The organism is Corallococcus sp. AS-1-6 (genome assembly GCF_020037015.1).
In the GTDB taxonomy this organism is placed as follows: Bacteria; Myxococcota; Myxococcia; order Myxococcales; family Myxococcaceae; genus Corallococcus.
In genome coordinates, this window is record NZ_JAIQDE010000028.1 from 55,135 (window position 1) to 112,358 (window position 57,224).

Sequence of the window (57,224 nt, forward strand, 5' to 3'; positions counted from 1 at the left end):
ACGTACGACATCAACGCCGCGTGCGCGGGCTGGGTGACGGCGCTGGACGTGGCGTCGAAGACGATCTCCTCGGACGACAGCTACCAGCGCATCCTGGTGGTGGGCGCCTACGGGATGACCCGGTACGTGAACTGGAAGGACAAGAAGACCTGCACGCTGTTCGCGGACGGCGCGGGCGCGGTGGTGCTGGGCGCGTCCGACAAGCCGGGCTTCCTGGGCGCGAAGCTGCTCGCCAACGGCGAGTACCACGACGCGCTGGGCATCTACACGGGCGGCACGAACCGGCCCGCCACGGTGGAGACGCTGGCGCTCACGGACGGCAAGCCCGCGGTGCAGTTCGTGCGCAAGTTCCCCTCCACGTTCAACACCGAGCGCTGGCCCATGCTGCTGGACACGCTGCTCAAGCGCGCGGACCAGACGCTGGACGACGTGAAGCTGTTCGTCTTCACGCAGCTCAACCTGCGCACGATTGAGGCCACCATGAAGGCGCTCAACCAGCCCATGGAGAAGGCGCACTACACCATGGACAAGTGGGGCTACACGGGCTCCGCCTGCATCCCCATGACGCTGGACGACGCGGTGGTGCAGGGCAAGGTGAAGAAGGGCGACCTGGTCGCCTTCTGCGCCAGCGGCGGTGGCCTCGCCATGGCGTCCGCCCTCTACCGCTGGACGGCCTAGTCCCCCCACACCCCGCCTCATTCAGACAGGAGTTCTTCGCATGTTCATCGGGGACTGGATGGGGCGGGGTGCCCTCTACTGGCCGGACGCGGTGGCCGTGGTGGACGTGGCCCGCAAGGACGCGGGCCGCTTCACCTACAAGCAGATGAACGCGCGCGCCAACGCGCTCGCGGGCTGGCTGCGGGACGTGGCGGGCGTACAGCGCGGCGACCGCGTGGCCATCGTCGCGCACAACGGCGTGGAGTACCTGGACACGCTGTTCGCGTGCGCGAAGCTGGGCGCCATCTTCGTGCCGTACAACTGGCGGCTGCACGCGGCGGAGCTGGCGGACGGCGTGCGCGCCATCCGTCCGCGCGTGCTCCTGTTCGGGGACGACTTCAAGGACGCGGTGGCCCAGGTGCGCGAGCGCGTGGGGGACGGCCTGCGCCTGGTGTCCCTGGAGGCGCAGGGGCTGCCCGGCGCCGACCCGTACGCGCAGGCCATGGCGTACGCGCCCGCCGCTCCGGTGACGAACGACGCGGTGAGCGAGGAGGACATCCTCTGCCTGCTCTTCACCGGCGGCACCACCGGCCGGTCCAAGGGCGCGAAGGTGTCCTACCGCATGGTGGCGTGGAACACGCTCAACACGCTGGTGCATGAAATCCGTCAGGGCGACGTGACGGTGACGCACACGCCGCTGTTCCACACGGGCGGGCTGCTCGTCTACACGCTGCCCCTGCTCACCGTGGGCGGCACCGTGGTGCTGATGCGCCGGTGGGACCCGGACGAGATGCTGGGGCTGGTGGCGAAGGAGAAGGTGACGCTCTTCTTCGCGGTGCCCACGCAGTACCAGCAGTTGATGGACTCGCCGCGCTGGAGGGGGACGGACTTCTCCTCCGTGCGCTTCGTCACCAGCGGCGGGGCGCCCCTGCCGGTGCCGCTGCTCCAGGCGTGGCAGGCGGTGCACCCGGTGCCCTTCAAGCAGGGCTTCGGCATGACGGAGTTCGGCCCGGGCATCTTCAGCATGGGGCCGGAGTTCGCGGTGTCCAAGGCGGGCTCCATCGGCCGGCCCAACTACTTCATCGACGCGAAGCTGGTGGACGACGCCGGCCACGCGGTGCCCGTGGGCGGGGTGGGGGAGCTGGTGCTGAAGGGGCCCTCCATGTGCTCCGGCTACTTCGAGGACGACGCCGCCACGAAGGAGGCCATCAGCGCGGACGGCTGGTTCCACACCGGGGACCTGGCGCGCGTGGACGCGGACGGCTTCTTCACCATCGCGGGCCGCAAGAAGGACATGTTCATCTCCGGCGGAGAGAACGTGTACCCGCTGGAGCTGGAGACCGTCCTCTACGAGCACCCCGCCGTGCAGCAGTGCGCGGTGGTGGGCGTGCCGGACGCGAAGTGGGGCGAGTGCGGCCGGGCCTACGTGGTGCTCAAGCCCGGGGCGGAGGCCTCGGCGGAGGCGCTGCTCGAGCACCTCAAGGGCCGGGTGGCACGCTTCAAGGTCCCCAAGCGGGTGGAGCTGGTGAAGTCCCTGCCGGTGTCCGCGGCCGGGAAGATTCTCAAGCGCGAGCTGCGCGAGGCGGCCATCGCCGCTGACGCGCGGGCCGCGTCGTGACGCACGGGTTTTCCTCTTTCCAGTTCAAGCAACACAACCAGGAGCGCGCACATGGCTGATTCATCCAGGAAGGTCGAGATCCGGGACATCCCCACGCAGCGGCTCCGGGTGCGCGCGCGGCTCGTGGGCGAGGACGGCTTTCCCGTCATCTTCGTGCACGGCAACTGTTCCTCGTCCGCGTTCTTCGAGTCGCTGATGAAGACGCTGCCCCAGGGCTTCCGGGGCATCGCGCCGGACATGCGCGGCTACGGGCACACGGAGGAGAAGACCATCGACGCGACGCGCGGCATGCGCGACTTCGCGGACGACCTGCTGGCGCTGATGGACACGCTGTCGTTGAAGCGCGCGGTGTTCGTGGCGCACTCGGCGGGCGCGGGCATGGTGATGCAGTTGTCCATCGACCATCCGGAGCGCGTGGCCGGCCTGGTGGTGGAGGCGCCGCTGTCCCCCTACGGCTTCGGCGGCACGAAGGACGCGGACGGCACGCCGTGCTGGGCGGACTTCGCGGGCTCCGGCGGCGGCACGGCCAACCCGGACTTCGTGCAGCGGCTGAAGACGAAGGACCGCTCCACGGAGTCGCAGACGTCGCCGCGCAACGTGATGAACGGCTGCTACGTGAAGCCGCCGTTCCGCCACCCGGACGAGGAGATGCTCCTGGACTCCGTGCTGGACACGCACGTGTCGGACGAGCTGTACCCGGGCAACTTCGCCAAGTCGCCGAACTGGCCGGGCGTGGCGCCGGGCACCACGGGCATGAACAACGCCATGGCGCCCGCCTACTACAACACCTCCTCCTTCGCGACGCTGACGAACGGGCCGGACGTGCTGTGGATCCGCGGCGCGGACGACGCCATCGTCTCCGACACGTCCCTGTTCGACTTCGGCTTCCTGGGCAAGCTGGGCGCGGTGCCCGGCTGGCCCGGCGAGGAGCAGTACCCGCCGCAGCCCATGGTGTCGCAGATGCGCAAGGTGATGGAGCGCTACGCGGCCAACGGCGGCCGCTACCGCGAGGTCGTCCTCCAGGACACGGGCCACAGCCCGCACCTGGAGAAGACGAAGGAGTTCCACGACCTGCTCGTCCCGTTCCTCCAGGAGCACGCCCGCTAGGCGTTCCTGACGCGCGGTGAGGCACGCGAGGGCCTTCCGGGGAGCCCCTGGGGCCCTTCGTGCGTCCCGTGTGTCCACTCTCAGTCGCAGTCCGCTGTCGCCGCACCCTTCACCGAACCGGAGGTCCGCATGCGAAGCACCTGGAGTTTGTCGCTCACGGCCGCATTGCTGATGGCAGGTTGCGGGGCTGAACCGCCCGCGGAAGCGCCCCCGATGGAAGAGGCCGTCGGTACGGCCGAGGCCCCGCTGGACGCGGACCTGGCCCCGTACTTCGACGCCATCCCCACCAACTTCACCACCCCCTATCGCGTGGTGGGCACGTACACGCCGCCCTCGTGGTCCTGGGGCCAGATTGAGCTGCTGGAGGGCCGTCAGCGCTTCCGCACGGAGTACTACAACCCGCGCACGCTGAAGCTGCGGGACCAGGACACGTACCAGTCCAGCGACTACCCGCTGAAGACGTACTTCGGTTCGCTGAACCAGCAGTTGGTGAACGCGTTCAACCTCTACTACGGGAACAGTTGCGCCACGACGGCCGGGGCCACCTGTCCCGCGCCCGGCCCCACCAAGCCGGAGGCGCGCTTCGTCCTGCTGCACAAGGGGCGGGCCACCGCGGCGCGCACCTGCAACGTCAACCTGACGCCGACGCTGCTGGTGCACGGCGCCATCCAGGACGCGAACGTCTGGCTGTTCCCCAACGGCAACAACGGCTCGGGCGGCACCTACGGCGGCGCGGCGCAGTTGACGGGCATGGTGCAGGACCTGGAGTCGAAGGGCCGCTGCGTGTACGCGGTGACGTTCGGCTCGTTCCACGGCGACAACTTCAACCACGCCATCCACGTGGCCAACGCCGTGCAGCGCGTGAAGGCGCTGCACCCGGGCGTGGCGCGGGTGGACGTGGTGGCGTGGAGCAAGGGCGTGCTGGCGGTGGACCCCTGGCTGGCGAACGCGGCCACGTGGGGCGGCTTCAGCACGACGCGCTTCTTCGAGCGGCTGGCGAAGGAGCAGGCGTCGCAGGTGCCGGCGTATGACGACTCGGTGCGCGTGTACGTGCCGCTGTCCGGGCCGCACAAGGGCATCGACCTGAACTTCCGCCACCCCATCCACACGCTGACCATCGCGAGCACGGCCTCCAACGCGCCGGTGGGCCGTGGCCCGATGCCGTGGACGTACTTCTCCGCGATGCAGTGCGTGACGTTCGGCTATGACGTGCCCTGGTTCAAGAACCCCTACGCGGAGAGCGTGTGCGCGGGTTCCGGCGGCGTGTGGACGGACTACTTCCGCCGCATCTACCTGTCGAACATCACGGGCCTGTCCAGCACGGGCACGCCGGTGTACTCGAGCTCGCTGCAGACGCTGAACACGAACCAGGGCCTGTCTTCGTCGTCGTTCAAGTTCGACGACTACAACATGAGCCTCTTCGGCGCGGTGGACACCAGCGGCAAGTACGTGACGGCGTACCCGGGCCAGTTGCAGGCGGCGTATGACCTGCGCGGCACGTACCCCATCCCGGACCGCAGCGCGTCCGCGTGGGACAACATCGATCCGGACGAGAACCGCTACTTCCCCTGGCTGGACACGAAGCTCATCTACAACCCGTACAACCCCTGGGTCGCCGCCGGCTACATGGCGTCCAGCGACCACCGCGTGTGCCGCACGACGGCGTTCGACCCGGCGGGCTCGCCGTGCTTCGCGTACCACGCGTACAACACGAACCAGAACCGTGAGGGGTACGACTCGCTGATGTACGGCAAGTACCGCATCATGGACGGCCTGGGCATCAACGCGGCCATGGAGATGGGCGGCAAGTTCATCACGCGCCTGGCGGAGCACGGCCTGGATTCGCGCCTGCCGTCGCTCTACGTGCTGTACGGCACGACGGGCGGCTCTCAGCCCTTCGAGACGGACGGCATGACGTCCACCACGTCCACGCTGCGCAGCGACGGCGTGCTCTTCGAGGCGAGCATCGCGGCGGTGACGCAGCTCACCCAGGGCTGGACGTCCACGAAGAAGACCGCCGACGCGAAGCAGGAGGGCATGGCCTATGACCACCTGAGCATGGGCATCACCCCGGCGGTGTGGAACAAGATCTCCGCGCACTTCGTTTCGCGGGATTGATGACGTGATGTGAGGCACGGGCGTCTGTGTGACGCCCGTGCTTCGCGGGTCAGGGGCGCGGTGGGACGGGAACGTTCAGCAGCGTGCCCATGTCCCGGACGAGCTTGTCGAAGGAGTCCGCGCGGCGGGCAGCTTCGAGGTCGAAGACGCTGGTCAGGGCGGGCTGGTCGATGGTTTCCCGATAGCCGCCGGGCATTCTCTGGCTCAACCATCCCTTTGCATCGCGAATTGCTTCTGGATGGGATGGGGGCTCAAGGTTGGTCGGCAACCCGCGCTGGCCTCGCAGGGATTCAGCTGCCGCTATGAACCACGCCTCATACTCACACTGCGCAACAACTACAGAAATAAGCCGGTCGGGTCGGTGCTTTCTTGCCCAGTCGAGAAGCCTGGGGCCCAACACGCAGGGCAGATCCTTGTCCGCATCCAGCAGAACAAGGATGCGGCCCTCGCCACCTACCTTTTGGGCCGTTAGCTTGATCGCGCGACCTAAATCTTCATCTTTGACGAGCTGCCCTCTTGGAATGCGGTGGGGAAACAGGACTTCCGGATGGATGGTCGGTGACAAGAACTGAGTCAGCCGCCTCACGAGAATAGGGGCTGCAGCAACCTCTCCATATCCCTCAACGATGAGCCCTAGCTTCATCAGGGATCATTCCCCCAAAGTTTAAGTTGTTCCAGCGCGGGAACGGCCTGGATGTCAGGTGCCAATTGGTTGGCTTTTAGGAGTTCTCCGGCCGTGTAGAGATGGTCACGTAAGGCAGCACGGGTGACTTCATCTACCCTGGCGATAAGGCTCTTACCCTGTTCTGCAACCACCGAGATGATCTCTTCACCATGGATGTTGGAGTCATCGAGTAGTTCAGGACTGTGACTTGTAACGATAACCTGGGCGTACTGCGACGCATCCCGAAGTGCGTCACGAAGAATGCCGGCTGCAGCCGGATGGAGGGCGACCTCTGGTTCTTCGATGCCCACCACCTGGATCCGACGCTCGACTCGGGCTTGGAGTAGTGCGACTAAGATGCCTAGAGCACGTAGCGTCCCATCGGACATGTTGATAGCTGGGAAGCGCCATGGGTCCTTCGCGCCTTCAACGTGTTGACGAAACTCCAGCGTTTCCATGTGGCCAACGCGCTTGGCATCTACACCCTCAACGCCTGGTACGATTGCGCTGAGGTACTCTTCAATGCGCTGCTTTGTTGTGTCGCCATCCAATTTCTCCAAGCGTTCCAGCACGCTCGGAAGGTTGAAGCCGTCGCGAGCAAGGAGTTCTCCCTTATCTGGAGATTGAAGCGCCCTGAGTTGATCCGGGTTGAGGTTGTAGAAGCCCATGTTCGAGAGGGCATCGAAAAGTGGCCGGAACTCAGGCAGTCCTGCGGCATTAACCAAATAGAGCCTATCTTCCGACGCAGGTGGTGCGACCGAAGACGGCTTTAGGAGCAGGGCTCCTTCGCGAACTCGATATTTCGCGTTGCCGACCGCGCACTCTTCTTCCTGCACGACATAGTCGCCATGAGAGCGGGCTCCAACGCTGAATGAGAAATGACCGCTAGCCCCATTAGGAAGCTGGAACTCAATGCGAATTCCGAAGTGTGTAGGGTGACCGCTGGATCGGCGCCGCACCTCGTTGACTCCGCCTCGGTCCCTAAGCGCATGGTCCAGGGAGGTTCTTAACGCGTCAGTGATGAGCCTCAATGCGTCCAGGAAGTTGCTCTTTCCCGAGCCATTCGGGCCCACGAGAAATGTCAACGGTCCTAGTCTGACGTCACATGCCTGGATGCTGCGGAAATTACGCAGTACGACCCGGGACAAGAACGGTACCCGGCTCCCAGGCAGGCTGAAGGAGGACTGCCAGGGGCTCTCGGCGGGAGGCATCGAGGTTTCTCCAAGGGGGCGCTGAACTGCTCCTACACCCACATCGTGCCAGCAGCCCTGGAGGAGCGATAGAATTGTGCGAGGCGCGTCTCTCCACAGTAGCCTCGCGCCGAGACGTGGTCGTCGGTTTTCGAGCCGGTCGTTCGTCCTATGCCCATCGTCCACGACTGGCTGGCCCGGCGGGCTTCGCTCGCCCCGGAGCGCACGGCGCTCGTTGATTCGCTCCGGGGTGGGCGGCGCATCTCGTGGGCGGAGTGGCATGACTCCGTCCACCGGACCGCGCTGCTGCTCCGCGGGCTGGGCGTGGGGGTGGGCGACCGCGTCTCCGTCCTGGCCTACAACGGCGTGGAGACGCTGGACCTCGTGTTCGCGTGCGCCAGGCTGGGCGCCGTGCTCCAGCCGCTCAACTGGCGCCTGGGCGTGGAGGAGCTCCACGGACTGCTCTCCGACGCCGCCCCCTCCGTCGTCTGCTTCGGGCCGGAGTTCCGCGCCCAGGCCGACGCCCTGCGCCCCCGGCTCCCGGCGCACTGGGTGTGCCTGGCGGATCCGCTCTTCTGCTCCCGTGACGGCCTGTCCGGAGCGCTGCCCTCCATCGAACTGGAGGCGGATGCTCCCTGGGTGCTGTGCTCCACCGGCGGGAGCACCGGCCTTCCGAAGTCCGCCGTGCTCACGCATGGCTCGCTCACCGCCAATGCCGTGAACACCGTCGTCAGTTGGGGCCTCACCCAGGACGACGTGGCGCTGCTCAACGCGCCCCTGTTCCACACCGGCGGCCTCAACGTCTTCACGCTGCCCCTGGTGTACGTGGGCGGCGCCTCCGTCGTGTGCCGCGCCTTCGACGTGGCGCAGACCCTGGACCTCATCGACTCGGGCGACGTGAACCTCGTGTTCGGCGTGCCCACCATGTTCATCGAGATGCAGCGGCACCCCCGCTTCGAGGCCGCGGACTTCTCCCGCCTCAAGCTGCTCATCAGCGGCGGCGCCCCCTGTCCCGCCCCCGTCTTCGAGCGCTTCTTCGCCCGCGGCATCGCCTTCCGCACCGGCTACGGCCTCACCGAGGGCGGCCCCAACAACTTCTTCCTCCCCGACGCCGTCATGCGCTCCCACGCCGGCTTTGTCGGCGTGCCCCTCTTCCACGTCGAGGCGCGCATCGACGGCGAACAGCGCCCCGGCGACGTGGGCGAGCTGCTCCTTCGCGGCCCCCACCTGTGCGCCGGCTACTGGCGCCGCCCGGAGGAGACCGCTCGCGCCTTCGTGGACGGCTGGCTCCACACCGGCGACCTGGCCTCCCGCGACGCCCGGGGCTTCTTCCGCATCGAGGGCCGCGCCAAGGACCTCATCATCTCCGGCGGCGAGAACATCCACCCCTCCGAGGTCGAGAGCGTCCTCGCCGGCCACCCCGACGTCGCCGAGGTCGCCGTCATCGCCGTCCCCGACCCGAAGTGGGGCGAAGTCCCCCGCGCCCTCGTCGTCCCCCGGCCCGGCGCCATGCCCACCCTGGAGGCGCTGACGGCCTTCTGCGCGGGCCGGCTCGCCCGCTACAAGCTGCCCCGGACGCTGCGGCTGCTGGAGGCCCTGCCTCGCACCCCGGCGGGCAAGGTGGACCGGCGGGCGCTCACCCGGCTGCACGGCGAGCCCTGAATTTCCGTCCGTTGCGGCCGTCCCCCTGACAGCCCCCGGGATGTCCCGCCGGACCTCCGTTCGTAATATTTCGTCATGGGCCCGTAGCCCCCTGGAAATGTAGGGGTGGGAGGTTGCAGGTCGCGGCCCGGACGCGGACCGCATCCCTCGCGGAGACCCGACCCATGGAGACGACCCCACGCCCCACGAGTTCCGAGGAAGCCACCATCCAGGTGCTCCTCGTCGAGGACGATGAGCGCCTGGCGCGGCTCACCGCCCGCTACCTCCAGGAGCACGGCATCATCGTCACCGTCTCCGCCTCCGGCACCGACGCGCTCCTCCAGACGGCCCGCCACACCTTCGACGTCATCCTCCTGGACCTCATGCTCCCCGGCCGCGACGGCCTGGAGGTCTGCCGCGAGCTGCGCACCCGCACGGACGTCCCCATCATCATGCTCACCGCGCGCGGCGAGGAGGCGGACCGCGTCCTGGGTCTGGAGTCCGGCGCGGACGACTACCTGCCCAAGCCCTACTCGTCGCGCGAGCTGCTCGCCCGCATCCGCGCGCAGGTGCGCCGCGCTCGCGGCAAGGTGGGCCCCACCAGCCACCCCGTGCACGCGGGCCGCCTGGTGCTGGACCCGCGCAGCCTGAGCGCGTCCCTGGACGGCAAGCCGCTGTCGCTCACCACCTACGAGTTCAGCCTGCTGCGCGTGCTGGCCGAGCGCGCCGGCCGCGTCCTCAGCCGGGAGCAACTGCTCGACCTGGTGAAGGGCAGCGCGGACGAGGTGTTCGACCGCTCCGTGGACGTGCACATCTTCCGCCTGCGCCAGAAGCTGGAGGTGGACCCCCGCAACCCGCGTCTGCTCAAGACGGTCCGCGGCGCCGGTTACATGCTGGCCACCGGGACCGAGGCGGAGCCGTGAGGTTCTTCCGCCTCCCCATGGGCCTGCTCCCCCGCATCTACCTGGTGGGGGTCATCCAGATCGTCCTCGTGGGCGTGTCGCTCATGCTCGCGCGCGACCTCTTGCGCAACGAGTCCTGGCGCAACCGCTTCGACGACGAGCTGTCCTACTTCGTCGACGAGTGGTCCACCCTGCGCGACCACCCCGCCGCGCTCCAGGCGTCGCTCGACCGCGCCCAGCAGCGCATGGGCATGCGCGTCACCCTGCGCGCCGCGGACGGCACGCTGCTCGGCAACACGCGGCCGGACCCCGCGCCCCCGGTGGGCCCCGAGGAGCTCGCCGCCATCACCTCGCGCGTCACCCGCAGCGGCCCGCGCGGCCCGTTCCCCGGCCCCGGTGGCCCGGGCCGCATGCTGGTGGTGAGCCCCTTCCCGGGCCCCGTCCAGGTCTACGCCGCCGTGTCCCTGCCGCCTCCGCCGCCCCCGCCGGACGGCGACCGGCAGACGGCCATCATCGTGGGGCTCGTGCTGGCGTGCACCGCCATCACCTCCGTCGCCTTCGCGCGCACGCTCGCGGGCCCGCTGGAGAAGCTGGCCAGCGCGGCGCGCGCGTTCGGCGCCGGGCGGCTGGATGTTCGCGCGGGCCTGCGCCGCAAGGACGAGCTGGGCCTGGTGTCCGAGGCCTTCGACGAGATGGCCGGCCGCATCACCCAGCTCCTGCGCTCGCAGAAGGAGCTGCTCGCCAACGTGTCCCACGAGCTGCGCACGCCCCTGTCCCGCATCCGCGTGGCGCTGGACCTGGCCGCGGAGGGCGACGCGCAGACCGCGCGCGAGCTGCTGCCCGACATCACCGAGGACCTGTCGGAGCTGGAGCGCCTGGTGTCCGACGTGCTCACCACGTCCCGCCTGGAGCTGGTGACGGACGGCGCGAGCGGCGTGCCCCCCCTGCGCCTGGAGCGCGTGGACGCGAACGCGCTGCTGGACAAGGCCGCCGCCCGCTTCCACACCGCCCGGCCGAAGCACCGGCTGGAGGTCCAGGTGGACGGCACGCTGCCCGCGCTGGAGGCGGACCCGGTGCTGCTGCGGCGCGTGTTGGACAACCTGCTCGACAACGCGGGGAAGTACTCGGAGCCCGGCACCACGGTGACGCTGCACGCCCGGGCGGTGGGGGACAGCCTCCAGGTGGACATCCAGGACCAGGGCATCGGCATCGAGGCGCAGGACCTGTCGCGCGTGGGCACGCCCTTCTTCCGCACCGACCGCAGCCGCGCCCGCACCACCGGCGGCGTGGGCCTGGGGCTGGCGCTGGTGCGCCGCATCCTGGAGGCCCACCACGGCCGCCTCACGCTGGAGAGCCAGCCGGGGCAGGGCACCACCGCGCGCGTCGTGCTCCCCGGAGCGGGGGCGGCGGACACGGCGGAGGGCCGCCTCGCCGCGGGTCATCTTTCGTAATAGAGACGAGATTCGCCGAAACATTTCAAAACGTAGAGAAGGGGCATGAAGGCCTTGAGCGAGATGCCGCGGGAAGCGCCGGCCCTGGCGCCGGTGGAGCTGGATGAGGACGCGGGGCGCAAGCGCGGCGTTCCGCGCTGGGCCTGGGTCCTGGCCATCCTGGTGGTGGTGGGCGCGGGGGTGTTCTGGCGCATGCGCGCCGGCAACCCGGCGAACGCCATCACCTACGAGACGACCCCCGCCGAGGCCCGGAAGCTCACGGCCAAGGTGACGGCCACCGGCACCGTGGCGGCGCTGGTGACGGTGCAGGTCGGCAGCCAGGTCTCCGGGCGCATCCAGGAGCTGATGGTCGACTACAACTCGCAGGTGAAGAAGGGGCAGGTCATCGCCCGCATCGACCCGCAGTTGGTGCAGGCCGCGCTGGACCGGGCGAAGGCGAACATGACGGCCTCTCGCGCGAACCTCCAGAAGGCGCGCGTCAACGCGGACGTGGCCAAGAAGCAGGCGGAGCGCTCGCGCGAGCTGCGCGCCCAGCAGTTCATCTCCCAGTCCGAGCTGGAGACGGCGGAGTCCGCCGCCGCCAGCGGGCAGGCCGAGGTCACGGCCGCGGAGGGCGCGGTGGCCCAGGCGCAGGCCGCGCTCAACGAGGCGCAGGTGAACCTCAAGTACACGACCATCGTGTCGCCCACGGACGGCATCGTCATCTCGCGCAGCGTGGACGTGGGCCAGACGGTGGCCGCGTCCCTCCAGGCGCCCGTGCTCTTCACCATCGCGGAGGACCTGCGCAAGATGCAGGTCAACACCAGCATCGCGGAAGCGGACGTGGGCAAGCTGCGGCCCGGCCAGAAGGCCACCTTCACCGTGGACGCCTTCCCGGGGGAGACCTTCGAGGGCACCATCCGGCAGATCCGCAACGAGGCCATCACCGTGCAGAACGTGGTGACCTACCTGGCCGTCATCGACGTGCCGAACCCGGACCTGAAGCTCAAGCCGGGCATGACGGCCAACGTGACCATCGTCACGCAGCAGAAGGACCAGGCCCTGTCCGTGCCCAACACGGCCTTGCGCTACCGCCCCGCGCCGTCTCCGGACGCGCCCGCGCAGGCCCCGGCCCCGGCCGGCATGCGCACCGTCTATGTGCTGCGCCGCCAGCCGGAGCAGAAGCCGCGACCCGTCGCGGTGAACGTGCGCACCGGCATGACGGACGGCACGTACACGGAGGTGGTGGAGGGTGGATTGAAGGCCGGCGACCGCGTCATCACCGCGGCGAACGCGCCCGCGGGCTCGACGTCACCGGGGGCCTCGGGCGGCAGCCCCATGGGCGGGCCGGGCGGCGGCCGGGGCATGGGTGGCGGCATGCGCCGGGGCCCGTTCTAGGCCCGGGCGCGCTCCCATCACGTTCGGCACACAGGCACCGAGGGCAGGGGAAGGGACGGAAGGCAGACCGATGGACGCGGACACGAAGCGGGCACCCCCCGTCATCCAGCTCAAGAACGTGGCGAAGGTGTACAGGTCCGGCGACGTGGAGGTGCGGGCCCTGCGCGGCGTGGACTTCACGGTGGAGCCGGGGGAGTTCGTCTCCATCATGGGCTCCTCCGGTTCGGGCAAGTCCACGCTGATGAACATCCTGGGCTGCCTGGACCGGCCCACCTCCGGGGAGTACCTGCTCAACGGCCGCGAGGTGGCCCGCCTGGACCGCGACGGCCTGGCGCGCGTGCGCAACCGCACCCTGGGCTTCGTCTTCCAGAGCTTCAACCTGCTGGCGCGCACCACCGCGCTGGAGAACGTGGAGCTGCCCATGCTGTACGCGGGCGTGCCGTCCAAGGAGCGCCGCGCGCGCGCGAAGGAGGCGCTGGAGCGCGTGGGGCTGGGGGCGCGGTTGGACCACCACCCGAAGCAGCTCTCCGGCGGTCAGCAGCAGCGCGTGGCCATCGCGCGGGCGCTGGTGGGGCGGCCCCGGGTCATCCTCGCGGACGAGCCCACGGGCAACCTGGACTCGCGCACCACGGTGGAGGTGATGGCGCTGTTCCAGCAGTTGCAGAAGGAGGGCATGACGCTGGTGCTGGTGACGCACGAGCCGGACGTGGCCGAGTACACCCAGCGCATCGTGGTGGTGAAGGACGGGCGCATCGTGAACGACAGACGCCAGACGCCGAACCCGGCGGTGGTGCCCGCCGAGGAGGTGGGGACATGAACATCCTGGAGACGCTCGTCCTGGCGCTGCGCGCGCTGTTGCGCAGCAAGACGCGCTCGGTGCTCACCGCGCTGGGCATCATCATCGGCGTGGGCGCGGTCATCGCCATGGTGGCCATTGGCGACGGGGCGAAGGCCAGCGTGCAGAAGGTCTTCGACTCCATGGGCACCAACCTGCTCATCATCCTGCCGGGCTCGTCCCGGTCCGGCGGCGCGCGCGGCGGCTTCGGCAGCCAGCCCACCATCACCTGGGACGACCTGGAGGCGGTGCGCACGCAGGTGTCCAGCGTGCGCGGCGCGGCGCCGGAGATGCGCTCCAACGCGCAGGTGTTCAGCGAGGACCAGAACTGGAACACCAGCATCATCGGCACCACGACGGACTACTTCACCGTGCGCAGTTGGACCATGGCCCACGGCGCGCACTTCACGGACGCGGACAACGAGGCGGGCGCGAAGGTGGCGGTGCTGGGCCAGACGGTGGTGGACAACCTCTACGGCAAGGGCTTCAACCCCGTGGGGCAGGTCATCCGCATCAACAAGACGCCCTTCACCGTGATGGGGGTGACGGCGCCCAAGGGCCAGTCGCCCGTGGGCCAGGACTTCGACAACACGGTGTTCGTGCCGGCCACCACGTTCAAGCGGCAGGTGCAGGCGCAGAGCCTGGGCGCGTACATCACCGGCGCGGTGTTCGTGCAGGCGGTGAGCGCGGACCTCACCGCCAAGGCCCAGGCGGACGTGACGAACCTGCTGCGCGAGCGGCACCGGCTGGGCGAGGACGACGCCAACGACTTCGACGTGCGCAACCTGGCGGAGGTGGCCAGCGGTCAGCAGCAGAGCACGGAGACGCTGAGCCTGCTGCTCGCGGCCATCGCGGCGGTGTCGCTGGTGGTGGGCGGTATCGGCATCATGAACATCATGCTGGTGAGCGTCACAGAGCGGACGCGCGAGATTGGCGTGCGCGTGGCGGTGGGCGCCCGGCCGCGGGACATCCTGGCGCAGTTCCTCATCGAGGCGCTGACGCTGGCGGTGCTGGGCGGCATCATCGGCGCGGCCGTGGGGCTGGGCGTGGCGAAGCTGCTCGCCGCGCAGTTCGGCTGGCCCATGCTGGTCCGTCCCGACGTCGCGCTGCTGGCCATCGGGTTCAGCGGCCTGGTCGGGGTCGTCTTCGGGCTGTACCCGGCGCGCAAGGCGAGCCTGTTGGATCCCATCGATGCCCTGAGGTACGAGTGATGCGGTCGCTTCCGTTGACGCTGTCGTTGTGGGTCCTGCCCCTGGCCGTTGGGGCCCAGACGGCCCCGGCCGCCCCGCTCCAGGACGCGGCCGAGGGGCGCGTCATCACCCTGGCGGACGCGGAGGCCGCGGCGCGCCAGCACCAGCCGTCGCTGCGCTCGGCGCAGGCGAGCACCGACGCGGCGTACGCCCGGGTGGACCAGTCCTTCTCCAGCTTCCTGCCGCAGGTGAGCGCGAACGCCGGCTACACGCTGGGCACCAGCAACCGGGCGGTCATCCAGAACGTGCCGGGCAGCGACACCGGCGTGGTGTCCAACTCCACGCGGCGCTTCAGCGGCAGCATCGCCGCCAGCCAGCTCATCTACGACTTCGGCAGGACGAAGGGCCGCTACACCGCGTCCAGGGAGTCCGCGGGCGCGCAGGAGGACTCTCAGCAGCAGGTGCTCCAGGACGCGCTGCGCGACGTGCGCGCCGCGTACTTCAACGTCCTCACGCAGAAGGCCCTGCTGGGCGTGGCGCGCGAGACGCTCCAGAGCGAGGAGGCGCGGCTCAACCAGGTGAACGCGTCCGTGCAGGTGGGCTCGCGGCCGGAGATCGACCTGCTCCAGCAGCGCACCGCGAAGGCCAACGCGCAGGTGGCGCTCATCCGCGCGCAGAACGCGTACGCCACCGCGAAGGCGCAGCTCAACCAGACCATGGGCGTGGAGACGGCCACCGACTACACCGTGCAGGACGTGACGGTGGCGGCCGTGGCGGGCGAGGACGAGGTGCTGGACGCGCTGGTGAAGCGCGCGCTGGAGGCCCGCCCGGACGTCGCCGCGCGCGAGCGGCAGATCTCCGCCCAGGAGTCCCAGGTGAAGGTGACGAAGGCCGGCCACCTGCCCGCCTTGAGCGCCACGGGCAACCTGTCCGACGTGGGGGAGAACCCGTTCAACGGCGCCACGCTGAGCGCGCAGGGCGGCGTCCAGTTGAGCTGGGCGCTGTTCCAGGGCGGGCTCGTCAACGCGCAGACGCGCGAGGCCCAGGCCAACCTGCGCGACCTCCAGGCGCAGAAGGACGCGCTCCGGCAGCAGGTGCGGCTGCAGGTGGAGCAGGCCCGGCTCAACGTGGTGGCCACGCGCGAGGCGCTCACCGCCGCGGAGGAGGCGCGGGTGAACGCGCGCGAGCGGCTGCGGCTGGCCGAGGGGCGCTACCGCGCGGGCGTGGGCAACATCATCGAGGTGAGCGACGCGCAGGTGGCCTTCACCAACGCCGCCGCGCAGCAGGTGCAGGCGACGTACGAGCTGGCCACCTCCCGCGCGGAGCTGGCGCGCGCCCTGGGCACGGTGGAGTTGACCACCCTGGCCTCGCGGTAGGCGCCCCGCGGCGCGGGTGTATCAGGCGACACTGAAAACACGAGCCAACCCTGAAGGGTGGCAGTGGCGGCAGGACGCTCGAACACCGTAGGAAACGGCGGCTCCAACGTCCTGGGTCACCTCCGGACAAGCCCGGAAACGCGCGGGAGTGCACCCGCCGGAGGCCGTTTCCAGAGGGCGCTCCGTCTCAAAAGAGCCATGGGTGTCGGGGTTGCCCGGACTCCGAAAGTCCACCTCCCGCGCAGCGACCCTATGGGTGAACAATGGGAGGCTGACCCGGCAAGTTCTGTCTGTCTGCCTCTATACGTCCTATGCCGTCGGCCAAACGTTTCGGGTCGGCAAGCAAAGGCATGGACAAGAAACTCGCAACCACCATCGGCGCATCCGCACGGGTCGCCCGGGGCCGCATGGAGCTTACGCAGGCCGACGTGGCCGAGCGAATCGACGTGGCCACGGAAGTGTACGGCCGCTTGGAACGCGGCGGCATGCTCCCCAGCGTCCAGACCCTGCTGAAGCTGTGCCACGAGCTGCACGTCTCCGCGGACGAGCTGCTGGGACTCGCGGCGCAGGGCGCTCCGCCGTCGCGCACCAGCGAGGCCCCGCCGCCCACGCCGGAGCGTCCGGAGGTGCGCCGGCTGTTGCGCAGCGTGCGTCAACTGGACCCCGCCCAGGTGAAGCTGCTGGGCCTGGTGGCCAACGCGCTGACGCGGCGGTAGCCACCTCTCCTCCCGCTTTCAGAGGTTCGACAGGACGCGGTCCAGGTCCGCGGGCCGCACCGGCTTGGTGAGGTGCACGTCGAACCCGGCCTTCAGGGCCTGCTGGTAGGTGTCCGCGTCGCCGTAGCCGCTGAGCGCCACCAGCCGCAGGTTCTGCCCCACGCGCGCGCGCAGCGTCCGCGCCACCTGGAAGCCGTCCAGCCCCGGCAGGCCAATGTCCACCAGCGCCAGGTCCGGCGCGTGCTCCATGGCCAGCTCCACGCCCCGCACGCCGTCCTGGGCCACCGCCACCTGGTGACCCCACAGCTCCAGCAGGTCGCGCATGGACTGGCGCGCGTCCGAGTTGTCCTCCACCAGGAGGATGCGCCGCGCGCGCCGCGCGTCCAGCAGGTTCGTCCCCGTCACCTGGGGGACCCGGTCCGCGGGGAGCAGGGGCAGCCGCACGACGAACTCGCTGCCCTGGCCCGGGCCGCCGCTGGCCGCCTCCACGCTGCCGCCGTGCATCCGCACCAGCGTGCGCACCAGCGTGAGGCCAATGCCCAGCCCCCCGCGCGAGCGCTCCAGCGAGGTGTCCGCCTGGGCGAACAGCTCGAACATGGCGGGCAGCTTCTCCGGCGAGATACCGATGCCGGTGTCCTTCACCCGCAGCACCGCCTGCGCGTTGCCGTCCACGCCCTCCTGGAACAGGTCGATGGTGACGCTGCCCTCGTCCGTGTACTTGGCCGCGTTGTCCACCAGGTTGGTGAAGACCTGCTCCAGGCGCGTGGCGTCTCCCTCCAGCCACAGCGGCGCGCGGGGCAGGTGGACCTCCAGCTTCAGGCCGCGCGACTCCACGCGGGGGCGCAGGATGGCGAGGAGCTGCTGGAAGGTGGCCGTCAGGCTCACCGGCTCCTTGCGCAGCTCCACCTTGCCCCGGGTGATGCGGCTGACGTCCAGCAGGTCATCCACCAGCCGCGCCAGGTGGTGCGTCTGGCGCTGGATGATGCCGTGCATCCGCGCCTCCTTGGTGTCCGAGGGCGCCTTGCGCTCCAGGATGCCAATGGCCGTCATGATGGCGGCCAGCGGGTTGCGCAGCTCGTGGGCCAGCATGGCCAGGAACTCGTCCTTGCGCCGGTCCATCTCGATGAGCTGATCCGTGCGCAGCCGGGCCTGCTGCTCCGCGTGGCGCAGGCGCAGCAGCGAGCGCACCGTGGCGATGAGCTCCGACGGCTCGTAGGGCTGGGTGAGGTACGCGTCCGCGCCGCCCTCCAGGCCCTGCACCTTCTTGTCCGGCGTGACGAACGTCGCGGACGTGTGCATCACCGCGATGGAGGCCGTGGCCGAGTTGGCCCTCAGCCGCGCGCAGACCTCATAGCCGCTGATGTCCGGCAGCTTCACGTCCAGGACGATGACGTCCGGGCGGTGCTCCTCGGCGATGAGGAGCGCCGCCATGCCGGTGGCCGCCTCCAGCACGTGGTAGCCGGACATCTCCAGGATGCGGTTGACCAGGTAGCGGTTGGCCTCGTCGTCGTTGACGTTGAGGACCGTCGCCAGACGCGCCTCCTCAGCCACGGGGGTTCACCTCGCGCACGTCCCGGTTCCCCAGCCCCGCCTTGGACAGGGCGTCGCGGATGCGGGTGATGGCCACCTCCCGGCTGAGCGTGTGCTTGGCCAGGATGGCGGAGGTCTCACGCGCCAGCCGCTGGCGCTCCGCCTCCTGCAACTGGTGGGAGGTGTGCAGGATGATGGGGATGTCGCGCGTGCGCGGGTCCGCCTTCAGCTCGTCCAGCACGTCGAAGGCGGTGATGTCCGGCAGCACGAAGTCCAGGAGGATGAGGTGCGGGGCGTTCTCACGGGCGATGCGGACGCCCTCGCGGCCGTTGGACGCCTCCAGCAGGTGGAAGGGCGTGTCCTTGAGCAGTTGCTTGAGCAGGTAGCGGTGCACGTCGTCGTCGTCGATGATGAGCAGCCGCTCCACCGGCCCGGTGCGCGCCATGGCGGCCAGCTTCTTCTGCAGGCGCACCTCGTCCACGGGCTTGAGCCAGAACTCGTCCGCGCCCAGGGCGCGCGCCTTCTGCTCGCGGTCCGTCACGGTGACGACGAGGATGGGGATGTCGCGCGTCTGCTCCCCGTTCTTCATCTCCGCGAGGAAGCTCCAGCTCGTCTCGCCCTCCAGCATCACGTCCAGCACCATGGCCGCGGGGCGCACGCGCTGCATCACCTTGCGCGCGTCCTCCACGCTGCGCACGGGCAGCACCTGGAAGCCGGAGCGCGCCAGGTACTTCTCGTAGAGGAAGAGCGTCTGGCGGTCGTCCTCCAGCACCAGCACCGGGGCGCGCGAGGGGTCCAGCTTCTCGCTGCGCTGGGTGAGCCCCGTCATCTCCGAGACCTCCGGGTGGACGCGCGGCAGGGTGATGACGAAGGTGGAGCCCTCCCCCAGCCGGCTCTGCACGGTGAGCGTGCCGCCCAAAAGCTCCGTCAGCTTGCGCGCCAGGGGCAGGCCCAGGCCGGTGCCCTTCACGCGCCGCTGCAGGGGGCTGTCCACCTGGATGAACTCCTCGAAGACGCGGTCGTGGTTCTCCGGCGCGATGCCGATGCCCGTGTCCTTCACGGTGAACACCACCGTGTCGCGCGGGCCCGGGGCCGCGGACACCGTGACGGCGCCGGACTCGGTGAACTTGAGCGCGTTGGAGATGAGGTTGCGCATCACCTGGCTGAGCTTGGCCTCGTCCGTCTCCAGCTCCAGGGGCTCCGCCGGCTCCACGAAGTCGAGCGCCACCGTCGAGTCCGGCGGCAGCAGGGGCCGCGTCATGCCGCGCAGCGCGCTGATGAGGTCGGACGCGACGAAGCGGCTGTGGCGCAGCGTCGTCTTGCCGGACTCCACCTTGGACAGGTCCAGGAGGTCGTTGACCAGCTCGAAGAGGGCCTCCGCGGAGCCGCGGATGAACTGGACCTGCTTCTCCTGCTCCGGCGCGAGGCTGCCGTTGAGCGGGTTGAGCAGCACCTTGGACAGCCCGAGGATGGAGTGCAGCGGCGTGCGGAACTCGTGGCTCACGTTGGCCACCACGCGGCTCTTGATTTCGGACGCGCGCAGGAGGCTCTCCGCCTTCTCGTCCAGGGCGGCGTGCAGGCTGCGCACGCCCTTGTTGGACTCCTCCAGCTCGCGGTTGAGGCGGGCCAGCTCCTCCGCGCGGCGCTTGAGTTCGTGCTGCTGGCGCTCCGTCTCGCGGTGGAGCGCGGACAGCTCTCCCAGGGTGGTGCTCACCTGGGTGAGCGCGGCGCCGTAGTCCTCCGGCACCAGGCTGCCCACCAGCGCGATGCCGCCCTCGTGCGGCCGGGCGCGGAAGGCGAACGCCGCGGGCTGGTGCTGGCTCTGGAGGATGAGCTCCCAGCCGTCCACGGCCTCGTCGCGCGCCTGCACGAGCAGCTTCTCCACCTTGCTCTCGCTGCCGGGGCTCGCCAGGTCCTTCAGCGCCTGTCCGGGCTTGACGCCCAGGATGCGCGCGGCGCGCTCATCGCGCCAGACGACCGTCCCTTGCGCATCGCAGGCCAACGCCAGCTCGCGGCTGAGGGATTCGAAGATCCCGGAGGCGCGGTCATCTTCCTTCATCATGAGTGCGTCTCCTCCCACGAATCGGGCATCCGCGCGAGCAGCGTCCGCGCTTCGGGGGGGCCGTCCCGCAGGGCTGCCCTCAGGGCGTCCAGGAGGTGTGCAAGGTTCAGGGGAGACAAACCCCGTTGGGGCCAGAAGCCCTCGTACCAACGCAGATGCGCATGCCACAGGTCGTCACGGCCCAGGGCGAGCGCATCCGCGAGGTAGGACAACTGGAGGCGCACCTCTTGTTCCAGGCGGGGGCGGCTTCCGGGGGGCAGCGGACCCTCCGTCCGCCGCACGACCGCGCTGATGATGGCGGCGGCGTCCGCCTCCACGGCGTGTGCGGGGCCGTCCTTGTAGCGAAGCGCCTGGCGGGCGGACTGGACGTACGCGTGGGGCAGCGAGTCCGGGCCGAAGCCCTCCGCCTGGAGCGCGCGGTCGAGCCCTTCGAAGTGTTGGTCCAGGTGCAGCGAGCACATGCCTCGCGTGACGAGCAGGGTGCGCAGCCAGCGCGCGTAGTCCTCCAGGATGGCGGGGCGCTCCGCGTCCAGGGCCTGGACGAGGTAGCGCACGTGGAAGACGGCGTCCTCGTCCCCGAAGCGGCGGGCGCGCGGGAGTCCGTAGCGCGCGGCCCAGAACGGATCCTCGTACAAAGCTTGAACGGAAGCGGAAGCGAGCGGCGTGGTCCGCGCTTCCACCTGGAGGCTCACGTGCGACATGGCGTCAGACTCCCAGGATGCGGCAGGTGGAGGCGACCAGCTCGCGGACGCTCTTGCCGAAGAAGGACACGGCCAGTTCCTCTTCGAGCACGGGGCCCCAGTCGAAGGCGAGTCCGCCCACGGCGATGGGCAGGGCCGGAGACACCTCGCGCACCTTGCGCACGGCCTCGCGGACCTGGGGCATGTGGAAGGGCATGGTGACGGAGAGGGCCAGCAGGTCGGGCGGGGACTCGCGCACCATGCGGGCCAGGTGGTCCGCGGGCACGTTGGCGCCGAGGAAGCGCACGTCGAAGCCGGCCATCTCCAGGAAGTCGCTGGCCATGCGCGCGCCCACTTCGTGAAGTTCGCGCTCCACGCACGCCATCATCACGATCTTCCCGTTGGACGGGTCGCGGGGCAGGTGGCGGTACAGGTGGGCCAGGACGTACTGGGAGATGGCGGTGGCCAGGTGCTCCTGGGCCACGGAGATGACGTTCTCCTGCCAGAGCCGGCCGATTTCGTACTGGGCCCCCTGGATGACATCCAGGTGGAGCTCCTGGAGGGGGACGCCGCACAGCAGGCCCTCGTCCACGAGCAGGCGCAGCGCTTCCTGGCGGTTGCCGGAGAGCTGCGCGGCCAGGTACCGCGCCCGCAGCGAGTCGATGGCAGGGGTCGTTTGGATCACGTGAGCCGGTAGCGGAAGGGGCAGGGTAGAGACGTTCCAGCTTCCGTTAAACCCCGGAGCGCTCTCCCGCATCCGGAATCGAACAGTCCCCAGTCCCGAGGAGCGAACGGTTGTTTTTCTGCTTGCAGGTCAAGCGAACTCCCGGGTGGGGCGCACGGAAGCCGGGAATTCCCGGCCCGGGGTGGCCGGGGTGGGTGGAAACGGGGTAGGGACGCCGCTTTCGTCAAAGGGCCGGTGACAGATTTCCGGGGCACCGGTGTTCCCCTGGCCAACCGGGAGGCGTGCGCGGTGTCCGTCGATGTGGAGGCCTATTACCGACGCTATGGGCCCCAGGTGCTCCGGCGCTGCCGCTTCCTGCTGCGCGACGAGGAACAGGCCGTGGACGCCATGCATGACGTGTTCGTTCAACTGCTGCGCTACCAGGCCGCGCTGAAGGACGCCGGGCCCTCCAGCCTGCTGCATCAGATCGCCACCCGCGTGTGCCTCAACCGCCTCCGCGGCGCGAAGCGGCGCCCCGAGGACCGCGACGATGAGCTGGTGCTCCGCATCGCCGCGTCCGGCGACACCGAGGCGCGCACCGCCGCCCGGGGCCTCCTGGACCGCCTCTTCGGCCGCGTCCCCGCGTCCAGCCGCGACATCGCCGTGCTCCACCTGGTGGACGGCATGACGCTGGAGGAGACCGCCCGCGAGGTGGGCCTGTCCGTGTCCGGAGTGCGCAAGCGCCTCCGGGCCCTGTCCGCTGTCCTGCAGGAGCTGGAGGCCGCATGACGTCCCCCCACCGCACCCCGGACTGGCTGCTGGAGCGAATCGCCCTGGGAGAGCTGCCCCCGGACGAGCTCGCCGCCGCCCGCGACCGCCTGTCCCGCGAACCGGACGGCCCCGCCCGCCTCGCCGCCCTGGAGGCCGACTCGCGCGCCACCCTGGAGGCCCTGCCCCCTGACCGCGTCGCCCGCGAGGTGCAGGCCCGCTTCGCCCGCGCCGGCTCGCCCGCCGCCACGCCCCGCGCCGAGGCCCCTCCGTCGCGCCCTTCCTGGCGCTTCCTGCCCGCCCTGGTGCCGGTGCTCGCCGCCGCGACCCTCGTCGTCCTCGTGCGGCCGGGGGCGTCGTCCCAGCAGCAGGAGGCGCGCGACCCCTGGGCGGCGACGGGCACCCCCGGCGTCCTGGAGCCCACGCGCAGCAAGGGGCTTCAGCCCCGGCTCGACGTGCACCGCCAGGCCGGCACCCGCACCGAGCACCTCACCGACGGCGCCCCCGCCCAGGCCGGTGACGTGGTGCAGTTGTCGTACACCGCCGCCGGCCACGCCCACGGCGTCATCCTCTCCGTGGATGGCCGGGGCACCGTCACCCCGCACCTGCCCGCGCTGGGGGACACGTCCGCGCCCCTGGAGCGCGGCGGCTCGCACCTCCTGCCCCGCGCCTACGAGCTGGACGACGCCCCCGGCTTCGAGCGCTTCTTCCTCGTCACCTCGGACGCCGCCTTCGACCTGGAGGGCGTGATGGCCGCCGCGCGCGTGCTCGCCGCGTCCCCCGAGGCGCGCACCGCGCCGCTGACCCTGCCCGCGGGCCTGGGCCAGACCTCCTTCCTGCTGGAGAAGCCCTCCCCATGAGAGCGCTCGTCATCCTCCTGTTCACGCTGGGCGCGGCCACCCCCGCGCGCGCCGCCGAGGCCGCGCCCGTGCGCCGGCTGGCCCTGCTCGTGGGCGTCAACGACGGCGGCCCGGAGCGCGTGCGGCTGCGCTACGCGGAGACGGACGCGAAGGCCTTCTCCACGGTGCTGTCAGAGCTGGGCGGCGTGCTGCCCCAGGACCGCGTGCTCCTCACGGACGTGGACCGCGCGGGCGTGCTCGCCGGCTTCGACCGCGTGCGCCGCCTGGCGGAGGGCGTCCGCACCGCGGGGGCCCGCCGCGTGGAGGTGCTGCTGTACTACTCCGGCCACTCGGACGACGAGGGGCTGCTGCTCAAGGGCCAGCGCCTGGACTACGGCGAGCTGCGCCGCTCACTGGAGGGGCTGCCCGCGGACGTGCGCATCGCGGTGCTGGACTCGTGCGCGTCCGGCGCGTTCGCGCGCAAGAAGGGCGGCGTCTCGCGGCCCGCGTTCCTGGTGGACTCCGCCATCCAGGTGAAGGGCCACGCCATCCTCACCTCGTCCAGCGCGGACGAGGCGTCGCAGGAGTCGGACCGGCTGGGCGGCTCGTTCTTCACGCACCACCTGCTGTCCGGCCTGCGAGGCGCCGCGGACGTCACCCACGACGGCCGCGTCACCCTCACGGAGGCCTACCAGTTCGCCTTCCACGAGACGCTCTCGCGCACCGAGCGCACGCAGGGCGGCGCGCAGCACCCCAACTACGACATCGAGCTCGCCGGCACCGGCGACCTGGTGATGACCGACCTGCGCGCCACCACCGCGGGCCTGGTCCTCACCGAGCCGCTGGAGGGCCGCCTGTATGTTCGCGACGCGGTGGGCACGCTGGTGGTGGAGGTGCAGAAGCAGTCCGGCCGCGCCACCGAGCTGGGCCTGGCCCCCGGCGCCTACCGCGCCCGGCGCGAGTGGGACGGCGGCGTGTCCGAGGCGGCCTTCACGCTGAAGGAGGGCATGCGCACGCCGCTCGCGCCCGGCGACTTCCTGGGCGTGGGCCACGAGGCCACCGTGATGCGCGGCGGTGGCGGCGGCATGTCCTTGTCTCCGCAGGGGCGCGTCCAACTGCCGGTGAACCTGAGCCTGGTGCCGTCGATGAGCACCAACACGCTGCGGGCGGGCCGCGCGCCGGTGGAGAACCGCTTCGCGCTGGGCATCGTCAACGGCGGCGCGGCGCTGGGCGGCGGCCTGGCGCTGGGCCTGGCGGGCAACGTGTACGACGCGGAGGTGGCCGGCCTGGCGCTGGCGCTGGGCTTCAACACGTCCGGCGGCGACGTGGACGGCGGCCAGTTGTCGCTGGTCACCAACGTGGCGGGCGGCGCGGTGCGCGGTGCCCAGGCGTCGCTGGGGCTCAACGTGGCCAACGGGGACGTGGACGGTATCGGGCAGTGGGCCCTGGGCGCCAACGTGGCGCGCGGCGCGCTGGGCGGCGTGCAGGCGGCGCTGGGCGCCAACGTCACCACGGTGGACGCCACCGGGGTGCAGTTGTCACTGGGTGTCAATCACGCCAACGGCACCCTGAAGGGCGTGCAGTTCACGCTGGGCGCCAACTCCGTGACGACGGCCGCGCGGGGCATCCAGGGGGCGGTGCTGCTCAACCGCGCGCCGTCCCTCACCGGCATGCAGTTGGGGTTGATCAACGTGGGCGGCGACGTGTCCGGCATGCAGTTGGGGTTGATCAACGTCGCGGACACGGTGCACGGCATGCAGTTGGGGCTGGTCAACGTCTCCGACGAGGTGAGCGGCGTGCCGGTGGGCCTGGTCTCCTACGAGAAGAAGGGCCAACTGCACCTGGAGCTGTTCGGCAGCGACGTGCAGCTCACCAACCTGGCGCTGAAGTTCGGCGGCAGGCACTTCTACACGACGCTGCTCGCGGGCATCGGCCCGGACGACCGCTTCCAGCGCTTCAGCCTGGGGCTGGGCCTGGGCGGGCACATCCCGCTGGGCTCGCGCTTCTGGGTGGACGTGGACGTCGCGGCCAGCCAGGTGCTGTCCACGCGGGATCCGTTCTCCAGCGCGTCCAACACCCTGCTGTCCCAGGCGCGCGCCATGCTGGGCTTCCAGGTGATGCCCCGGCTGGCCGTGTTCGCCGGCCCCACCTACAACGTGGCCTTCGCCTGGGGCACGCCGGAGTTCGCGAAGCTGACCACGCTGCCGGTGCGCTCGCACACCCTGGGCACGGACACGCGCATGCAGCGCTGGCCCGGCTTCCAGGTGGGCGTGCGGCTCTGAGCTTCGCGCGGGACCGCGTGGGACGCGGTCCCGGGGAGGCGCCTCAGCCGACGATGCGGGTGGCGCGCAGGACGATGGCGTCGCCCGCGGGGCCGGCCTTGAGCCGCTTGTCCAGGGAGCCCTCCACCTTGAGGCCGGGGCCGCCCTTGGAGGCGCGCTGCATGAGCTCCCCCAGCTTCGCGTCGTCCCCGCCGGTGATGGCCGTCAGGTCGATTTCATGGATGGACTGGAGCTTCTTGTCCGGCGCGTCCGCGCTGAACAGGTCGTAGTGGTCGCAGGGCGGCGCGAAGCAGCGCTTCCCGTTGTCCTTGATGATGTAGACGGTGCTGGGGCTCATGGTGGCGTCTCCGGGTGAGGGGGAGGGGGCGGCCGTGCCGGGCTCGTTGGCGGCGCCCGAGGGTGCGTCCGCCCCGGTCCGCTTCAGCTCGGTGGGGGCCTCCGCGCCGGACACGTCGCCGGACGGCTGCGCGGTGGGGGAGGACGGCGTGCTGCACGCCACCGGGCCGAGCACGAGCACGGCGGACAGGATCAGGGAGCGGGCGTTCATGGCGACTCCAGAAGGAGGACGGGGTGCCCTCCTTCAACGCGGGAGGTGCACGGCCGGGTCCACTCTGCCCGGCCGCGCGCCCGCCTGCCAGGGCGACAGGGGCGATTTTCCTCCATGTCCTACATGGCCCCCCGGAGAGTCCGGAAGAGGGCGAAGCCGGCCGCGAAAGGGCAAGCAAGACGGTGGAAGGGCCCCCCCGTTCGTTGTACACCCGCGCCCCAAGAGATCGGCCTCCGGGGCCGTGACCTGTAAGGACGCCCACGATGGAATTCCGCATCGCCGCCGACGAGCTGAAGAAGGCCCTCTACCGCGCCCAGGGCATCGTGGAGCGCAAGACGACGATGCCCATCCTCGCCAACGTGCTGCTCACGGCGAACAAGGGCAGCATCACGGTCACGGCCTTCGACCTGGACATCGGCATCGTGTCCGAGCACGCGGCGGACGTGTCCAAGCCGGGCGCCGTCACGCTGAGCGCGAAGTACGTCTTCGACATCGTCCAGAACCTCCCGGACGCGGAGGTCACGCTCAAGAAGCTGGCGAACAACTACGTCGACATCTCCTCCGGCTCCGCGCACTTCAAGATCGTCGGCATGGCCGCCGAGGAGTACCCGAAGCTGCCCAAGGAGGAGAACGCTCCCCTGGTGCAGATCTCCGGCAACGTGCTGCTGGAGATGATCAAGAAGACCCAGTTCGCCATCTCCAGCGACGAGACGCGCTACATCCTCAACGGCGTCTTCTTCGAGCCGCAGCAGAGCGGCAAGGTCCGCATGGTGGCGACGGACGGCCACCGGCTGTCGCTCATCGAGCGCGAGATGTCCGGCGACTTCAAGCTCAAGAGCGGCGTCATCATCCCGCGCAAGGGCCTGATGGAGCTCAAGCGCCTGCTGGACGAGGCCCCGGACGCGGAGTGCCACCTGGGGTTCGCGGAGAACTCGGCGCTGTTCAAGAAGCCGGGCCTCACCATGGTGATGCGCCTCATCGACGGGCAGTTCCCCGAGTACCAGCGCGTCATCCCCAAGGAGGGCGAGAAGGTCGTCCTCGTGCCCAAGGTGCGCCTGCTGGAGGGCCTCAAGCGCATCGCGCTGCTGTCCGCGGACAAGAGCAACGCCATCCGCATCGGCCTGGAGAAGGGCAAGCTGCTCATCACCGCCAGCAACCCGGACCTGGGTGAAGCGCGCGACGCGCTGGACGTGGACTACAAGGGCAACGACATCACCATCGGCTTCAACGCCCGTTACCTCATGGACGTCCTGGGCGTGACGGAGACGGACGAGGTCAGCTTCGAGCTGGGTGACGAGCACAGCCCGGGCGTGCTGCACGGCCCCGGCGACCGCAGCTTCACGGCCGTGGTCATGCCCATGCGCGTCTGAGCCGACGCGGTCGTCCAACTTCCCACGTCGGCGGGACGCCACCGTTCCAAGTCCGACGCTCCGCGCCGTGGGGAGGCCTGCGCCCGGCGTGGGGGGCCCTTATGATGAGGGCGTGGCCACCCGTCCAGACGACCTGAGAGCGCGGCTGGAGGACCGGGCGGACCTCCTGGAGGCCACGCGCCTGCGCTACCGCGCGCTCAAGGGGGTGCTGGAGTCCTTCTTCTGGAAGGACCGGCTCCGCAACCACTTCGAGCTCTTGCGCGAGGTGGCCGCCGACCAGCCGGAGGTGGACGCGACGCTGGCCGCGATGCGCCGCCGCGTGGAGGCGGAGGGCTGGCCGCGAGACGCCGCCCCCGTCCGGTTGATGCACGAGGTGGAGCGCCTGCGCGAGGCGGTGGAGCGCGCGGCGGAGCGGCGGCTGTCCGCCAGCGCCTCACCGGCTTCCGACGCGGAGGACGCAGGGCCCGCGACGCTGGGAGCGCGGCTGCTGCGCCTGGAGGCGGAGGTGCTGGACGCGGCGCCCTTCCTGGGCGGCCGGGTGTGGGCCCAGGCGGTGGAGCTGTTGCCGCGCAACCTGCCGGAGCTGCGCGCCGCGTGCGCCGCGGGCGAGGTGTTCGAGCGGGTGTTCAAGCGCCCGGTGACGGAAGGGGCGCCGGCCTTCTCCGACGACGAGGCGCGGGAGCTGGCCCGGGCGCTGCCCCTGGGCGCCGCCGCGCTGGTGGCGCTGTGGGAGCGGCTGGAGCGGTATGACAGCCGGGGGCGGGTGAAGGACTTCCTCCAGCGGCGCATGCGCCGGGCGCCGACGCGGGTGGCGCGAAGCGGGCCGGAGCTGTTGTTGCACGCGGCCTTCTGGCACGACGTGGCGCGGGTGCGGGTGCGCGCGGTGCTGGAGGCGGAGCTGGCGCCGGTGGTGCCGCGCGAGGCGGAGCTGCCCGCGCTGCTGTCCTGGAGGGCCGCGCTGTCGGAGGACCCGGCGCTGCGGCTGTCCGCGAGGAGCGTCTTCACGGAGGGGCGCGCGGGCCTGGTGGAGACGGCGGCGGCGCTGGCGGCCCTGTCTCGCGAGCGGCCCCGGGGCGCGTGGAGCGAAGAGGTGGCGTGGTCGCGGCTGGAGCAGGCCGCGCTGAGGGCGCGCGCGGAGGACGGGCCGGAGGCGGAGGCCCTGCGGGACGCCCTGCGCCTCTTCGTGATGCTGCGAGGCCAGGCGCGCACGCCCGCGCGGCTGTTCTCACCGGAGCACGCGAAGCCCGCCGGGGGAGACGTGGCGAAGAACAGGGACCTGGTGGCGCTGGTCCAGGCGGCGCGGCACGCGGCGCTGAAGCAGGGCGGCTGAAGACAGACACCGGTTTGGGGACGGTGCGAGGCTTCTGTTAGGTTGGCAGGGCTGATTGCATTCCCGGCCGACATCCTGCCCATGACCCAGCCTGTTCCTCCTCGGTCCGCGGACGCGGCGCCGCTCCCGTCCGACCGCGCCGGGCTCACCGAAGCGCCTCCAGCGACGAAGTGCACTGGCTGCGAGTGCGCCATCCAGAGCGTCTATTACGAACTGAACCAGCGCCCGCTGTGCCCCGCGTGCCGCGAGGAACTCGGGGAGGCGATGAAGGGCGGCTCGAAGTCGTCGCGCTTCCTGACGGCGACGATGTCTGGCTTTGGCGCGGCCATCGTGGGGGCGCTCATCTACTGTGGGGTGGGGCTGACGGGCATCCGCATCGGCTTCAGCGCCATCCTGTCTGGGTGGTTGGTGGGGACGGCGGTGTTCATGGGCTCGGACTCGCGCGGCGGGCGAGGCTACCATGCGCTCGCGGTGGTGCTGACGTACCTGTCGGTGTCCGCGTCGCTGTCACCGGAGCTGTTCAAGGCGTTGAAGGAGCGGGAGGACTTCAAGGCCTTCCATGCGGCGTCGCACTCGCTGGGCTCCTCGCAGGTGGAGCCGCCGGATGTGGTGGCCCAGGCGTTCGTCGCGGCGGTGAAGACCGCGGGGTTGGCTCCGGTCATGCCGGTGGCCATGGGTGTTGATCAGCCGCTGTCGGCGCTCAGCTACGGCGTTGCCCTGTTCGTGGCGTGGTTCCGCAACCGGAAGGCGAAGCTGAACATCGCGGGGCCGTTCAAGCGGCTGGAGACGCCGGCCGAATGACGGCGGCACTGTGATGAACGCGACGGTGAAGCTGTGTGCGGCCGTGGCGTTGCTCACGGCCTGCGCTGGTGGAAGCGCACGGCGCTCCTCGCACGGGGACCTGCGCTTCGTGGACACGGAGACAGCCGCGAGGCTGCGCTATGCGGCCGTGGTGGCGGAGCAGGGCGCCCCTGCCACCACGGCCTCCGTCCTGGTCCAGGCCGCCCCGGTCATCCTCGGCTTGATGCAACAGGACCACTCCGCGGATGAGTTGGAAGAACGGCTCGCGGAATGCGCCGTCCAGGCCGAGCGCCAGGGCAACGCGCGTTTCTTCCAGAACCGTCCGCCGACACAGAAGGAGTGCCGCGAGGTGGTGGGGCGCGACCGTTGCGGCAACCCCATCACGCGGGCCATGCAGCTCGGAAAGCAGAAGCACGTCCTGGTCCTCCAGTGCGCGGAGGAGGTGCTCAAGGAGCTATGGGCCGCGCCCTACAGCATCGAGCAGCGCTATCGCTACTATCCGAATGCCCGATTCGTGGAGACCATCAGCCGGGAGAAAGAAGCGCGGATGCTTGCCGAGGGCTGCACCGATGAACTCCGGGGCACCATCAAGCCGGACCTTGTGCTTCATGCGGACCGCAATCTGCTCGAGTCCGCGCTCACCTTGGACTTCAAGTTCCCCTGCCCTGAGGACAACCCACCTCGGTGGTCACCCTATGGGGATGGCAGTCCCTACAAGGGACAAACGCAAGGAGAGGTCTACGAGGATGCGCTGGGTGGGAGGGCCCTGCTCGTTTCTCCTCGCCGTGGAGTGGTGACCCGGCCATGAGCGCGAACCTCCCCACCCTTCGTCGCCATCACAGGGACGGCGCGCTAGCGGCCCGCGACGGTGTCTCGGTCTCGTTCTTCATGCCTCATGACCACAGCATCGTGGCGCAGGCATGCTGGCGGGCCTTGCAGGCCTACGTTCGAACTCTCCCGCCTCAGTCGCTGAACTGGTACGGCGCGGACGATGGGGATGTCCTGGAGCTGGATGAAGACGGATGGGAAGTCATTCGCAAGCGGATGGTGGATCAGCCCTCCCGCCTGGCCTGGCACGTCGAGTTGTTCGACCTTCCTGGAGGAACTGGCGGGTACCAGTTCGAGTATCACAGCAACCGGATCGTGCGCCCGCTCTGCATTGGGTCCAGCACCGCGATGTCTTTCTCGTTCCCGACCGAGTTCCTTCTGGAACAGGGCCCCCAGCGGATGCGTGCCCTGGTGTTGGAGTTGGCTCGGGAACTGCCCTTTCATTTCGGCTACGCGAGCTTCGCCCTTGTCCCGCCAGATGGCTCCTGGTCCGCTGGAAAGTGGCAGGTCCTGGATGAATACTTCGCGCGCTATCTAGGCTTGGACCTGTCCTCGACCGCCAGGATCGGTTCCGTCATCGGGCTCCACGCCCTGGGCGCGCACTGGCTCACCTTCCTGGGCCCGCCGCTGCTGGAGCGGATGGGAGGCACCGAAGCGCTGCGGCAGGCACTGCCGTTCCCGGAGGTCTCCCTCCTCCCCATGGAACAGGAGCGCCTGCTGGTCACCCTGAGCGAATGGCCCCAGGCCATCGACATCGAGCAGGAACCCATTCCGCCCCAATACCGCGCACTGGCCTGCTTCCTGAAACCCTTCATGTACACGTCAGGAGAGGACGCCGGGATCGGGAACTACCTGGACCGCTGGCGGCGACGGCTCTGTCCGTGACGCCCCCGCGCCCACCAGCCAGGCGTCAGCCGCTGAATCCCGCGCCCCGCCGGCCGCCGCATCTGTAGTACGAAGGTCGGCCCCTTCACGGTGACGCTGTGCGCCTCCTCTCGCTCCAGGTCCAGGACTTCCGCAACCTCCCGGCGGTGCAGCTCGCGCCCAGCCCCCACTCGACCATCGCCGTGGGCCAGAACGGGCAGGGGAAGACCAACCTCCTGGAGGCGCTCTACTTCCTCGCCACCCTCAAGCCCCTGCGCGCCGGCCGCCTCTCCGAACTCGTCCGCTGGGGCTCCCAGGCCGCTCGCGTCACCGGCCGCTTCCTCCTCAAGGGCGCCGAGCGCGAAATCTCCGTCGAGGTCGGCGGCGGCACCCGCCAGGCCCTCGTGGACGGCAAGAAGGCCGCCAGCCTCGAGGACTACTTCGGCGGCGTCTCCGTCGTCGCCTTCACGCCCGATGACCTGGAGGTCATCAAGGGCGGCCCCGACGCGCGCCGCGCCTTCCTCGACCGCGCCGTCTTCAACCGCTTCCCCGCCTTCCTCAAGGAGAGCCGCGAGTACGCCCGCGCCCTCAAGAACCGCAACCGCCTGCTGCGTGAGGGCGCCACCGTCGACGCCGCGTACCTGGACGCCTACGACGAGACGCTCGCCCGCGCGGGCGCACGCCTCTACGCCCGCCGCCGCGCCCTGATGGCCGAGCTCGCGCCCCGCGCCCAGGCCACCTTCGCGTCCATCGGCCGCACCGCCGACCCCGCCGTCTACGGCTACCACCCCGCGCACCTCGGCGCCGACTTCGCCCACGCCGACGAGGCCGCCCTCGCCACCGCCCTGCGCGAGGCCCTCTCCGCGCGCCTGCGCCGCGACCTGGACCGCGGCTTCACCTCCGTGGGCCCGCACGTGGACGACGTGTCCGTGACGCTCGGCGGACGCAGCGCGCGCGCCTACGCGAGCCAGGGCCAGCAGCGCGCCCTGGTGCTCGGCTGGAAGATCGCGGAGATCGAAAACCTGGAGGCGGCCATGGGCTTCCTCCCCCTGCTGCTCCTGGATGACGTCTCCAGCGAGCTGGACCCCGAGCGCAATGCCTATCTCATGGGCTACCTCGCCCGGAGCGGCGCGCAGGTCTTCCTCACCACCACCGACGCGGGGCTCGTCCGGGCCGCCGCCGCCAGTGACACCCTCTGGCTCACCGTCCACGCGGGACAGGTGGCCACCGAGTCCCCGTCACAACCCTAGTGCACCCGCCGCCGGTGCCAGGGCCAGTGCACCGACCGCCGATGCGTGTGCTGTGGCAACTCCTGCCGCGTCACGTGCCCGAAGTACTCGAAGCGGAACTCCGCCCAGAGCAGCCCGAACGCCACCGCGAACAGGAACACCGCCAGCGTCAGCCACCACACGGTGCCCACGGCCAGCGCGGCGATGAACAACACCCCCAGCACCGCGGCGATCCCCAGCGACAGGTCCCGCAGGCGCTTCGACTCGCTGAACGCCATTCCCATGGCCAGCATGGAGATGGCCAGCAGCGGCCATGCCAGCCAGTACGCCGTGCGCGCGTACAGGGAGGCAATCGACAGCATGAACAACCCGAATCCGAATATCGCCAGTCCGCCGTCCATCGAATCCTCCTCCTGAGAATCCCCCCGGCTCCCGGCTGAACATGCGCCCTCCGCGAGGCCGGGGGCACCCCGCCTCTGCCTTCCGTCCGGAGCCCGTTCAGGGCGGCGGGCCCTCGGCGGGCGCGCGTCCGTGAGTCGACGTTCGCTCCGACGAAGTGCTTGCGGACCCGGCGGGCGTGCACCATGACCATGCCCGCCGTCCCACCGGGCGGACCCGGGACGAACGAAATGGTGCCATGTCGCGCTTGCTGCTGACGCTCGTGCTGTCCGCCCTCCTCGCGGGGTGTCACCGCGCGACGTTCGAGGACTCGGTGCTCCAGAAGTCCGACGTGAAGTACCGCGTCGGCCCGCTGTCCAACGACGTCTGGGAGCGCCGCGGCTTCGCCGACAACGACCTCGCCTTCGTGGAGCGCGGCGACACCGGCCGCGTCATCGCCACCAACGCCACCTGCCGGGACCATGACGACCCGTCCCTCCAGGTCCTCACGAAGCACCTGCTCATGGGCTTCACCGAGCGCCAGGACCTGGGCCAGCGCTCCTTCACCCTGGACGGCCGCGAGGCGCTCCGGAGCCGCTACGTCGCGAAGCTCGACGGCGTGCCCGTCTCCCTGGAGCTCGTGGTGGTGAAGAAGGACAACTGCGTCTTCGACTTCAGCTACGTCGCCCCCGTGGGCACCGCCGACGCGCGCATGGCGGACTTCGAGAGCCTCTTCCAGGGCTTCCACGCGGAGCGCCAGCGATGATGCCCGAGGCGAAGCTCTTCGCCGGCGGCCCCAAGCTCAAGGAGCGCCTGCGCGAGCGCATGGAGTCCCTGGGCGCGCTGTCCGTCATGACGGGCCAGGTGTTCAGCCGCGCCGTGCGCCCTCCCTACGACCTGGCCGGGCTCATCTTCCACACGGAGTCGCTGGGCGTGCGCTCGCTGCCCATCGCGCTGCTCACCGCGACGTTCGCGGGGCTCGTCATCTCCCTGCAGTTCGGCTACTTCCTCGCCCGCTTCGGCGTGCAGTACACCGTGGGCCGCGTGGTCATCCTCACGCTGTTCCGGGAGCTGGCCCCCGTGCTCACCGCCCTCACCGTGGGCGCGCGCATCGGGTCCGGCATCGCCGCGGAGCTGGGCTCCATGACCGTGACGGAGCAGGTGGACGCCATCCGCGCGCTGGGCGCGGACCCCTTGCGCAAGCTGGTGGTGCCGCGCGTGTTCGCGTGCCTCCTCGTGCTGCCGGTGCTCACCGTGTTCTCGGACGTGGTGGGCCTGGTGGGCGGCGCGCTGGTGGTGAAGTCCCAGTACGGCATCTCCCTGGACCAGTTCTTCCAGGGCGCGCTGGACGCCGTGCTGATGGGCGACTTCGTCTCCGGCGTCATCAAGGGCGCCGTGTTCGGGCTCATCATCGGCCTGGTGGGGTGCTTCAAGGGGCTGGCGGTGGAGGGCGGCACGGAGGGCGTGGGCCGCGCCACCACGCAGACGGTGGCCATCACCTCCGTCACCGTGTGCCTGGCGGACTTCTTCATCACGAAAATCACGCTCTACTTCTGAAGCCTCCCGCACCATGCGCAAGGCCCGCCACCACCACCACCGCGACCCCGCCGTCCCGTTCCGCTTCCGCAAGCCCACGCCGGGCGAGGAGCTCATCCGGTTCGACGGGCTCATGAAGCAGTTCGGCCCCAAGCGCATCTACGACGGCGTGGACCTGGACGTGCGCGCCGGGGAGACGCTGGTGGTGCTGGGCGGCTCCGGCGTGGGCAAGAGCGTGCTGCTCAAGTGCCTCATCGGCCTCCTGCACCCGGACGGCGGCAGCATCCTCTTCGAAGGCTACGACCTGGCGAAGTTCTCCGAGGAGCAGTTCCTGGAGGTCCGCAAGCACGTGGCCATGGTGTTCCAGGGCGCGGCGCTGTTCGACTCGCTCAGCGTGGCGGACAACGTGGCGTACCCGTTGCGCGAACACTTCCCCACCATGTCCCGCGCGGAGATTCAAAAGCGCGTGGCGGAGAAGCTGGAGCTGGTGGACCTGCCGAACACGGAGAAGCTGATGCCGTCGGACCTGTCCGGCGGCATGCGCAAGCGCGTGGGCCTGGCGCGCGCCATCGCCACGGAGCCGGAGGTCATCCTCTGGGACGAGCCCACGACGGGCCTGGACCCCGTCACCACGCAGACCATCAACGAGCTGATTGATTCGATGAAGCAGCGCCTGGGCGCCACGTCCATTGTCGTCACGCACGACATGGTGAGCGCCTTCGTGCTGGCGGACCGGATGGCCATGCTGGCCAACCGGAAGATCGTCCAGGTGGGCACCCCGGAGGAGATGCGCCGCTCCCAGGTGCCGGAGGTGCGCGCCTTCATCGACGCGCGCCGCCTGGAGCTGAACCCCCGGGGAACACCATGAGTCTCTTCACGTCGACCTCGAAGGAGAAGCGCCTGGCCGTGAGGGCCGGCCTCTTCGTCGCCGTTGGCCTCGCCGTGGCCGGCGTCGTCGTCTTCTTCATCGGCCGCGAGTCCAATCTCTTCCAACGCCAGGTCGTCTTCCACGCCTACTTCAGCAGCGTGGACGGCCTGAGCGACCAGTCCCCCGTGTGGATTGGCGGCCTGAAGGTGGGCCGCGTGAACAGCGTGGCCTTCTCCCAGGACCTGAGGGACAGCCGCCTGCAGGTGGAGCTCCAGGTGGCCAGCACCTACGCCAACCGCGTCCGCAAGGACTCCGTGGCCAAGCTCACCAGCATGGGCGTGCTGGGCGACAAGGCGGTGGACATCTCCCTGGGCAGCGCGGACCAGCCCGCCGTGGAGCCCGGCGGCGTCATCCAGTCCAGCAGCGGCGGGGACCTGTCCAAGCTGATGAGCAGCGCCAGCCGCGTCATGGACAACTCCGTTGAAATCAGCGAGTCCCTCAAGGACGCCGTGAAGGCCTACGCGAACCCGGACCTGACGCGGGACCTGGCCAAGAGCGTCGCGTCGCTGCGCGCCATCATGGAGGAGGTGGAGAAGGGCAACGGCACCCTGCACGCGCTCATCTACGACCCGCGCATGGGCCGGGAGGTGAGCACGCTGCTCACCAACGCGTCCGGCGCCGCGAAGCGCATGGACGGGGCCCTGGGCCACGTGGAGGCCATCCTGGGCGAGGTGCGCCGCGGCGACGGCACCGCGCACGCGCTCATCTACGGCCAGGACGGCGCGGTGGCCCTGCGGGAATTGGGCGAGGCCGCCGGCCAGCTCGCGGGCCTGCTGGAGGACGCGAAGAAGAGCCCCAACGGCGCCGTGCACCAGCTCGTCTACGGCGACGCCAAGGGCATGTTCGCGGACCTGGGCAGCGCCGCCGCGGACATCAAGACCATCACCGCCACCGTGGCCAGGGGCGACGGCACCCTGGGCGCGCTCGTCAACGACCCCACCGTCTACGACGACCTGCGCGAGGTGCTGGGCAACGTGAAGCGCAACCGCATCCTGCGCGCCCTGGTGCGCTTCTCCGTCAGCAACCGCGAGTCCCTGGAGCAGGTGGGCGCCCCGCAGACGGCGCCCACCCCGCTCACGCCCGCCCCGGCCCCCGCCTCGACGCCCTGAGCCAGCCGGCCGCGTCAGGGATTGGCGGGGTGCGAAACGCCTTCCGGGTGAAGATGACACCCGGAGGCTTCACGCGGTGAGACATCGTACGAGTTCGTAAGGATTTGCTTTGTTTCCAAGTCTGTCCGTGTATTGACTCTCAAGTCGATAAAAGCGTATTCCCGTTCCCCCCTACTTTTCTAGGAGTTGGGAACAATGCTTCGTCACGTCGCGCAGCGCAGTGGCCGTGTCGCGGTGGTCCTTGGCACCCTGATGTCCCTGGCGGGCTGTAGCAGCAACGCCCCGGCCCCCGAGGAGCAGACCCCCGCTCCCACGGAGGAGACCACCACGCAGGCCATCCCGCACCGCGGCTGCGCGACCATCGAGCCGTCCGCCGATGAGAAGCTGGAGATCGAAGCGGCGATCGCGGGCCGCGTGCAGGCCAAGCGCGCCGTGGGCTCCGTGAACGTGCCCGTGTACTTCCACGTCATCAACAAGGGCACGGGCATCGCCAACGGCGACATCCCGGACTCGCAGATCACCGCGCAGATGAACGTGCTGAACGCGGCGTACGCGAACACGCCGTTCAAGTTCACGCTGGCCGGCACGGACCGCACGACCAACTCGTCCTGGTTCGCCCTGTCGCAGGGCAGCACCAACGAGAAGAACATGAAGAACGCCCTGCGCAAGGGCGGCAAGGAGTCGCTGAACATCTACACCGCGAACCTCAGCGGTGGCCTGCTGGGCTGGGCGACCTTCCCCTCCAGCTACACCAGCCAGCCGAAGATGGACGGCGTGGTCATGCTCTACAGCAGCGTCCCCGGCGGCACCGCGTCCCCCTACAACCTGGGCGACACGGGCACGCACGAGGTGGGTCACTGGGTGGGCCTGTACCACACGTTCCAGGGCGGCTGCGCCAGCCCGGGTGACTCCGTCAGCGACACGCCGCCGGAGGCCTCGCCCGCGTACGGCTGCCCCGCCGGCCGTGACACCTGCTCCGGTGGCGGCGCGGACCCCATCTACAACTTCATGGACTACACCGACGATAGCTGCATGAACCAGTTCACCGCGGGCCAGAGCGCCCGCGCGGACAGCCTCACCGCCACGTACCGCTAGAAAAATCACGCAGGCCTGTGGCCGATGTCCGGATGCCGGGGTCCCCGTCCAGGGGGCTCCGGCATTTTCCATTTCCAGGCGCATTCACGGACAGGCCGTCTCCCGGCCCTGTGACGCTTGGTCTGTCTCCAGGTTTTTACCAGGAGTTCAATTTTCGCGCGTCATTTGACTTTGGCTACTTCGACCGCGTATCAATGTTTCACCCCTTATTTGAGGAGTTGGGAGACACATGCTTCGTCACGTCGCGCAGCGCAGCGGTCGTATCGCGGTGGTCGTTGGCACCCTGATGTCCCTGGCGGGCTGCAGCAGCAACGCCCCGGCCCCCGAGGAGCAGACCCCCGCTCCCACGGAGGAGACCACCACGCAGGCCGTCCCTCACCGTGGCTGCGCGACGGTCGAGCTGACCGCCGATGAGAAGCTCGAGGTCGACGCGGCGATCGCGGCCCGCGGCGTCAGCGCCAAGCGCGCGGTGGGCTCCGTGAACGTGCCCGTGTACTTCCACGTCATCCGCCAGGGCACGGGCATCGCCAACGGCGACATCCCGGACTCGCAGATCACCGCGCAGATGAACGTGCTGAACGCGGCGTACGCGGGCACGCCGTTCAAGTTCACGCTGGCCGGCACGGACCGCACCACGAACAGCACCTGGTACAACCTGCGCAGCGGCTCGGCGGCGGAGAAGAAGATGAAGTCCGCGCTGCGCAAGGGCGGCCCGGAGACGCTGAACATCTACTCGGCGAACCTGTCCGGCGGCCTGCTGGGCTGGGCGACCTTCCCCTCCAGCTACACCAGCCAGCCGAAGATGGACGGCGTGGTCATCCTCTACAGCAGCGTCCCCGGCGGCACGGCGTCCCCCTACAACGAGGGTGACACGGGCACGCACGAGGTCGGCCACTGGCTGGGCCTGTACCACACGTTCCAGGGCGGTTGTAACAACCCGGGCGACTCCGTCAGCGACACGCCGCCGGAGGCCTCGCCCGCGTACGGCTGCCCCGCCGGCCGTGACACCTGCTCCGGTGGCGGCGCGGACCCCATCTACAACTTCATGGACTACACCGACGACAACTGCATGAACACGTTCACCGCCGGCCAGGTGGCCCGCGCGGACAGCGTGACCGCGACGTACCGCTAGTCCTCGGCTTCGCTTCCTGACGTTCCAGACGCCGGAGTCCCCGCCGCAGGGGGCTCCGGCGTCTTCCTTTTCCAGCGTGGACAAGCCGGGCCCGCGCTGGCCACAGTGGGGGACCGCCCTCCGTCTGTCCGGAGGGGGCCTTCAGGAGGAGTGGCGCCGTGAGAGACCTGTTGATGATTCCCGGGCCGGTGGACGTGGACGCGGACGTGTTGCAGGCCCTGTCCGGGCCGGTGCCCGGGCACCTGGACGCGGGCTTCATCGCCACCTTCGGCCGGGCCCTCCAGCGCCTGCGCGAGGTGTCGCTCGCGCCGGGCGCCCAGCCCTTCGTCGTCTCCGGCAGCGGCACCCTGGCCATGGAGCTCGCCGTGGCCAACCTCGTCGAGCCCGGCGACCGCGCCCTGGTGGTGAACACCGGCTACTTCAGCGACCGCATGGCCCACATCCTGGAGCGCCACGGCGCGAAGGTGACGCACGTGCGCGCGGCCAGCGTGGGCGGCGCCCCGGACGTGGCCCAGGTGGAGGCGGAGCTGCGCGGCGGCGGCTTCAAGCTGATGACCGTCACCCACGTGGACACCTCCACCGCGGTGCTCGCGCCCGTGGAGCCGCTGGTGAAGGCCGCGCGCCAGGCCGGCGTGCTGGCCGTGGTGGACGGCGTGTGCGCCACCGCCGGCGAGGCCTTCCACCAGGACGCGTGGGGCGCGGACGTGTACCTCACCGCCAGCCAGAAGGCGGTGGGCGTGCCGCCGGGCCTGGCGCTCCTCACGGTGAGCCCCCGCGCCATCGCCGCGTGGAAGGCGCGCAAGGCGCCCGTCGCCAGCGTGTACGCGGACTGGGCCGAGTGGCTCCCGGTGATGGAGGCCTACGAAGCCGGCAAGCCCGCCTACTTCGCCACCCCGCCCACGTCCCTGGTGCGCGCGCTGGACGTCAGCCTGGGACAGATTCTGGCCGAGGGCATGGAGGCCCGCTTCGAGCGCCACCGCCGCATGGCCCGCGCCTTCCGCGCCGCCTGGGGCGCGCTGGGCCTGCGGCCCGTCCCCACCTCCGAGGCCGTGGCCGCCAACACGCTGAGCGCCGTGTACTACCCGGACGGCGTGGACGCCTCGCTCGTGGGCCGCGTGAAGGCGCAGGGGGTGGCCATCGCCGGCGGCCTCCACCCTGAAATCAAGACGCGCTACTTCCGCGTGGGCCACATGAACCGCGTCAGCCCCGGGGACGTGCTCGTCACCGTGGGCGCCATCGAGCGCGCCCTCCACGCCGCCGGCCACCGCGCCGCCGCCGCCGGCAACGCCGTCGCGGCCGCACAGTCAGCCCTCTCCGGGTAGGACCCGGAGTGTGGAGCCCGCCCCTCACTCTTTTCTTGGAGGACAAGAAACTCCGACCGCGCCCCCATTAGGTTTGTGTAAGCTGCCAGATAATGGCAGGTACTTCCGGGCTTACGGGTATTTCTTGCCGTTCTGGTGAAATTGTGTGAATTGGCTGCACGGTGTGAGCGGGGCGTGGGCCCCGGCACCTGTGAGGGGGAAGGGCTGCGCTGGCGGATGGACCCACGAAACGGGGGGGCCGATTCCAGCGCCTGAGGTGGAAGTGGAGGTCGGTATGGATCGCGGACCGGTGGAAGGTTCGACGAGGGCGGCGGGCTGGGCGGAGCAGTACGCGGCGTGGCACCTGACGGAGCGGTGCCTGGCCGCGACCCCGGAGGACGGGGCGCGCGGGATGTTCTTCCAGGGCGTGGTGGGGGTGGTGAAGTTCCTCCAGGGGGAAGAGGCCGGGGCGAAGTGCCTGGCGGCGTCCGGCCTGAAGGAGCTGAACGCCGCGGAGCTGTACCCGGTGACGCGCTTCCTGGAGATGTCCGCGGAGGCGACGCGGCTGTTGCGCCCGCAGTTGGGCGACTGGGAGCAGGCGCTGCGGTACATCGGGACGCAGGCCACGGTGGACTTCCTGGCCTCCATGTTCGGCCGGGACCTGATGCAGGCGGCCGGGCGCAACCCCCGGAAGATGCTTCACCACATGATCGAGAACTACCGCGTCGCGGTGAGCTACGGCGAGCGCAGCGTCCTCTGGACGGGCGACCACAGCGCCCGCTTCGTGATGCGCCGGGACTTCATGCCCGCGCCGTACCACGAGGGCGTGCTCCAGGCCGCCCTGGAGGCCGTGGGCGCCCAGGACGTCCAGGTGCACGGGCGCCAGGTGTCCCTGCTGGATACCGAGTACGACGTTTCCTGGTAATCCAGGGTTGCCGCGCCCGGGAGCACCGGGCGCCGGCGCGGGACGTTCACCAGCCAGCGCTCGGTGCTGAACGTCCGCCATTTCTCCCGCTGGCGTGACAGGGAGGGCCACTAGCATGTGCTGAACGAGGCCCACACCCGACGGGAGGAGCAACGCGAATGGATGCAGCACGAGGCTCCCGGCCGCAGGGGCGTTGTCCGGCCCCGGGGCTGACGGGCGGGGCCCGGGCATGACGCCCTTCCGGCTGTTGCTGGTGGAGGACAGCGTCAACGACGCGGCGCTGGTGACGGCGGAGCTGGTGCAGGCGGGCTACCAGCCCACGGCCCGGCGCGTGGAGACGCTGGAGGCGCTGCGGGACGCGCTGGCCACCGGCGGTCCGTGGGACCTGGTGCTGTGTGACTACCGGCTGCCGCGCTTCAACGCGCTGGACGTGCTGGCGCTGCTGCACGCGCAGGGGCGGGACGTGCCCCTCATCGTGCTGTCCAGCCAGTTGAGCGAGGACCAGGCCGTCACGCTGATGAAGGCGGGCGCGCGCGACTGCTTCTCCAAGGACCGGCTGGCCCGGCTGGGGCCGGCGGTGGCGCGCGAGCTGGAGGAGACGCGCGTGCGGCGCGAGCGCGCGCGGGCGGAGGTGGACCGGGACATCCTGGCCCGGGCCAGCGAGCTGCTCACCGCGTCCCTGGAGCAGGCGGCGCGGCTGGACCAACTGGTGCAACTGCTGGTGCCCCGGGTGGCGGACTGGTGCGCCTTCTTCCTCCAGGACCCGGACCAGGGCGGCCTGCGGCTGGTGGCGCTGGCGCACCCGGACGCGGAGCGGCGCGCCCACGCCTGGAAGCTGGACCAGCGCTTCCCGCTGGACCCCCTGGCCGCCGCGGGGCCCTCGCACGTGCTGCGCACCGGCCAGCCGGAGTTCATGCCGGACGTGCGCCAGCGCCCGGTGCCCATCACGAAGGACGCGGCGCACCAGCGCGCCATCGAGGGGCTGGGGCTGCGCTCGGTGGTGAACGTGCCCCTGCCCGGCAACGAGGGCCGGCTGGGGGTGCTGTCCATGGGCACGCTGGGCGAGCGCACGCTGGCGCCGGTGGACCTGGCGCTGGCGCAGGAGCTGGCGCGCAGGACGGGGCTGGTGCTGGAGAACGCGCGGCTCTTCCAGGAGGCGCGTGAGGCGGTGCGCCTGCGCGACGAGTTCCTCACCGTGGCCGCGCACGAGCTGCGCACGCCGCTCACCACGCTGCGGCTGCAACTGGGCACGCTGTTGCAGCGCTCGGAGGCGCACAAGCTGGAGCCGGAGGTGGTGACGCGCCTGGAGCGCAGCGTGCGCCAGGTGCGCCGGCTGGGCACGCTGGTGGAGGGGCTGCTGGACGTGTCGCAGTTGTCCAGCGGCGAGCTGTCCCTCATGCCCGAGCGCTTCGACGTGGAGGAGCTGGTCGCGGAGGTGCTGGAGCGCTACCAGGCGGAGGCCCGCGCGGCCGGGTGCGAGCTGCGCCAGTCCCCCCGGCGCGGGCTCTGGGGGACGTGGGACCGGCTCCGGGTGGACCAGGCGGTGGCGGCGTTGATATCCAACGCGCTCAAGTTCGGTCCGGGGCGGCCGGTGGAGGTGGACGTGGGGCGGGAAGGCGGCTTCGCGCGCATCCAGGTGCGCGACCGGGGCATCGGCGTGCCCGTGGACCAGGTGGAGCGCATCTTCGAGCGCTTCGGCCGCGCGGTCAGCTCGCATTCGTACGGGGGCCTGGGCCTGGGGCTCTACCTGGCCCGCCGCGCCGCGGAGGCGCACGGCGGCCGGGCCTGGGCGGAGCCCGCCACGGGAGAGGGCGCGCGCTTCACGCTGGAGCTGCCGTTGGAGAAGGAGTCTCGCGAGTGAGTCGCCCGGTGTTGGTGGTGGATGACGACACGGACCTGCGGGAGGCGCTGGAGGAGGTGCTGCGCGACGCGGGCTACATCGTGTTCGGCGCGGGCAACGGCCTGCAGGCGCTGGAGGTCCTCCGCCGGGAGCCGGTGCTGCCGTCCCTGGTCCTGCTGGACATGATGATGCCGGTGATGGACGGCGCCACCTTCGGCCGGCAGATGCGCCAGGTGGAGGCGTGGCGGGACATCCCCGTGCTCGTCTTCTCCGCCTCCGCCAACGCGCGCCAGGTCGCCGAGGAGATGGGCGCCTGCGGCTACCTGCGCAAGCCGGTGGACGTGGAGACGCTCCTCAGGTCCGTGGCGGCCAACAAGGCCCCCGAAGCGCCCTGACGCGTTGTGTCGCCCACGCGGGCGGCCGTCCCCGGCCGGGTTGACGCTGCGCGAGATGCCTTGGTAAGTGCATCCTTAACACTTCTCCAGCGAGGCCTGTCCGATGAATCCCCACATGCTCGCCCAGCTCCTGGTCCAACTCATCGTCATCATCTCGGTGTCCCGGCTGATTGGCCGGGGCGCGCGCTGGCTGGGGCAGCCCCTGGTCATCGCGGAGGTGGTGGCGGGCATCGCGTTGGGCCCGTCGCTGCTGGGCTGGCTGGCGCCGGACGCCATGCGCTGGCTGTTCCCGCCGGAGTCCATGCCGTTCCTGAAGATGCTGGCCGAGGTCGGCCTGGTGCTCTTCATGTTCCTCATCGGCCTGGAGCTGGACCCCAAGCTGTTGAAGGGGCGGGGCCACGCGTCGGTGGCCATCAGCCACTCCAGCATCGTCGTCCCGTTCGCCCTGGGCGCGGTGGCTGGCGCGCTGTGGCTCTACAAGTCGCTGTCCAGCCCGGACGTGCCGTTCTCCTCGTTCGTGCTGTTCATGGGCGTGTCCATGAGCATCACGGCCTTCCCGGTGCTGGCGCGCATCCTCACGGAGCGCGGGCTGATGCAGTCGAAGCTGGGCGCCATCGCCATCGCGTGCGCGGCGGTGGATGACGTGACGGCGTGGTGCATCCTGGCGTTCGTGGTGTCGCTGGTGCGCGCGTCGGACCTGGCGCAGGCGGGGCTCACCACGGTGTTCGCGCTGCTCTACATCGCCTTCATGCTGCTGCTGGTGAAGCCGTTCCTCGCCCGGCTGGGCGCGCGCGTGGCCAACCGCGAGGGGCTCACCCAGAACGTGGTGGCCATCACGCTGGTGCTGCTGCTCGGCTCCGCGTGGACCACGGAATACATCGGCATCCACTCGCTCTTCGGCGCCTTCATGTTCGGCGCGGTGATTCCCAAGGAGGGCGGGCTGGCGGCGGCGCTGGCGGAGAAGCTGGAGGACGTGGCCGTGGTGCTGCTGTTGCCCGTGTTCTTCGCCTTCAGCGGCCTGCGCACGCAGGTGGGCCTCCTGGACACGCCGGAGGCGTGGCTCACGTGCGGCGCCATCATCGTCCTGGCGTGCCTGGGCAAGTTCGGCGGCAGCGCGGTGGCCGCGCGCCTCACCGGCCTGCGGTGGCGGGAGGCGGGCGCCATCGGCATCCTGATGAACACGCGCGGCCTGATGGAGCTCATCGTGCTCAACCTGGGCCTGGACCTGGGCGTCATCTCGCCCACGCTCTTCACGATGATGGTCATCATGGCGCTGGTCACGACCTTCATGACCACGCCGTTCCTGCGCCTGCTGTATTCGCCGGAGGAGCAGGCGCGCGAAAAGCTGATGCAGGTGTCGGAGCCGCCGCTGCCGGCCTCCGCGTACACGGTGCTGCTGTGCGTGTCGCACGGGCAGGCCGGCCCGGGCATGGCGGTGCTGTCGCGCGCGCTGTCGGGCGAGCGCAACGAGGCGAACCTCTACGCGCTGCACCTGCTGTCCCCGGACCGCGCGCTCAAGGCCCGCGCGGACGAGGCGCTGGACCCGTCCGCCGCGTCCGGCGGCGCGCTGGCGCCCCTGGTGGGCCGCGCGGAGAAGCTGGGGCTGTCCGTGCGCACGCTGTCGTTCGTGTCGTCGGAGCCCGCGCGGGACATCTGCCGCACGGCGCAGGCGAAGCGCGCGGACCTGGTGCTGCTGGGCTGGCACAAGCCGCTGTTCAGCCAGACGGTGCTGGGCGGCACGGTGCATGAGGTGATGCAGGAGGCGGGCGGCACGGTGGCGGTGCTGGTGGACCGGGGCCTGTCGCAGGTGCGCCGGGTGCTGGTGCCCTTCGTGGGCAGCCCGCATGACCGGGCGGCGCTGGGGCTGGCGCGGCGGCTGGTGAAGCAGGCCGGCGCGGAGGTGACGGTGCTGCACGTGACGTCTCCCAGGGGCCCGGACGCGGGCGCGGGCGCGGGCCGCGCGCAGGTGGAGGAGCTGTTCCCCTCGGACGAGGGCGCCTCCGTGAAGCTCAAGGTGGTGCGCCACGCGTCTCCGGAGGAGGCGGCGCTGGAGGAGGCGAAGGCGGGTTACGACCTCGTGGTGGTGGGCCTGGGGACCGAATGGGGCCTGGAAGACCGGTGGTTCGGCGTGCAGCGCGAGCGCATCGTCCGCGACGCGCCCGCCTCGCTGCTGCTCGTGCGCCACCCGGAGGCGGCGACGGTGCTGGCCCGGACCCCGGAGGAGCAGGCCCGGACGCGGCAGGACCCGGCGACGGACGCGACGCGGACGGCGCGGCCGCTCGGCGCGCGGAGCTGAGCGCCATGCACCTGGGAGCCACACTGCGTTTGTTGCGCGTGGACGCGGGCCTGTCCCTGCGCGACCTGGCCCGGCGCATCGGCGTGTCCAGCGCGTACCTGAGCCGCGTGGAGAACGGCGTGGACGCGCCGCCCACGCAGGAGCGGCTGACGGCCATCGCCCGGGAGCTGGACGTGCCCCCGGCGCTGCTCATGGACGTGGCCAACCGGGTGAGCCCGTACGTGGCGGGCTACCTGGAGGACGTGCCCGCGGCGGGGACGCTGCTGCTGGACATCGCGCGCAGGAAGCTCACCGGCGCCCAGTTGGCGCGCGTGCGGGCCTTCCTGGACGCGGAGTTCCCCCTGCGCGAGGTGCGCGGCGACGAGCCCGTGCCCCCGCTGGCGCCGCTCCTGAGCGCGGAGCGGGTGGTGGTGCAGCTCTCCTGCGGGGACTACGAGGACGCGCTGGACGTGGCGGCCGGGCGGCTGGCGGCGGCCCTGCCCGGCGTGGACGCGGCGGCGCTCGCGGAGGGCCTGCGCCGGCGCGAGGTCGAGACCCCGTCCCAGGTGGGCAACGGCGTGGCGGTGCCGCACGCGTTCGTGGCCGGCGCGGCCCCGGTGGCGGCGCTGGTGACGCTGGCCCGGCCCCTGAAGACGGACGCGCCGGACGGCCAGCCCCTGCGGCTGGTGGTGGCGCTGGTGGACGGCCACGTGGGCCGCGCGCGGCTGATGCGGCTGGCGCACGTGGCCCGGCTCGCCGGGCGCGGGCTGGCGGACCGGCTCCACGGCCTGGAGGAGCCCCAGCGGGTGCTGGAGACGCTGGAGGAGCTGGAGGCGCTGCGCTGAGGTCCGCGCGCCTTCAGCGCCCCGTCAGGACCTCCTTGGGGGCACCCAGTGCTCCCAGGGGCCCAGGTCGCGGTAGCCCAGGTGGCGGTACACGCGCAGGCCCGCCGGGGTGGACTGGAGCACCGTCGCGGTGCACCCGCGCTGGCGCGCATGGGCGATGATTCCGCGCATCACCGCCGACGCGAGCCCCAGCCCCCGGGCCTCCGGGTGGGTGGCCACCAGGTACACGCCCGCCGTGTCCGCCACGTCCACCGCCAGCCCGCAGGACAGCGCCCGGCCGTGCTCGCGCGCCACCACGGTGTGCACCGGCAGGCGGGGCGGCCGCTGCCACACGGAGAGGATGTCCCGCCACTCCGGGCCGTAGGTGTGGACGTTGATGTCCACCAGCTCGGTCATGTCCTCCACGGTCTCCACCGGCACCCCGGGCGCCGCGTCCGGCAGCTCGTGCATCCAGGCCCCCATGGCCACCACGGTGAAGTCCGGCCGGTAGCCCGCGGCGCCCAGCACCCGCGCCGCGTCCCGCTGCCCCGGCGTCAGGGTCACCCGCCAGCGCGTGAGCCCCTGTCCCCGGTAGAAGTCCGCGACGGCCGGCAGCGCCGCCGCCAGCGCGTCCGCGTCCGTGAAGAGGACCTGCTGGAAGTGCGCGTCCTGGTAGCCGGGGAGCGCGAACGTGTCCACCCCGGGCAGGTGCAGGTGGCGCAGCGGGCCGCGCTCGGCTTGCAGGCGCTTGAAGGCGATGAGGTTGGTGTGAAGTCGAGAGGTGAGTTCGGCATCCGTCATGCGGGCCGGCAGCCTAGGCACGGGGACGACGGCCAAAGAACAGCCCTGGAGGAAAGGGCGCGCACACCGTGCGCCAGGAGGTTAGGTTTCCACCCCTTCTGGGCCCGCCCGCCAACATGACCCCGCGCTTCTTCTCGTTCGATCCGCGTCCCACCCGAATCGCCCTCATCCTGGGCGCGTGCCTCCTGGCGGTCCTCACCGCCTGGGCCCTGGCGGACTACCGGGGCGGCGGGGGGCTGGTCGCCATGGCGCGGGCCGGCCTCAGCGCGGGCCTGCTGCTGACCTTCCTCGTCTCCGTCCACCGCCTGCGTCCCCGCGCGGAGTGGGGCATCACCCTGGACGCCGCCGGCGTGCGGGTGGCCCGGCCCTTCAGCGGCCAGCCGCTGGAATTGCACTGGGGACAGATTGATTCCGTGCGCCGGGTCGGCCGCAAGGGGAGCGTGCTCGGGCTCTTCCTGAAGGAAGAGGGAAGGGTGCTCGTCACGCGACATCTTTTCGCCCGCAAGGCTGTTTATGAAGAGTTGATCGCGGCGCTGGAGGACCGCCTCCCGCCCTCGCGTTTCGACGCCTGATTCATGAATCTTTCCGCAGCCTTGCGTGGGCTCCCGGAGCTTGTCCGGGATGCCCGGTGGTGGTAGGCACAACGGGCTTGAGCCCTGTCGCAACGGCAGCCTTTCCCAAGGACACGCTTCACATGGAAAAGACCCCCGCTACCGGTGTCGCGCCGGCCGCGCCGCCCGCCGAGTATGGGACGGACGCCATCACCAAGCTCGAAGGGCTGGAGGCCGTCCGCAAGCGCCCCGGCATGTACATTGGCGACACGATGACCTACGGGCTCCACAAGCTCGTGTACGAGGTCGTCGACAACTCCGTGGACGAGGCCCTGGCCGGCCACTGCACGGACATCGACGTGATCATCCACGTCGACGGCTCGCTCAGCGTCCAGGACAACGGCCGCGGCATCCCCGTGGGCCCGCACCCGGACCCCAAGTTCAAGGGCAAGGACACGCTGGAGGTGGTGCTCACGGAGCTGCACGCCGGCAGCAAGTTCGGCAACGGCGCGTACAAGGTGTCCGGCGGCCTGCACGGCGTGGGCGTCACCTGCGTGAACTTCCTGTCGGAGTGGTTCAAGGTCCGCGTCCAGCGCGCCGGCAAGGTCTACGAACAGTCGTACGCGCGCGGCGTGTCCAACGGTTCGCCCCAGGAGGTGGGCACCACGGACAAGCGCGGCACGACCATCCACTTCAAGCCGGACTCCACGGTGATGGAGACGGTGGACTTCAACTTCGAGACGCTCAGCCAGCGCCTGCGCGAGCTCGCGTTCCTCAACGCGGGCCTGCACATCACCATCCGCGACGAGCGCACCCAGAAGGAGCACGACTTCAAGTTCGACGGCGGCATCTCCTCCTTCGTGGAGTACCTCAACAAGGCGAAGGAGGCGCTGCACGACAAGCCCGTCTACATCAAGTCGGAGCGCGAGGGCGTGTCGCTGGAAATCGCCATGCAGTGGAACGATGGCTACGACGAGCGCATCTTCACCTTCGCCAACAACATCAACACCCACGAGGGCGGCAGCCACCTGTCCGGCTTCAAGGCCGCGCTCACGCGCACGCTCAACAGCTACGCGGAGAAGGGCGGCCTGTGGAAGGACCTGAAGGAGACGCCCACCGGCGAGGACGCGCGTGAGGGCCTGTCCGCGGTCATTTCCGTGAAGCTCTCCAACCCCCAGTTCGAGGGCCAGACGAAGACGAAGCTGGGCAACAGCGAGGTGAAGGGCCTGGTCGAGCAGATGGTGAACGACCAGCTCGCCACCTTCCTGGAGGAGAACCCGCCGCTCGCCAAGAAGGTCGTGGTGAAGATTGGCGACGCGTGCCGCGCCCGCATCGCCGCGCGCAAGGCGCGTGAGACGGTGCGCCGCAAGGGCGTGCTGGACGGCGGCGGCCTGCCCGGCAAGCTCGCGGACTGCCAGAGCCGCGACCCGCACGAGAGCGAGCTGTACATCGTGGAGGGCGACTCCGCAGGTGGCTCCGCGAAGCAGGGCCGGGACCGGCGCAACCAGGCCATCCTCCCGCTGCGCGGAAAGATCCTGAACGTGGAGAAGGCGCGCTTCGAGAAGATGCTCACCAGCGCGGAAATCGTCACGCTCATCACCGCGCTGGGCACGGGCATCGGGGCGGAGGACTACGACCCGGAGAAGGCGCGCTACCACCGCATCATCCTGATGACGGACGCGGACGTGGACGGCAGCCACATCCGCACGCTGCTGCTCACGTTCTTCTACCGGCAGATGCGCGAGCTCATCGACCGGGGCTACGTCTACATCGCGCAGCCGCCGCTCTACAAAGTCACGCGCAACAAGAAGGACAGCTACGTCAAGGACGAGCGCGCCCTCAACGAGTACCTGCTGCGCATCGCCGCGGAGCACTGCCGGGTGAAGACGCCCGCGGGGGAGCTGGGCGGCAGCGACTTCAAGGCGCTCCTGGAGAAGGTCATCACCTACGAGGAGCGGCTGGAGAAGCAGGCCAAGCGCCGCGACGCGCGCATCGTGGACGCGCTGGTGCAGGCCACCAACCTGCGCGCGGACCTGCTCACGGACGAGGCCGCGGTGGAGGCGGAGCTGGGCGCCATGCGCGAGTACTGCCTGCGGCGCATGCCGGAGGTGGTGGGCCGGCTGTCCACGCGGCTGGAGCAGGACTCGGAGCACGCGTCCAAGCGGCTGGTGGTGGTGACGGACGTGAACGGCTCCATGCGCGAGTCCGTGTTCGACCACGCGTACCTGTCCTCGCCGGAGTACCTGGAGCTCGTCGCCCTGCGCGAGGTGTTCCACTCGCTGGGCAAGGCGCCCTACCTGGTCCAGGTGGACGCGGGCGAGGTCTCCGCGTTCTCCGTGCAGGAGGTGCTGGCCGCGGTCCGCAAGGACGCGCAGAAGGGCCTGGGCCTGCAGCGCTACAAGGGTCTGGGTGAGATGAACCCGGAGCAGCTCTGGGAGACCACCATGAACCCCAACACGCGCACGCTGCTCCAGGTGCGGGTGGAGGACGCGGTGGAGAGCGACGACATCTTCTCGCTGCTCATGGGCGAGGCGGTGGAGCCGCGCCGCGAGTTCATCGAGCGCAACGCGCTGGACGTGCAGAACCTGGACATCTGAGCGGCAGAAAGACCCGTGGGCCCGGTGCCGTTTTTCCGGCTCCGCGCCCACGTGCCCTTCCCATCCTCATCGAGCCGGGCCGCGGGTGAAGCGTGGCGGCCCCCGTGAGCCCTTACGGAAGGAACCTGGCGACCAGTGACCAGCGCGAGGACGCCCCCGCGCGCATGTTGAGGATGGCCGTGATGCCGATGACGCCCGCCATGGCGGCGAGGTTCGCGATGCCGCCCGCGTCCAGCGCCCGCATCGTCTTCGCGGCCTTCTCCGGCGTGCCCACGGTGGGCGTCAGGCCCGTCTCCACCGGGACGGCGCCCTCCGGCGCCTGCTTCGCCAGGTAGGCCCCGCCGAAGATGTTGGCCGCGCCCAGCGCCACGGTGGCGCCCAGCAGCACGTCCTTCGCGATGACGAGCCCGCGCGTGGTGCGGTCAATCTCCCGGCCCGTCAGCCGCGAGCGGCCCACCAGCCAGGTGATGGCCGCCAGCCCCACGGACGCGGCGTTGACGATGTTGAAGCCGTTCCACGCGGCGTTCACCACCTGACCTCGCTCCGCGTGGGAGCCAATCACCTTCACCGCGGGGTTGAGGGCCACCTTGCCGAAGAGCGAACCGCCGAACCCGGCGGCGAGCCCCAGGTTGTGCAGCACCAGGCCGGTGGAGGACAGGACGGGCATCATGGACGGACTCCAGAAGAGAAGAAGTGGATGTCCGTGAGGGTAGGCACTGCCCCCTCGCGCGGGAGCAGCGCGTCAGGGCGGCACGGGGAGTGGATCAGACGCCCGCCTGCTGGACGTGCTCCCGGGCGTGGGCCCGGGTGCCCGTCCGCTACCGCTCGGAGCGCTTGGCGCCGCGCAGCGCCTCCGCGCGCTCCTTGCGGGACATGTTCGTCACGTCGACGATGTCGAAGTCGAGCGCGCCCTGGTTGTCCCCCAACTGCAGGTCCGGGAAGAGGCAGCGGAGGTCCTGCACGCCGGACACCTGGTAGCGCTTGCCCGTCTCGAAGAGGCGGTGCGTGCCGCGCACGGACCCGGCCTGGGGGCCCTTCTCCACGCACAGCACCGTGTGCACGCGGCCCAGGGCGCCGGAGCGCACCTCCGCGAAGTCGTCGCGCACGGTGAAGGCGTAGGTGGAGCGGGGGTTGAGGCCGCGCAGCAGCATCTGGTGCTGGGGCTTCACGTTCAGCGCGTTCTTCTCCGGCTCGAACATCACGGAGCGGGGCGGGATGTACGCGGACTGCCGCAGGTGCACGCGGATGGAGCCCCGGTTGTCCTCGGGGCCGGTGTCGTCCAGGGCGAAGAAGTGGAGCTTCTTCGCGCCCTTGATGGTGCGCGGCGCGCTGCTGACGAAGCCCACGGCGTTGTCCGCCGGCAGGTCGCCCTCCGCGTAGTAGACGAGCGTGCCGGACGCGGTGCCGTCGCCCTCCGCGAACGCCGCGCTGCCCTCGGTCCACACGGAGTAGGCGGCGCCGGGCGACACGTCGATGGTGGCCGTGGGGTACTCGGGCAGCGGCAGCGCGTTGTACATGGGCCGCAGCACCAGCAGGCGCGTGGGGTAGTCCATGCGCCGCATCTCGCGGTCCTTGTCGTTCGCCAGCGGATCCGCGTCGGACCCGGTGGCCACGGCGGCCCCCGTGCCCGCGTCCGCGGAGGCCAGGCCTCCGTCCACATCCAGGGCGCTGCCCGCGTCCGCGCCAGGGTCCACGGCGGCGGCGGCGATGGCGCCCGTGCCCGCGTCCGGGGCCGGGGCGCCCGCGTCGAGCGCGGTGGAGGTGGGGATCTCCGACGCCATCTGCGTGGTGCCGGGCGCCACCTCCAGCTCCGCCTTGAGGTGGAACTCCGACTGGTTGGGCGTGAAGCGCCGCGTCCAGGCGCGGTAGCCCGGCTTGGTGACGACGATGGTGTGGGACGTCCGTTGATCCGCGCCGATGATGCGGTTGGGCGTGGTCCCCACCGGCCGGCCGTTGACGACGACGGCGGCCCCCTCCGGCTTGGAGGTGATCCACAGGACGACGGGCTCGTTGGAGACCTCGCCCTCCTCGGCCGGGGACAGGAAGTGGAACAGCAGGCCGATGACGAGCAGCACGCCGGTGAGGCCGAACACCACCATGCTCAACTGGCGCACCTGCTTCGTGCGCTTCTGCTCGCGCTCGGCGGCCTCGGCGGCCAGCTTCTCGCGCGCGTCGTCCGCGGTGGTGCGGGCGCGCGGGGCCGGCTTCTCCTCCGGCTCGGGCGCCTCGGGCGGCTCCCTCGGCTCGGGCGCGATGGCCGTCTCCACCGGCGTGTCGTGCGGCGCGGCCAGCGTGGGCAGCCGGGGCATCGCCGTGGGCTCCGTGCCCCCGTCGGTGTCCGGCTCGGCGGCGAGCTCGGGCGGCAGGGGGCGGCGGCCGGTGCCGGTGTTCTCGCGGGTGCCCCCCGGCGTCACGCGGCGCGCGCCCGTGGTGCTCTTGCGCACGGCGGTGGCCTGGGTGGCCGAGCGGCGCGGGGCGCCATCCGTCAAGGGGCGCAGGCCGGGCGCGCTGCCGGAGGCGCGCACGCCGGGGCTGGAGGGCCGCGCCACGCCCGGGCTGGACGCGCGGGCCACGCCGGGGCTGCCGGGGCTGGATGACCGGCCGTTGCTGGACGGCATCCGCGCGCGCCCCTGCGAAGGCTCCGACGACGGCGACTGCCACGCGGCCAGTTGCTCCTTGAAGCCGGGCGGCAGCTCCACCTTGCGTCCCTCGGCGGCCAGCTCCTCCGCGAAGAGGTACGTCATGAGCTGGCTCAGCATCGTGGGCGTGAAGCGCGGCGTGTCCCGGTAGAGCAGCTCCACCGCGGACTCGCTCAGGTCCTTCGCCGTCTGGTAGCGCGCCTCGCGGTCCACCGCCATGGCGTGCGCGACGATGCTCTCCAGGTCCTCGCCGATGGCCGGGTTGATGGCGGACGGGGGCAGGCAGTCGCCGGTGATGATGCGGGGCAGCACGGTGACGAACTCGCCCTCGAAGGGGCGCCGGCCGCAGAGCATCTCGTAGAGGACCACGCCCGCCGCGTACACGTCCGTGCGCGCGTCCAGGTCCTGCCGGCCCTGCGCCTGCTCCGGGGAGAAGTACGGGTACTTGCCCTTGAGCGTGCCCGGAGACGTCCGGGCCTCCACGGCGCTCGTGGCCTTGGCGATGCCGAAGTCGATGACCTTGACCTCGCCCTCGTAGGAGATGAGGACGTTGTCCGGGGACACGTCGCGGTGGACCAGGCCCAGCGGCTGGCCGTCCTCGCCCACGTGGCGGTGCGCGTAGTCCAGGCCCTCGCACAGCTTGCTGGCGATGTGCAGCGCCAGCGGCTGCGGGAAGAACCCGACGCCCGCCCGCGACGCGCGCCGCAGCACCTTCGACAGGGGCTGGCCGTGCACCAGCTCCATGGCGATGAAGTACTGCCCGTCCACCTCACCGAAGTCGAAGATCTGCGCGATGTTCCCGTGCGTCAGGCCCGCCACCAGGCGCGCCTCGCTGATGAACATCTCCACGAAGTCGTGGTCGTCCACGAAGTGCGGGAGGATCTGCTTGATGACGCAGGGCTTGGTGACGCCCATCGCGCCCGTCATGCGCGCGCGGTAGGTGACCGCCATGCCCCCCGCGGCAAGCTTGGAGACCAGGACGTACTTGCCGAATTGCTGGGGACTGGGTTCTGCCACGGGCGGGAGGCGGGGCCGGGATTGGGGAAGGCCCAGCATACTCGTCTTCCATTGAAAGTCCCGGGCGCGCTCGCATGGCATGCGAAGATTTCGCTCCGGGTGCTGCCCGGGCCAGCGCGGGCGTCCTGGTGGGTCGGAAAGGCCCTCGGAAGTGACGCGATGTCCCAGGTGGGGAGTGCGGGGGGCGTGAGGCGGACTGTTGCGCCGGTTCACACTTCTTCACGCTGCTTCGTTCAGCGCATTCCGGGGGCGGGGTTATCTCCTGCGCCATTCCGGGCCTCGGGCCGGGTGGGAGGGGTGGAAGGCCGCTCCCAGGGAAGCGAGACGACGGCCATGGGGTATGGGCGCCCGGTGTGGAGTGCGCGAGCCACCTTCGCGGTGGTGTTGGGGCTCTGGCTGGCCTCGGGGGCCGCGCGGGCGCAGGACGGCGGCTGGCGGTCCGCCTTCGAGCTGCTGGCGAGCGGCCCCGAGCTGGGCGGAAGCGACATCCCCCGGGACGTGCCGAAGCGCCGGGGTTCGGACGCGTCGGTGGTGCCGCCGGAGGTGATGGCCCGGGTGCTGACGGAGGAGGGGCCCCGGCCGGTGCCCACGGCGTCCGCGGCGGAGTCCGGTCCGGTGGTGGCGCCGGAGGCCCCGGAGGGCGGCCGGGTGTCGGAGCCGCGCGTGCGCCTGACGGAGGACGCGCCGAGGCCGCCGTTCAAGCCGCTGCCGGTGGCGGTCGCGGTGGTGCCGGGGTTGCTGCTGCACGGGCTGGGGGCGTGGGCGGCGGGGGACCCCGTGACGGCGCGGGGGCTGTTCGCGGCGGAGGCGACGGGGCTGGGGCTCATCGCCGCGGGGCTGGTGCCCATCGCGTTGACGGGCGCGTCGCGAAAGACCATCGGGCCGCTGTACGCGGTGACGCTGACGGGGGCGGGGGTGTTCTCGCTGTCGATGCTGGCGAACCTGTACGCGGTGACGTCGCCGGCGTTCGACCCGGGGCGGGTGCCGGACACGCTGCCGCCGCTGGAGCTGGACCTGGGCTACCAGTACGTGCACGACGCCTCGGCGGACTACCGGAACTTCTTCGCGCTGGGCGCGGTGGCGCGCCTGTCGAAGGTGCGGCTCCAGGCCTCCGCGCGGCTGGCGCCGGAGGAAGGCAACGCGTTGATCCGCGCGGGCGTGGCGTACCGGCTGTGGGGCGCGCCGGAGCGGACGCTGGGGCTGGGGGACGGGACGGCGTTGGACGTGGAGGGCGTCGCGACCTACCACCGCTACCCGACGGAGGGCTTCACGCTGGGCGGCGGCGAGGTGTCGCTCAAGGGCCGCTACGCGATGGAGCGCTTCGGGCCGCGCTTCGCGGGCGCGTTCGTGGAGGGCGGCGTGGGGCTGTCCGCGCAGGCCTACAGCTACCCGGGGCGCGTGGAGGACGACAACCTGTATGGCCAGTTGCTCTACACGTTCGGCTACGGCGTGTGGCTGGGGCGGGGCGGGCCGCTGAGGGGCGAGGCAGTGCTCTTCTACGACCACCGCAAGGACGGGCTGGTGGGCGGGCTGCGGGGCCGGGGCGGCGGCATGGTGGGGTCGTTCGGTCTGAAGGGGCGCGTGCTGCTGACGGAGCGCTGGGGCGTGGCGGCGGAGGCGCAGGCGGGGGGCGCGCTGATGGGGCGGCTGTCGCTGGTGTACGCGGTGGGAGGTGACACGTGAGCGGGACGCGTGAGGGCGCGGTGGGCGCGCGTGAGGCGGAGCGGGCGCTCGGAGGCGCGGGGCGCGGATCCGCGCGGTCCCGGCGCGTCCTGGGCGTGATGGGGCTGACGGCGGCGCTGCTGTCCACGGGCTGCACGCGCCCCGGCGAGGACCGCGCGGTGCGGGACACGCGCGTGGGGCAGGCGGAGGCGGACGCGCTGAAGGTGGAGGTGGAGGGCGGGCTCGCGTCGGTGCGGACGCTGGCGTCGGGGACGCTGGAGCTGTGGGGGCAGGCGCCGGTGTTCACCACGCGCGTCACCGCGGGCGCGGAGGCGCGGACGGACTGGCTGTTCATGGTGCACAACGCGATGCCGGACGCGGTGCTGGACGCCGTGGACGCAGCGGGCTCTCCGCTGGACGTGGTGGCGATGCCGGACGCGCACCCGACGGTGAAGGCGTGGCGCGTGGCCCTGCGGCCGGGGACGGAGATGCGGCTGACGGTGGCGCCGCCGGACTGGGACGCGCGGCAGCCGTTCCGGTTCGCGGCGCTGGCGGACGTTCAGGAGGCGCTGTCGAAGGTGGGGGACATCTACGCGAAGCTGAACGAGGACCCCTCGTTGCGCTTCATCTTCTTCGCGGGGGACCTGACGGAGTTCGGGACGCGCGAGCAACTGGAGGAGTTCCAGCAGCGGCTGGAGGCGGACTCGCGGATTCCGCTGTACGCGACGCTGGGCAACCACGAGACCTTCACGGACGACGCGCGCGAGTACCAGCGGCTGGTGGGCCGGGGCAGCCAGCACTTCACCTTCCACGGCGTGCACTTCAGCCTGGTGGACTCCGGCAGCAGCACGGTGGATCCGCTGGTGGAGGAGGCGCTGGACGGCTGGCTGGAGGAGGCGCGCGACGCGGTGCACGTGGTGGCGATGCACATCCCGCCGTTGGATCCGATTGGCGTCCGGGGCGGCGGCTTCGCGGTGCGCAACGAGGCGGCGGGGCTGGTGGGGAAGATGGCGCGGGCGGGGGTGGACCTGACGCTCTACGGCCACATCCACAGCTACTACTCGTTCTCCAACGCGGGCATCCCGGCGTTCATCTCCGGAGGCGGCGGGGCCATCCCGGAGCGCTTCGACGGTGTGGGCCGGCACTTCCTGGCGGTGGACGTGGATCCGTCGGCGGGGGTGCGAGGGGTGGGACTGGTGCGGGTGGATTGATCAGCGCCGACTTTCCGGCCGTTTAGCAGACCCCCTTGAAAGGACACTGAACATCTGGGCAGATAGGCGCCATCCAACGACGCCTTGTGAGGAGGCCTGTCCATGTTCGAAACCCCCGAGAACGATTCCATCTCCCCCGCGCTGCGCGCGCTGCTCGAGCTGTTCGCCACGGACCTGGCGGACGTGAAGTTCCCGGACGTGGACACGGCGGTGCTGGGCGAGTCCGCGGCGCACGTGCGAGAGAAGGCGGAGGCGGTGGCCCGGGCGCAGGCGGCGCTGGACGCGGCGAGGCAGGCGCTGAACGAGAGCCAGGAGTCGCTGCTCCAGAAGGGCCAGCGCGCGCTGGCGTACGCGAAGGTGTTCGCGGAGGAC

Annotated in this window: 49 protein-coding genes (2 of these 49 only partly in view); 38 read left to right on the forward strand and 11 right to left on the reverse strand. The window is 70.8% G+C overall.

Annotation, left to right across the window (positions count from 1 at the left end):
* From K8612_RS30730 to K8612_RS30745, 4 genes are all read left to right on the forward strand, one after another.
* Positions 1 to 678, forward strand: the 3' portion of a protein-coding gene (locus tag K8612_RS30730) for a 3-oxoacyl-ACP synthase III family protein (RefSeq protein WP_223742542.1). The gene continues 318 nt to the left of window position 1, outside the view; only the last 678 of its 996 coding nucleotides appear in the window; its start codon lies beyond the left edge, outside the window; it ends in the stop codon at positions 676 to 678.
* A gap of 40 nt (positions 679 to 718) precedes the next feature.
* Entirely contained in the window at positions 719 to 2,275 is a 1,557-nt protein-coding gene (locus K8612_RS30735) for a long-chain fatty acid--CoA ligase (protein ID WP_223742541.1), read from the forward strand.
* 51 nt (positions 2,276 to 2,326) lie between these two features.
* A complete protein-coding gene (locus K8612_RS30740; protein ID WP_223764879.1) occupies positions 2,327 to 3,382 on the forward strand; it encodes an alpha/beta fold hydrolase in 1,056 nt (351 codons plus the stop codon).
* A 213-nt stretch (positions 3,383 to 3,595) separates the two neighbouring features.
* Positions 3,596 to 5,500 (forward strand): triacylglycerol lipase, encoded by a 1,905-nt coding sequence (locus K8612_RS30745; RefSeq protein ID WP_223742539.1) that lies wholly within the window; start codon positions 3,596 to 3,598, stop codon positions 5,498 to 5,500.
* 49 nt (positions 5,501 to 5,549) lie between these two features.
* Here K8612_RS30745 and K8612_RS30750 read toward each other — a convergent pair whose 3' ends face one another.
* Both K8612_RS30750 and K8612_RS30755 read right to left on the reverse strand, forming a co-directional pair.
* Complete coding sequence (locus K8612_RS30750) at positions 5,550 to 6,143, reverse strand: DUF4276 family protein (RefSeq protein WP_223742538.1); 594 nt, start codon at positions 6,141 to 6,143, stop codon at positions 5,550 to 5,552.
* Complete coding sequence (locus K8612_RS30755) at positions 6,143 to 7,636, reverse strand: AAA family ATPase (RefSeq protein WP_306799753.1); 1,494 nt, start codon at positions 7,634 to 7,636, stop codon at positions 6,143 to 6,145. The genes K8612_RS30750 and K8612_RS30755 overlap by 1 nt, the downstream gene beginning before the upstream one ends.
* Here K8612_RS30755 and K8612_RS30760 point away from each other — a divergent pair.
* The 8 genes from K8612_RS30760 (at position 7,526) to K8612_RS30795 (ending at position 16,842) form a co-directional block, all read left to right on the forward strand.
* Positions 7,526 to 9,016 carry a long-chain fatty acid--CoA ligase gene (locus tag K8612_RS30760; protein ID WP_223764880.1) on the forward strand — a complete coding sequence of 497 codons (1,491 nt, stop codon included), beginning with the start codon at positions 7,526 to 7,528 and terminating at the stop codon, positions 9,014 to 9,016. The genes K8612_RS30755 and K8612_RS30760 overlap by 111 nt on opposite strands.
* Positions 9,017 to 9,180: 164 nt before the next feature.
* Entirely contained in the window at positions 9,181 to 9,918 is a 738-nt protein-coding gene (locus K8612_RS30765; RefSeq protein WP_223742535.1) for a response regulator transcription factor, read from the forward strand.
* Positions 9,915 to 11,348, forward strand: a complete 1,434-nt coding sequence (locus K8612_RS30770) for a HAMP domain-containing sensor histidine kinase (protein ID WP_223764881.1) — start codon at positions 9,915 to 9,917, stop codon at positions 11,346 to 11,348. The genes K8612_RS30765 and K8612_RS30770 overlap by 4 nt, the downstream gene beginning before the upstream one ends.
* 45 nt (positions 11,349 to 11,393) lie before the next feature.
* Entirely contained in the window at positions 11,394 to 12,725 is a 1,332-nt protein-coding gene (locus K8612_RS30775) for an efflux RND transporter periplasmic adaptor subunit (RefSeq protein ID WP_223764882.1), read from the forward strand.
* 70 nt (positions 12,726 to 12,795) lie between these two features.
* Positions 12,796 to 13,542 carry an ABC transporter ATP-binding protein gene (locus K8612_RS30780; RefSeq protein WP_223764883.1) on the forward strand — a complete coding sequence of 249 codons (747 nt, stop codon included), beginning with the start codon at positions 12,796 to 12,798 and terminating at the stop codon, positions 13,540 to 13,542.
* Positions 13,539 to 14,771, forward strand: a complete 1,233-nt coding sequence (locus tag K8612_RS30785) for an ABC transporter permease (protein ID WP_223742531.1) — start codon at positions 13,539 to 13,541, stop codon at positions 14,769 to 14,771. The genes K8612_RS30780 and K8612_RS30785 overlap by 4 nt, the downstream gene beginning before the upstream one ends.
* Positions 14,771 to 16,126, forward strand: coding sequence for a TolC family protein (locus tag K8612_RS30790; RefSeq protein WP_223742530.1), 1,356 nt, complete (start codon positions 14,771 to 14,773; stop codon positions 16,124 to 16,126). Before K8612_RS30785 ends, K8612_RS30790 begins: the two co-directional genes overlap by 1 nt.
* Before the next feature lie 350 nt (positions 16,127 to 16,476).
* Positions 16,477 to 16,842: a helix-turn-helix transcriptional regulator gene (locus K8612_RS30795; RefSeq protein WP_014400592.1), complete on the forward strand. Its 366-nt coding sequence runs from the start codon at positions 16,477 to 16,479 to the stop codon at positions 16,840 to 16,842.
* 18 nt (positions 16,843 to 16,860) lie between these two features.
* Here the strand turns inward: K8612_RS30795 and K8612_RS30800 are convergent, their stop codons facing one another.
* The 4 genes from K8612_RS30800 to K8612_RS30815 are packed head-to-tail and all read right to left on the reverse strand — an operon-like array spanning position 16,861 to position 21,871.
* A complete protein-coding gene (locus K8612_RS30800; protein WP_223742529.1) occupies positions 16,861 to 18,393 on the reverse strand; it encodes a response regulator in 1,533 nt (510 codons plus the stop codon).
* Entirely contained in the window at positions 18,386 to 20,434 is a 2,049-nt protein-coding gene (locus tag K8612_RS30805; RefSeq protein ID WP_223764884.1) for a hybrid sensor histidine kinase/response regulator, read from the reverse strand. The genes K8612_RS30800 and K8612_RS30805 overlap by 8 nt, the downstream gene beginning before the upstream one ends.
* On the reverse strand, positions 20,431 to 21,135 hold the full coding sequence (locus tag K8612_RS30810) for a hypothetical protein (protein WP_223764885.1): 705 nt from the start codon (positions 21,133 to 21,135) through the stop codon (positions 20,431 to 20,433). Before K8612_RS30810 ends, K8612_RS30805 begins: the two co-directional genes overlap by 4 nt.
* A gap of 4 nt (positions 21,136 to 21,139) precedes the next feature.
* The gene (locus K8612_RS30815) at positions 21,140 to 21,871 is read right to left on the reverse strand and encodes a B12-binding domain-containing protein (RefSeq protein WP_223764886.1); all 732 of its coding nucleotides are present in this window, start codon (positions 21,869 to 21,871) and stop codon (positions 21,140 to 21,142) included.
* A 216-nt stretch (positions 21,872 to 22,087) separates the two neighbouring features.
* On the opposite strand from K8612_RS30815, the gene K8612_RS30820 reads away from it, so the two are divergent.
* Genes K8612_RS30820 through K8612_RS30830 form a run of 3 tightly spaced genes read left to right on the forward strand, consistent with a single transcriptional unit; the run spans position 22,088 to position 25,667 of the window.
* The gene (locus tag K8612_RS30820; RefSeq protein WP_120565395.1) at positions 22,088 to 22,567 is read left to right on the forward strand and encodes an RNA polymerase sigma factor; all 480 of its coding nucleotides are present in this window, start codon (positions 22,088 to 22,090) and stop codon (positions 22,565 to 22,567) included.
* Positions 22,564 to 23,406, forward strand: coding sequence for an ActD-like protein (locus K8612_RS30825; protein WP_223742525.1), 843 nt, complete (start codon positions 22,564 to 22,566; stop codon positions 23,404 to 23,406). The genes K8612_RS30820 and K8612_RS30825 overlap by 4 nt, the downstream gene beginning before the upstream one ends.
* Positions 23,403 to 25,667, forward strand: a complete 2,265-nt coding sequence (locus K8612_RS30830) for a caspase domain-containing protein (protein ID WP_223764887.1) — start codon at positions 23,403 to 23,405, stop codon at positions 25,665 to 25,667. Before K8612_RS30825 ends, K8612_RS30830 begins: the two co-directional genes overlap by 4 nt.
* Positions 25,668 to 25,710: 43 nt before the next feature.
* On the opposite strand, the gene K8612_RS30835 is transcribed toward K8612_RS30830, so the two are convergent.
* Positions 25,711 to 26,214 (reverse strand): hypothetical protein, encoded by a 504-nt coding sequence (locus tag K8612_RS30835; RefSeq protein WP_223742523.1) that lies wholly within the window; start codon positions 26,212 to 26,214, stop codon positions 25,711 to 25,713.
* A gap of 263 nt (positions 26,215 to 26,477) precedes the next feature.
* Between K8612_RS30835 and dnaN the strand changes: the two genes are divergently transcribed.
* From dnaN to K8612_RS30865, 6 genes are all read left to right on the forward strand, one after another.
* Positions 26,478 to 27,584: a DNA polymerase III subunit beta gene (gene dnaN / locus K8612_RS30840; RefSeq protein WP_207054127.1), complete on the forward strand. Its 1,107-nt coding sequence runs from the start codon at positions 26,478 to 26,480 to the stop codon at positions 27,582 to 27,584.
* 112 nt (positions 27,585 to 27,696) lie between these two features.
* Positions 27,697 to 28,914 carry a hypothetical protein gene (locus K8612_RS30845; RefSeq protein ID WP_223764888.1) on the forward strand — a complete coding sequence of 406 codons (1,218 nt, stop codon included), beginning with the start codon at positions 27,697 to 27,699 and terminating at the stop codon, positions 28,912 to 28,914.
* An 81-nt stretch (positions 28,915 to 28,995) separates the two neighbouring features.
* A complete protein-coding gene (locus K8612_RS30850; protein WP_223764889.1) occupies positions 28,996 to 29,715 on the forward strand; it encodes a hypothetical protein in 720 nt (239 codons plus the stop codon).
* Between the two features lie 13 nt (positions 29,716 to 29,728).
* The gene (locus tag K8612_RS30855; protein ID WP_223764890.1) at positions 29,729 to 30,523 is read left to right on the forward strand and encodes a hypothetical protein; all 795 of its coding nucleotides are present in this window, start codon (positions 29,729 to 29,731) and stop codon (positions 30,521 to 30,523) included.
* On the forward strand, positions 30,520 to 31,428 hold the full coding sequence (locus K8612_RS30860) for a type VI immunity family protein (RefSeq protein WP_223764891.1): 909 nt from the start codon (positions 30,520 to 30,522) through the stop codon (positions 31,426 to 31,428). Before K8612_RS30855 ends, K8612_RS30860 begins: the two co-directional genes overlap by 4 nt.
* Before the next feature lie 98 nt (positions 31,429 to 31,526).
* On the forward strand, positions 31,527 to 32,657 hold the full coding sequence (locus tag K8612_RS30865; RefSeq protein ID WP_223742517.1) for a DNA replication/repair protein RecF: 1,131 nt from the start codon (positions 31,527 to 31,529) through the stop codon (positions 32,655 to 32,657).
* On the opposite strand, the gene K8612_RS30870 is transcribed toward K8612_RS30865, so the two are convergent.
* Positions 32,654 to 32,998: a hypothetical protein gene (locus K8612_RS30870; protein ID WP_306799755.1), complete on the reverse strand. Its 345-nt coding sequence runs from the start codon at positions 32,996 to 32,998 to the stop codon at positions 32,654 to 32,656. The genes K8612_RS30865 and K8612_RS30870 overlap by 4 nt on opposite strands.
* 275 nt (positions 32,999 to 33,273) lie before the next feature.
* On the opposite strand from K8612_RS30870, the gene K8612_RS30875 reads away from it, so the two are divergent.
* The 12 genes from K8612_RS30875 to K8612_RS30930 all read left to right on the forward strand — a co-directional run bounded on the left by K8612_RS30875 (position 33,274) and on the right by K8612_RS30930 (position 46,395).
* Positions 33,274 to 33,780, forward strand: coding sequence for a hypothetical protein (locus K8612_RS30875; protein ID WP_223764893.1), 507 nt, complete (start codon positions 33,274 to 33,276; stop codon positions 33,778 to 33,780).
* Positions 33,777 to 34,571: an ABC transporter permease gene (locus tag K8612_RS30880; RefSeq protein WP_223742514.1), complete on the forward strand. Its 795-nt coding sequence runs from the start codon at positions 33,777 to 33,779 to the stop codon at positions 34,569 to 34,571. Before K8612_RS30875 ends, K8612_RS30880 begins: the two co-directional genes overlap by 4 nt.
* A 13-nt stretch (positions 34,572 to 34,584) precedes the next feature.
* Complete coding sequence (locus K8612_RS30885) at positions 34,585 to 35,418, forward strand: ABC transporter ATP-binding protein (protein ID WP_223742513.1); 834 nt, start codon at positions 34,585 to 34,587, stop codon at positions 35,416 to 35,418.
* Positions 35,415 to 36,587, forward strand: coding sequence for an MlaD family protein (locus K8612_RS30890; RefSeq protein ID WP_223764894.1), 1,173 nt, complete (start codon positions 35,415 to 35,417; stop codon positions 36,585 to 36,587). Before K8612_RS30885 ends, K8612_RS30890 begins: the two co-directional genes overlap by 4 nt.
* Before the next feature lie 195 nt (positions 36,588 to 36,782).
* Positions 36,783 to 37,682 carry a zinc metalloprotease gene (locus tag K8612_RS30895; protein WP_223742511.1) on the forward strand — a complete coding sequence of 300 codons (900 nt, stop codon included), beginning with the start codon at positions 36,783 to 36,785 and terminating at the stop codon, positions 37,680 to 37,682.
* Positions 37,683 to 37,911: 229 nt separating this feature from the next.
* Complete coding sequence (locus K8612_RS30900) at positions 37,912 to 38,814, forward strand: zinc metalloprotease (protein WP_223764895.1); 903 nt, start codon at positions 37,912 to 37,914, stop codon at positions 38,812 to 38,814.
* A gap of 158 nt (positions 38,815 to 38,972) precedes the next feature.
* The gene (locus K8612_RS30905; protein ID WP_223764896.1) at positions 38,973 to 40,136 is read left to right on the forward strand and encodes an alanine--glyoxylate aminotransferase family protein; all 1,164 of its coding nucleotides are present in this window, start codon (positions 38,973 to 38,975) and stop codon (positions 40,134 to 40,136) included.
* Between the two features lie 274 nt (positions 40,137 to 40,410).
* Positions 40,411 to 41,040 (forward strand): DUF2378 family protein, encoded by a 630-nt coding sequence (locus K8612_RS30910; RefSeq protein WP_223764897.1) that lies wholly within the window; start codon positions 40,411 to 40,413, stop codon positions 41,038 to 41,040.
* A 229-nt stretch (positions 41,041 to 41,269) separates the two neighbouring features.
* Positions 41,270 to 42,901 (forward strand): ATP-binding protein, encoded by a 1,632-nt coding sequence (locus K8612_RS30915; protein ID WP_223764898.1) that lies wholly within the window; start codon positions 41,270 to 41,272, stop codon positions 42,899 to 42,901.
* Complete coding sequence (locus K8612_RS30920) at positions 42,898 to 43,275, forward strand: response regulator (protein ID WP_223742593.1); 378 nt, start codon at positions 42,898 to 42,900, stop codon at positions 43,273 to 43,275. The genes K8612_RS30915 and K8612_RS30920 overlap by 4 nt, the downstream gene beginning before the upstream one ends.
* Before the next feature lie 103 nt (positions 43,276 to 43,378).
* Positions 43,379 to 45,571 (forward strand): cation:proton antiporter, encoded by a 2,193-nt coding sequence (locus K8612_RS30925; RefSeq protein ID WP_223764899.1) that lies wholly within the window; start codon positions 43,379 to 43,381, stop codon positions 45,569 to 45,571.
* A gap of 5 nt (positions 45,572 to 45,576) precedes the next feature.
* Positions 45,577 to 46,395: a helix-turn-helix domain-containing protein gene (locus K8612_RS30930; RefSeq protein ID WP_223764900.1), complete on the forward strand. Its 819-nt coding sequence runs from the start codon at positions 45,577 to 45,579 to the stop codon at positions 46,393 to 46,395.
* A gap of 24 nt (positions 46,396 to 46,419) precedes the next feature.
* Here K8612_RS30930 and K8612_RS30935 read toward each other — a convergent pair whose 3' ends face one another.
* The gene (locus K8612_RS30935; protein WP_223764901.1) at positions 46,420 to 47,175 is read right to left on the reverse strand and encodes a GNAT family N-acetyltransferase; all 756 of its coding nucleotides are present in this window, start codon (positions 47,173 to 47,175) and stop codon (positions 46,420 to 46,422) included.
* 116 nt (positions 47,176 to 47,291) lie between these two features.
* On the opposite strand from K8612_RS30935, the gene K8612_RS30940 reads away from it, so the two are divergent.
* Entirely contained in the window at positions 47,292 to 47,747 is a 456-nt protein-coding gene (locus K8612_RS30940; protein ID WP_223742504.1) for a hypothetical protein, read from the forward strand.
* A gap of 122 nt (positions 47,748 to 47,869) precedes the next feature.
* Positions 47,870 to 50,323 (forward strand): DNA topoisomerase (ATP-hydrolyzing) subunit B, encoded by a 2,454-nt coding sequence (gene gyrB / locus K8612_RS30945; protein WP_223742503.1) that lies wholly within the window; start codon positions 47,870 to 47,872, stop codon positions 50,321 to 50,323.
* 112 nt (positions 50,324 to 50,435) lie between these two features.
* Here gyrB and K8612_RS30950 read toward each other — a convergent pair whose 3' ends face one another.
* Together K8612_RS30950 and K8612_RS30955 are read right to left on the reverse strand one after the other, a co-directional pair.
* Entirely contained in the window at positions 50,436 to 50,993 is a 558-nt protein-coding gene (locus K8612_RS30950) for a hypothetical protein (RefSeq protein WP_223742502.1), read from the reverse strand.
* Between the two features lie 148 nt (positions 50,994 to 51,141).
* Positions 51,142 to 53,913 (reverse strand): protein kinase, encoded by a 2,772-nt coding sequence (locus tag K8612_RS30955; protein ID WP_373692151.1) that lies wholly within the window; start codon positions 53,911 to 53,913, stop codon positions 51,142 to 51,144.
* Between the two features lie 363 nt (positions 53,914 to 54,276).
* Here K8612_RS30955 and K8612_RS30960 point away from each other — a divergent pair, with 363 nt between their 5' ends.
* From K8612_RS30960 to K8612_RS30970, 3 genes are all read left to right on the forward strand, one after another.
* Entirely contained in the window at positions 54,277 to 55,662 is a 1,386-nt protein-coding gene (locus tag K8612_RS30960) for a hypothetical protein (protein ID WP_223764902.1), read from the forward strand.
* 98 nt (positions 55,663 to 55,760) lie between these two features.
* On the forward strand, positions 55,761 to 56,852 hold the full coding sequence (locus K8612_RS30965) for a metallophosphoesterase (RefSeq protein WP_223764925.1): 1,092 nt from the start codon (positions 55,761 to 55,763) through the stop codon (positions 56,850 to 56,852).
* 102 nt (positions 56,853 to 56,954) lie between these two features.
* A protein-coding gene (locus K8612_RS30970) for a hypothetical protein (protein WP_223764903.1) crosses the window boundary here: on the forward strand, positions 56,955 to 57,224 show its 5' portion. It continues 225 nt past the right edge of the window; 270 of the gene's 495 nt are visible here — the first part of the coding sequence; the start codon lies at positions 56,955 to 56,957; its stop codon lies off the right edge, out of view.

Coding starts and splice junctions, on each gene's coding strand:
- K8612_RS30885 (WP_223742513.1), top strand. CDS start 34,585: ATGCGCAAGGCCCGCCACCACCACCACCGCGACCCCGCCGTCCCGTTC.
- K8612_RS30805 (WP_223764884.1), bottom strand. CDS start 20,434: ATGATGAAGGAAGATGACCGCGCCTCCGGGATCTTCGAATCCCTCAGC.
- K8612_RS30855 (WP_223764890.1), top strand. CDS start 29,729: ATGAACGCGACGGTGAAGCTGTGTGCGGCCGTGGCGTTGCTCACGGCC.
- K8612_RS30950 (WP_223742502.1), bottom strand. CDS start 50,993: ATGATGCCCGTCCTGTCCTCCACCGGCCTGGTGCTGCACAACCTGGGG.
- K8612_RS30830 (WP_223764887.1), top strand. CDS start 23,403: ATGAGAGCGCTCGTCATCCTCCTGTTCACGCTGGGCGCGGCCACCCCC.
- K8612_RS30965 (WP_223764925.1), top strand. CDS start 55,761: ATGGGGCTGACGGCGGCGCTGCTGTCCACGGGCTGCACGCGCCCCGGC.
- K8612_RS30740 (WP_223764879.1), top strand. CDS start 2,327: ATGGCTGATTCATCCAGGAAGGTCGAGATCCGGGACATCCCCACGCAG.
- K8612_RS30790 (WP_223742530.1), top strand. CDS start 14,771: ATGCGGTCGCTTCCGTTGACGCTGTCGTTGTGGGTCCTGCCCCTGGCC.
- K8612_RS30875 (WP_223764893.1), top strand. CDS start 33,274: ATGTCGCGCTTGCTGCTGACGCTCGTGCTGTCCGCCCTCCTCGCGGGG.
- K8612_RS30775 (WP_223764882.1), top strand. CDS start 11,394: ATGAAGGCCTTGAGCGAGATGCCGCGGGAAGCGCCGGCCCTGGCGCCG.
- K8612_RS30935 (WP_223764901.1), bottom strand. CDS start 47,175: ATGACGGATGCCGAACTCACCTCTCGACTTCACACCAACCTCATCGCC.
- K8612_RS30735 (WP_223742541.1), top strand. CDS start 719: ATGTTCATCGGGGACTGGATGGGGCGGGGTGCCCTCTACTGGCCGGAC.
- dnaN (WP_207054127.1), top strand. CDS start 26,478: ATGGAATTCCGCATCGCCGCCGACGAGCTGAAGAAGGCCCTCTACCGC.
- K8612_RS30895 (WP_223742511.1), top strand. CDS start 36,783: ATGCTTCGTCACGTCGCGCAGCGCAGTGGCCGTGTCGCGGTGGTCCTT.
- K8612_RS30850 (WP_223764889.1), top strand. CDS start 28,996: ATGACCCAGCCTGTTCCTCCTCGGTCCGCGGACGCGGCGCCGCTCCCG.
- gyrB (WP_223742503.1), top strand. CDS start 47,870: ATGGAAAAGACCCCCGCTACCGGTGTCGCGCCGGCCGCGCCGCCCGCC.
- K8612_RS30860 (WP_223764891.1), top strand. CDS start 30,520: ATGAGCGCGAACCTCCCCACCCTTCGTCGCCATCACAGGGACGGCGCG.
- K8612_RS30930 (WP_223764900.1), top strand. CDS start 45,577: ATGCACCTGGGAGCCACACTGCGTTTGTTGCGCGTGGACGCGGGCCTG.
- K8612_RS30815 (WP_223764886.1), bottom strand. CDS start 21,871: ATGCGGGAGAGCGCTCCGGGGTTTAACGGAAGCTGGAACGTCTCTACC.
- K8612_RS30825 (WP_223742525.1), top strand. CDS start 22,564: ATGACGTCCCCCCACCGCACCCCGGACTGGCTGCTGGAGCGAATCGCC.
- K8612_RS30810 (WP_223764885.1), bottom strand. CDS start 21,135: ATGTCGCACGTGAGCCTCCAGGTGGAAGCGCGGACCACGCCGCTCGCT.
- K8612_RS30940 (WP_223742504.1), top strand. CDS start 47,292: ATGACCCCGCGCTTCTTCTCGTTCGATCCGCGTCCCACCCGAATCGCC.
- K8612_RS30910 (WP_223764897.1), top strand. CDS start 40,411: ATGGATCGCGGACCGGTGGAAGGTTCGACGAGGGCGGCGGGCTGGGCG.
- K8612_RS30795 (WP_014400592.1), top strand. CDS start 16,477: ATGGACAAGAAACTCGCAACCACCATCGGCGCATCCGCACGGGTCGCC.
- K8612_RS30785 (WP_223742531.1), top strand. CDS start 13,539: ATGAACATCCTGGAGACGCTCGTCCTGGCGCTGCGCGCGCTGTTGCGC.
- K8612_RS30915 (WP_223764898.1), top strand. CDS start 41,270: ATGACGCCCTTCCGGCTGTTGCTGGTGGAGGACAGCGTCAACGACGCG.
- K8612_RS30780 (WP_223764883.1), top strand. CDS start 12,796: ATGGACGCGGACACGAAGCGGGCACCCCCCGTCATCCAGCTCAAGAAC.
- K8612_RS30925 (WP_223764899.1), top strand. CDS start 43,379: ATGAATCCCCACATGCTCGCCCAGCTCCTGGTCCAACTCATCGTCATC.
- K8612_RS30760 (WP_223764880.1), top strand. CDS start 7,526: ATGCCCATCGTCCACGACTGGCTGGCCCGGCGGGCTTCGCTCGCCCCG.
- K8612_RS30955 (WP_373692151.1), bottom strand. CDS start 53,913: ATGGCGGTCACCTACCGCGCGCGCATGACGGGCGCGATGGGCGTCACC.
- K8612_RS30755 (WP_306799753.1), bottom strand. CDS start 7,636: ATGCCACTCCGCCCACGAGATGCGCCGCCCACCCCGGAGCGAATCAAC.
- K8612_RS30745 (WP_223742539.1), top strand. CDS start 3,596: ATGGAAGAGGCCGTCGGTACGGCCGAGGCCCCGCTGGACGCGGACCTG.
- K8612_RS30835 (WP_223742523.1), bottom strand. CDS start 26,214: ATGAACGCCCGCTCCCTGATCCTGTCCGCCGTGCTCGTGCTCGGCCCG.
- K8612_RS30765 (WP_223742535.1), top strand. CDS start 9,181: ATGGAGACGACCCCACGCCCCACGAGTTCCGAGGAAGCCACCATCCAG.
- K8612_RS30900 (WP_223764895.1), top strand. CDS start 37,912: ATGCTTCGTCACGTCGCGCAGCGCAGCGGTCGTATCGCGGTGGTCGTT.
- K8612_RS30880 (WP_223742514.1), top strand. CDS start 33,777: ATGATGCCCGAGGCGAAGCTCTTCGCCGGCGGCCCCAAGCTCAAGGAG.
- K8612_RS30750 (WP_223742538.1), bottom strand. CDS start 6,143: ATGAAGCTAGGGCTCATCGTTGAGGGATATGGAGAGGTTGCTGCAGCC.
- K8612_RS30870 (WP_306799755.1), bottom strand. CDS start 32,998: ATGCTGTCGATTGCCTCCCTGTACGCGCGCACGGCGTACTGGCTGGCA.
- K8612_RS30890 (WP_223764894.1), top strand. CDS start 35,415: ATGAGTCTCTTCACGTCGACCTCGAAGGAGAAGCGCCTGGCCGTGAGG.